Source organism: Anabaena sp. FACHB-1391 (assembly GCF_014696755.1).
Lineage (GTDB): Bacteria > Cyanobacteriota > Cyanobacteriia > Cyanobacteriales > Nostocaceae > Dolichospermum > Dolichospermum planctonicum.
The window spans coordinates 1-41,873 of the sequence record NZ_JACJQS010000042.1 but is presented as its reverse complement, the minus strand read 5'-3'; the positions used below and the strand labels follow the sequence as shown (position 1 = coordinate 41,873).

Annotated in this window: 44 protein-coding genes, 1 tRNA gene and 1 pseudogene; 21 read left to right on the top strand and 25 right to left on the bottom strand. The window is 38.9% G+C overall.

The window, feature by feature from the left end; genetic code table 11:
* The 7 genes and pseudogenes from H6F62_RS17335 to H6F62_RS17305 all read left to right on the top strand — a co-directional run.
* Positions 1-324: pseudogene (locus tag H6F62_RS17335) on the top strand (photosystem II D2 protein (photosystem q(a) protein)); the annotation flags it as partial.
* A 1,090-nt stretch (positions 325-1,414) separates the two neighbouring features.
* Positions 1,415-3,160 carry an iron uptake porin gene (locus H6F62_RS17330; RefSeq protein WP_190372568.1) on the top strand — a complete coding sequence of 582 codons (1,746 nt, stop codon included), beginning with the start codon at positions 1,415-1,417 and terminating at the stop codon, positions 3,158-3,160.
* A 106-nt stretch (positions 3,161-3,266) separates the two neighbouring features.
* A complete protein-coding gene (locus H6F62_RS21080; RefSeq protein ID WP_137908467.1) occupies positions 3,267-3,467 on the top strand; it encodes a hypothetical protein in 201 nt (66 codons plus the stop codon).
* Positions 3,451-3,888: an Rrf2 family transcriptional regulator gene (locus tag H6F62_RS17320; RefSeq protein WP_190372567.1), complete on the top strand. Its 438-nt coding sequence runs from the start codon at positions 3,451-3,453 to the stop codon at positions 3,886-3,888. Before H6F62_RS21080 ends, H6F62_RS17320 begins: the two co-directional genes overlap by 17 nt.
* Before the next feature lie 17 nt (positions 3,889-3,905).
* Complete coding sequence (cysK, locus tag H6F62_RS17315; RefSeq protein WP_137908465.1) at positions 3,906-4,853, top strand: cysteine synthase A; 948 nt, start codon at positions 3,906-3,908, stop codon at positions 4,851-4,853.
* 25 nt (positions 4,854-4,878) lie between these two features.
* Positions 4,879-5,568 carry a J domain-containing protein gene (locus H6F62_RS17310; protein ID WP_137908464.1) on the top strand — a complete coding sequence of 230 codons (690 nt, stop codon included), beginning with the start codon at positions 4,879-4,881 and terminating at the stop codon, positions 5,566-5,568.
* 158 nt (positions 5,569-5,726) lie between these two features.
* The gene (locus H6F62_RS17305) at positions 5,727-8,330 is read left to right on the top strand and encodes a COR domain-containing protein (protein WP_190372566.1); all 2,604 of its coding nucleotides are present in this window, start codon (positions 5,727-5,729) and stop codon (positions 8,328-8,330) included.
* 39 nt (positions 8,331-8,369) lie between these two features.
* On the opposite strand, the gene H6F62_RS21275 is transcribed toward H6F62_RS17305, so the two are convergent.
* Complete coding sequence (locus tag H6F62_RS21275) at positions 8,370-8,498, bottom strand: hypothetical protein (protein ID WP_255501570.1); 129 nt, start codon at positions 8,496-8,498, stop codon at positions 8,370-8,372.
* A 188-nt stretch (positions 8,499-8,686) separates the two neighbouring features.
* Here H6F62_RS21275 and H6F62_RS17295 point away from each other — a divergent pair, with 188 nt between their 5' ends.
* A complete protein-coding gene (locus H6F62_RS17295; protein WP_028082389.1) occupies positions 8,687-8,887 on the top strand; it encodes a hypothetical protein in 201 nt (66 codons plus the stop codon).
* Entirely contained in the window at positions 8,887-9,147 is a 261-nt protein-coding gene (locus H6F62_RS17290; protein ID WP_137908462.1) for a hypothetical protein, read from the top strand. Before H6F62_RS17295 ends, H6F62_RS17290 begins: the two co-directional genes overlap by 1 nt.
* Before the next feature lie 362 nt (positions 9,148-9,509).
* Here H6F62_RS17290 and H6F62_RS17280 read toward each other — a convergent pair whose 3' ends face one another.
* Positions 9,510-9,842: an XRE family transcriptional regulator gene (locus H6F62_RS17280; protein ID WP_190372565.1), complete on the bottom strand. Its 333-nt coding sequence runs from the start codon at positions 9,840-9,842 to the stop codon at positions 9,510-9,512.
* A gap of 446 nt (positions 9,843-10,288) precedes the next feature.
* Here H6F62_RS17280 and H6F62_RS17275 point away from each other — a divergent pair, with 446 nt between their 5' ends.
* Positions 10,289-10,660, top strand: coding sequence for a type II toxin-antitoxin system RelE/ParE family toxin (locus H6F62_RS17275; protein ID WP_190372564.1), 372 nt, complete (start codon positions 10,289-10,291; stop codon positions 10,658-10,660).
* A 5-nt stretch (positions 10,661-10,665) separates the two neighbouring features.
* Positions 10,666-10,992: a transcriptional regulator gene (locus H6F62_RS17270; protein ID WP_190372563.1), complete on the top strand. Its 327-nt coding sequence runs from the start codon at positions 10,666-10,668 to the stop codon at positions 10,990-10,992.
* Between the two features lie 641 nt (positions 10,993-11,633).
* Here the strand turns inward: H6F62_RS17270 and H6F62_RS17265 are convergent.
* Both H6F62_RS17265 and H6F62_RS17260 read right to left on the bottom strand, forming a co-directional pair.
* Positions 11,634-12,242, bottom strand: coding sequence for a hypothetical protein (locus H6F62_RS17265; RefSeq protein WP_190372562.1), 609 nt, complete (start codon positions 12,240-12,242; stop codon positions 11,634-11,636).
* Positions 12,243-12,711: 469 nt separating this feature from the next.
* Positions 12,712-15,162 (bottom strand): ATP-dependent Clp protease ATP-binding subunit, encoded by a 2,451-nt coding sequence (locus H6F62_RS17260; protein WP_190372570.1) that lies wholly within the window; start codon positions 15,160-15,162, stop codon positions 12,712-12,714.
* A 243-nt stretch (positions 15,163-15,405) separates the two neighbouring features.
* Between H6F62_RS17260 and H6F62_RS17255 the strand changes: the two genes are divergently transcribed.
* Complete coding sequence (locus H6F62_RS17255; protein WP_190372561.1) at positions 15,406-15,702, top strand: DUF3288 family protein; 297 nt, start codon at positions 15,406-15,408, stop codon at positions 15,700-15,702.
* A gap of 7 nt (positions 15,703-15,709) precedes the next feature.
* On the opposite strand, the gene H6F62_RS17250 is transcribed toward H6F62_RS17255, so the two are convergent.
* Together H6F62_RS17250 and H6F62_RS17245 are read right to left on the bottom strand one after the other, a co-directional pair.
* On the bottom strand, positions 15,710-17,128 hold the full coding sequence (locus tag H6F62_RS17250; protein WP_137908456.1) for an MlaD family protein: 1,419 nt from the start codon (positions 17,126-17,128) through the stop codon (positions 15,710-15,712).
* Positions 17,129-17,179: 51 nt separating this feature from the next.
* A complete protein-coding gene (locus H6F62_RS17245; protein WP_137908455.1) occupies positions 17,180-17,962 on the bottom strand; it encodes an ATP-binding cassette domain-containing protein in 783 nt (260 codons plus the stop codon).
* 360 nt (positions 17,963-18,322) lie between these two features.
* On the opposite strand from H6F62_RS17245, the gene H6F62_RS17240 reads away from it, so the two are divergent.
* Positions 18,323-18,712 (top strand): MAPEG family protein, encoded by a 390-nt coding sequence (locus H6F62_RS17240; protein WP_137908454.1) that lies wholly within the window; start codon positions 18,323-18,325, stop codon positions 18,710-18,712.
* A gap of 232 nt (positions 18,713-18,944) precedes the next feature.
* Here the strand turns inward: H6F62_RS17240 and ald are convergent, their stop codons facing one another.
* A complete protein-coding gene (gene ald, locus H6F62_RS17235) occupies positions 18,945-20,036 on the bottom strand; it encodes an alanine dehydrogenase (protein ID WP_137908453.1) in 1,092 nt (363 codons plus the stop codon).
* Between the two features lie 242 nt (positions 20,037-20,278).
* Between ald and H6F62_RS17230 the strand changes: the two genes are divergently transcribed.
* Complete coding sequence (locus tag H6F62_RS17230; RefSeq protein ID WP_137908452.1) at positions 20,279-20,446, top strand: chlorophyll a/b-binding protein; 168 nt, start codon at positions 20,279-20,281, stop codon at positions 20,444-20,446.
* A gap of 247 nt (positions 20,447-20,693) precedes the next feature.
* Here the strand turns inward: H6F62_RS17230 and H6F62_RS17225 are convergent, their stop codons facing one another.
* From H6F62_RS17225 to H6F62_RS17175, 11 genes are all read right to left on the bottom strand, one after another.
* Positions 20,694-21,455 (bottom strand): phycobilisome rod-core linker polypeptide, encoded by a 762-nt coding sequence (locus H6F62_RS17225; RefSeq protein ID WP_137908451.1) that lies wholly within the window; start codon positions 21,453-21,455, stop codon positions 20,694-20,696.
* 121 nt (positions 21,456-21,576) lie between these two features.
* Complete coding sequence (locus H6F62_RS17220; RefSeq protein ID WP_137908450.1) at positions 21,577-22,302, bottom strand: phycobilisome rod-core linker polypeptide; 726 nt, start codon at positions 22,300-22,302, stop codon at positions 21,577-21,579.
* Positions 22,303-22,442: 140 nt separating this feature from the next.
* Positions 22,443-23,186, bottom strand: coding sequence for a phycobilisome rod-core linker polypeptide (locus H6F62_RS17215; protein WP_137908449.1), 744 nt, complete (start codon positions 23,184-23,186; stop codon positions 22,443-22,445).
* Between the two features lie 87 nt (positions 23,187-23,273).
* Positions 23,274-24,113: a phycobilisome rod-core linker polypeptide gene (locus H6F62_RS17210; RefSeq protein ID WP_137908448.1), complete on the bottom strand. Its 840-nt coding sequence runs from the start codon at positions 24,111-24,113 to the stop codon at positions 23,274-23,276.
* A gap of 37 nt (positions 24,114-24,150) precedes the next feature.
* A complete protein-coding gene (locus tag H6F62_RS17205) occupies positions 24,151-24,747 on the bottom strand; it encodes a HEAT repeat domain-containing protein (RefSeq protein ID WP_190372560.1) in 597 nt (198 codons plus the stop codon).
* A gap of 67 nt (positions 24,748-24,814) precedes the next feature.
* A complete protein-coding gene (locus H6F62_RS17200; protein ID WP_137908446.1) occupies positions 24,815-25,645 on the bottom strand; it encodes a HEAT repeat domain-containing protein in 831 nt (276 codons plus the stop codon).
* Positions 25,646-25,661: 16 nt separating this feature from the next.
* The gene (locus tag H6F62_RS17195) at positions 25,662-25,901 is read right to left on the bottom strand and encodes a phycobilisome linker polypeptide (RefSeq protein ID WP_137908445.1); all 240 of its coding nucleotides are present in this window, start codon (positions 25,899-25,901) and stop codon (positions 25,662-25,664) included.
* Positions 25,902-25,943: 42 nt separating this feature from the next.
* A complete protein-coding gene (locus H6F62_RS17190; protein WP_028084586.1) occupies positions 25,944-26,804 on the bottom strand; it encodes a phycobilisome linker polypeptide in 861 nt (286 codons plus the stop codon).
* Positions 26,805-27,106: 302 nt separating this feature from the next.
* Positions 27,107-27,595 carry a phycocyanin subunit alpha gene (gene cpcA / locus H6F62_RS17185; RefSeq protein WP_028084587.1) on the bottom strand — a complete coding sequence of 163 codons (489 nt, stop codon included), beginning with the start codon at positions 27,593-27,595 and terminating at the stop codon, positions 27,107-27,109.
* Between the two features lie 99 nt (positions 27,596-27,694).
* Positions 27,695-28,216: a phycocyanin subunit beta gene (locus tag H6F62_RS17180; RefSeq protein ID WP_028084588.1), complete on the bottom strand. Its 522-nt coding sequence runs from the start codon at positions 28,214-28,216 to the stop codon at positions 27,695-27,697.
* A 616-nt stretch (positions 28,217-28,832) separates the two neighbouring features.
* Complete coding sequence (locus tag H6F62_RS17175; protein ID WP_137908444.1) at positions 28,833-29,765, bottom strand: RluA family pseudouridine synthase; 933 nt, start codon at positions 29,763-29,765, stop codon at positions 28,833-28,835.
* 232 nt (positions 29,766-29,997) lie between these two features.
* Between H6F62_RS17175 and H6F62_RS17170 the strand changes: the two genes are divergently transcribed.
* Complete coding sequence (locus H6F62_RS17170) at positions 29,998-31,038, top strand: response regulator (protein ID WP_190372569.1); 1,041 nt, start codon at positions 29,998-30,000, stop codon at positions 31,036-31,038.
* Positions 31,039-31,251: 213 nt separating this feature from the next.
* Here the strand turns inward: H6F62_RS17170 and H6F62_RS17165 are convergent, their stop codons facing one another.
* The 3 genes from H6F62_RS17165 to H6F62_RS17155 all read right to left on the bottom strand — a co-directional run bounded on the left by H6F62_RS17165 (position 31,252) and on the right by H6F62_RS17155 (position 32,175).
* On the bottom strand, positions 31,252-31,539 hold the full coding sequence (locus tag H6F62_RS17165; protein ID WP_190372559.1) for a type II toxin-antitoxin system RelE/ParE family toxin: 288 nt from the start codon (positions 31,537-31,539) through the stop codon (positions 31,252-31,254).
* A gap of 3 nt (positions 31,540-31,542) precedes the next feature.
* Complete coding sequence (locus tag H6F62_RS17160; protein ID WP_137908442.1) at positions 31,543-31,773, bottom strand: addiction module protein; 231 nt, start codon at positions 31,771-31,773, stop codon at positions 31,543-31,545.
* A gap of 123 nt (positions 31,774-31,896) precedes the next feature.
* On the bottom strand, positions 31,897-32,175 hold the full coding sequence (locus H6F62_RS17155; RefSeq protein WP_137908441.1) for a hypothetical protein: 279 nt from the start codon (positions 32,173-32,175) through the stop codon (positions 31,897-31,899).
* 76 nt (positions 32,176-32,251) lie between these two features.
* Between H6F62_RS17155 and H6F62_RS17150 the strand changes: the two genes are divergently transcribed.
* Positions 32,252-32,833 (top strand): Uma2 family endonuclease, encoded by a 582-nt coding sequence (locus H6F62_RS17150; RefSeq protein WP_137908440.1) that lies wholly within the window; start codon positions 32,252-32,254, stop codon positions 32,831-32,833.
* A 287-nt stretch (positions 32,834-33,120) separates the two neighbouring features.
* Positions 33,121-33,921: an Rpn family recombination-promoting nuclease/putative transposase gene (locus H6F62_RS17145; RefSeq protein WP_190372558.1), complete on the top strand. Its 801-nt coding sequence runs from the start codon at positions 33,121-33,123 to the stop codon at positions 33,919-33,921.
* 39 nt (positions 33,922-33,960) lie between these two features.
* Here H6F62_RS17145 and cobA read toward each other — a convergent pair whose 3' ends face one another.
* From cobA to H6F62_RS17130, 3 genes are read right to left on the bottom strand one after another with little or no spacing between them, the layout of a single operon-like run.
* Positions 33,961-34,713 carry a uroporphyrinogen-III C-methyltransferase gene (gene cobA / locus H6F62_RS17140; RefSeq protein ID WP_190372557.1) on the bottom strand — a complete coding sequence of 251 codons (753 nt, stop codon included), beginning with the start codon at positions 34,711-34,713 and terminating at the stop codon, positions 33,961-33,963.
* Positions 34,706-35,440, bottom strand: a complete 735-nt coding sequence (locus H6F62_RS17135) for a sirohydrochlorin chelatase (protein ID WP_190372556.1) — start codon at positions 35,438-35,440, stop codon at positions 34,706-34,708. The genes cobA and H6F62_RS17135 overlap by 8 nt, the downstream gene beginning before the upstream one ends.
* Before the next feature lie 36 nt (positions 35,441-35,476).
* Positions 35,477-35,857 carry a DUF4359 domain-containing protein gene (locus H6F62_RS17130; RefSeq protein ID WP_190372555.1) on the bottom strand — a complete coding sequence of 127 codons (381 nt, stop codon included), beginning with the start codon at positions 35,855-35,857 and terminating at the stop codon, positions 35,477-35,479.
* A gap of 124 nt (positions 35,858-35,981) precedes the next feature.
* Here H6F62_RS17130 and H6F62_RS17125 point away from each other — a divergent pair.
* The 3 genes from H6F62_RS17125 to H6F62_RS17115 all read left to right on the top strand — a co-directional run bounded on the left by H6F62_RS17125 (position 35,982) and on the right by H6F62_RS17115 (position 38,299).
* A tRNA-His gene (locus H6F62_RS17125) sits at positions 35,982-36,054 on the top strand.
* Positions 36,055-36,249: 195 nt separating this feature from the next.
* Positions 36,250-37,692, top strand: a complete 1,443-nt coding sequence (gltX, locus tag H6F62_RS17120; RefSeq protein WP_190372554.1) for a glutamate--tRNA ligase — start codon at positions 36,250-36,252, stop codon at positions 37,690-37,692.
* Positions 37,693-37,822: 130 nt separating this feature from the next.
* A complete protein-coding gene (locus tag H6F62_RS17115) occupies positions 37,823-38,299 on the top strand; it encodes a hypothetical protein (RefSeq protein WP_190372553.1) in 477 nt (158 codons plus the stop codon).
* 306 nt (positions 38,300-38,605) lie between these two features.
* On the opposite strand, the gene H6F62_RS17110 is transcribed toward H6F62_RS17115, so the two are convergent.
* Complete coding sequence (locus H6F62_RS17110) at positions 38,606-38,824, bottom strand: type II toxin-antitoxin system HicB family antitoxin (RefSeq protein ID WP_137908434.1); 219 nt, start codon at positions 38,822-38,824, stop codon at positions 38,606-38,608.
* A gap of 510 nt (positions 38,825-39,334) precedes the next feature.
* Between H6F62_RS17110 and ftsH2 the strand changes: the two genes are divergently transcribed.
* Positions 39,335-41,221 carry an ATP-dependent zinc metalloprotease FtsH2 gene (ftsH2, locus tag H6F62_RS17105; protein WP_190372552.1) on the top strand — a complete coding sequence of 629 codons (1,887 nt, stop codon included), beginning with the start codon at positions 39,335-39,337 and terminating at the stop codon, positions 41,219-41,221.
* The last annotated feature ends 652 nt before the right edge of the window (positions 41,222-41,873 follow it).

Sequence of the window (41,873 nt, the reverse complement as noted above, 5' to 3'; positions counted from 1 at the left end):
ATGGTGACAGCAAACCGCTTCTGGTCACAGATTTTCGGGATTGCTTTCTCCAACAAACGTTGGTTACACTTCTTCATGTTGTTTGTACCAGTTACAGGCTTGTGGATGAGTGCTGTTGGTATTGTGGGTTTAGCATTAAACTTGCGGGCTTATGACTTCGTTTCCCAAGAATTACGGGCAGCAGAAGACCCAGAGTTTGAAACTTTCTATACCAAAAATATTTTGTTGAACGAGGGTATCCGGGCTTGGATGGCTCCTCAAGATCAACCCCACGAACAATTTGTATTCCCTGAAGAAGTGCTACCTCGCGGTAACGCTTTATAAAATCCATCTTTAATTAATTGTTTTTCCTTAACCCTGCCTTGAGGTAGGGTTTTTTTATGACATTATTTTTACAATATAATTTTCAGTATTGCAAATTTTTGTAGTTGTGTTATAGTGATTTCAGGTAAAAAACCCAAAGCTTTTTGCTTTGCCTTTTGAGACTAAGACCGTTTAGGCAATAAGGAGGTGATGCCCATGATAGAAAGTAGTATAACCATGGGTCATCAAGTTGCAGTTAGCCGGCTGTGCGCCGGGGCTGTTCTCTAAAAGTTAGCCTTAGTTTTCTTGAGAACTAAGTAAGCTCAACTAGCTAGGCTAAAGGTCGGAGTCCCTTCCGGCAGTCTGGTTGCAACTTGAAGACCCGCTAGACCGCCCTGACTTAGATTTTCTAATCTAAATCAGGGCGGATAGTTTTTCTGGGTAGTTTTTCTTTGCATAAAAATAATTTAGTTCTTGCCGGAAGTAAACAAGAAATAACGTTTATTTTTTTTGTCAGGTTAGGCAATTTTTTCACTTAACTAAATAGTGATTTTTAAGCAACCAGTGATTAGATGTTAATTGGCCGATTCTAACATCGTCGCGGAACATTTGCAGACAATAAACCATCATCCACAGATATAGGCTTCGACAGATAAAACAAAACAATCATCACGAAAAATCAGGGATGATGTAGAAAACTTATGATTAAAAGTACGTTTAAAAACTCATCTACGGTTTTTAGTGCCAGAGCTTATTTAGTGAGGTTTGTTGATAAGAATGCTTTGATGTGAGTGTAAAAAGTGCGAGTTTGATTTTTCAAGGTAACTATACTAGTTTACTAGAAAAATTTACAGTCACTTCATCATAAATTCTTATTTTAATCATTAGGAATAGTTATAATATAACCATATCCTATGATTATAAGTTTTTGTATAAGTTAATTGCATGAAAATTTAACGATTTGTTAATCAATTATTAGTCTTTTGAAAACTAGAATTGTGGTACTGGCAGCCATGCCCAATACACAGGTTTCAACAAGATGTCCCATTTCTAAGCAATTAGCTACAGATAACTTCATTTATTCATGTAAGGTGTGAGGAGAAAAGGAAAGATGTCTAATATCTTGTGGAAATCCCTGGTGGTTAGCCCAGCAGCTTTGGGAGCAGCGTTGTTATTATCTTCAACAGCGATAGCTGCGACCACAACCACCACGGAAACATCATCAATAGAAACTTCCTCTGCAACAGAAGTTTCTCAAAAGCCAGAAGTATTGGTGGAAGAAACCAAAGCAGCCCAATTTTTAGCTCAAGCTAAAGTCAACCCCTTCAGTAACGAAAACAATAATTCCCAGTCTCAGGTAACATCAGTTTCGCAGTTTTCTGACGTACAACCTACAGATTGGGCGTTTCAAGCCTTACAGTCCTTGGTTGAGCGCTACGGTTGTATTGCTGGTTATCCCAGTGGGACATTTCGCGGTAATCGCTCTTTAAGTCGTTATGAATTTGCTGCTGGTTTAAATTCATGTTTGGATCGTGTAAATGAATTAATTGCCACAGCAACGGCTGATCTAGTTACCAAACAGGATTTGGCAACATTACAGCGTTTGCAAGAAGAGTTTTCTGCCGAACTAGCAACTTTACGCGGTCGAGTGGACGCTTTAGAAGGACGCACTGCTGAATTAGAAGCAAATCAATTCTCCACTACCACTAAATTAAAAGGTGAAGCTATTTTTGCTTCTACCGATACTTTTGGTAATGAGACGGGTAAAGCAAACCGCGCAGTTTTGCAAAACAGAGTGCGTTTAGGCTTGGAAACCAGCTTTACCGGTAGGGATATGTTAACAACCCGGTTGTCCGCTGGTAATGCTACAGCCTTTGATTTCCGAGATAATGCAAATGCTCCTGTTAATCCTGCTAATGCTGCTGGAATACGTAGTAACGCAGCAGGTAAGCAAATCTTTGAAGTTGGTAGCACCAATAATAACAGCGTAAAAATTGACAAGCTAACTTATGAAGCTCCTGTAGGTCCAGCAAGGGTTTATCTAGCGGCTAGTGGTGGACAACATAGCGATTATGCGGCTGTTAATAATCCCTACTTCTTTGATAAAACAGATGGTGGTAAGGGTGCTTTAACCACTTTTGCGTCTGAAAATCCGATTTATCGCATTGGTGGTGGTTCTGGTATTGCGTTGAGTGTACCCTTTGGGAAACCTGGTGATAGTTCCTTAAAACCAAGCTCATTAACATTAGGTTACTTAGCTTCAAATGCTAATAATCCTACTCCCAGTAATGGCTTGTTTGATGGTAACTATGCAGCCTTAGGTCAGTTAAACTTTAATGTTGGTAATCGTGTTGCTTTAGCTGCTACCTATGTCCATGGTTATCAAAAAGCAGGTAGCACCTTATTTGATTCAGCAATTGATGGTGGTAGTGCTTTAGTAGGTACTGCACAAGCTAATACTCCAACTGTAGCAGGTCCTAGTTCTAGCAACTCCTATGGTGTTTCTGCTGCTATCAAGCCTAGCCGGAAATTGTCTCTAAGTGGTTTCGTTTCCTACCATGATGTGATTCCCGAAGGTGCTGGTGTTAGTAGAGAAGCTTGGAGTTATGGAGCAGGTTTAGCTTTACCGGATTTTGGTAAAAAGGGTAACGTCTTGGGGATTTTTGGTGGCGCTCAACCTTACTCACTCAGCGCAGGTGTTAGTCAGACACCATACCAAGTTGAAGGCTTTTACAAGTATCAGGTTTCAGACAATATTTCTGTAACTCCTGGTGTGATTTGGGTAACATCTCCTGGACAGGCTACTAATAGTAATGATGCCTTTATCGGTACGCTGAGAACAACTTTCAGTTTCTAGACTGTTAAAAGTCTGCTGATAACTTGAAAAATTAGGCGTTGGTGAACAAAAATATGAATTTGTCTGACGCTAAGGTGCAAAGACGCGAAAACTAAGAGTTTGAGAAATGAAAGTTTTGATTTTCATAGCTCAATATGTCTACGCCCAAATTATTTTACCCTGCCATGAGGCGGGGGTTTTTTTTACGGGCAATAAAAACCCCAGTGGAGAACGGGAGTATACTGGAAAAGAGGGGAACTGTTGGATTTTGTTCATCTTCATGCTTCAACTTTCATCTTGGATTACTGCTTGTGGAACTATCATGTAAATCTGAATACGCAATTTTGGCGTTATTAGAAATGGCTACTCATTACGAAAACGGTGAACCGATGCAAATTCGGCAAATCGCTATGCAACAAAAGATACCTGATCGTTATTTAGAACAACTGTTAGCAAGTTTGCGGCGTGGGGGTATAGTGAAAAGTCAACGGGGTTCAAAGGGCGGTTATTTCTTAGCGCGAGAACCTCGGAAAATTAGTATCTTTGATATTTTAGAATGTTTGGAAGGTTTAGATGTGCAGACAAGTGATCAGGATTCTCACCGCACAACTTTAGATCATACTGTGGTGACGGAAATTTGGCAAGAAGCACGTCAAGCGGCAAATTCAGTGTTACAAAACTATTCACTTCAGGATCTTTGTGAAAAACGAGATTCCCGAAAGCAGTTGGATATCATGTACTACATTTAAGGACGTAAAAACTTATCATGGCTATTGTCAAAAATATTACGGAATTGGTGGGACGGACACCTTTAGTACAGTTAAACCGGATTCCCCAAGAGTTGGGTTGTGTGGCGAGAATTGTGGTGAAATTGGAAAGTATGAACCCCTCTGCATCAGTAAAAGACCGGATTGGGGTAAGTATGATTGATGCTGCGGAGAAAGAAGGATTAATCGCGCCAGGGAAGACGATTTTAGTAGAGCCAACATCGGGAAATACGGGTATTGCTTTGGCGATGGCGGCGGCAGCCATGGGGTATAAATTAATTTTAACCATGCCGGAAACTATGAGCGCGGAACGGCGAGCAATGTTAAGGGCTTATGGGGCCGAATTGGAACTCACGCCGGGAATTGCGGGGATGAGTGGGGCGATTCGTCGGGCCCAGGAGATAGTGGATAGAACACCCTATTCTTATATGTTACAGCAATTTCGTAACCCGGCTAATGCCCAAATTCACCGGGAAACTACTGCGGAGGAAATCTGGTCAGATACCGATGGTCAGGTAGATATAATTGTGGCGGGAGTGGGGACTGGTGGTACTATTACTGGGGTGTCGGAAGTCATTAAAAAACGGAAGCCGAGTTTTACCAGTGTAGCGGTAGAACCAGCTAATAGCCCTATATTATCTGGTGGTAAACCTGGTCCTCACAAAATTCAAGGGATTGGGGCGGGTTTTATTCCTCAGGTATTAAAAGTAGAATTAATTGATGAGGTGATTACGGTTACTGATGAGGAGGCGATCGCCTATAGTCGTAAATTAGCAAGGGAAGAAGGATTATTATCGGGAATTTCCACTGGTGCGGCCCTTTGTGCAGCCATTCGTGTAGGCCAACGTCCAGAAAATCGAGAGCGGTTAATTGTGATGATTCAGCCTAGTTTCGGTGAGAGATACTTAAGTACACCTTTATTCCAAGATCTAGAAAACAGTAACTAATGTCAATTAACAACCTATTGGATTCATGTCCGATTTTAACCATTACGATACCTTAAAAGTCAGTAATAATGCCAGCCAAGCGGAGATCAAACAAGCCTATCGCCGCTTGGTCAAAATTTTCCATCCTGATATTAATCAAGAAATAACAGATAATGAAGGAATTATTCGTGTTAATGCTGCTTATGAAGTTTTAAGTGACAGCAAAAGTCGTCTTAATTATGATCAAGAACTGCGCTATAGTCAGAAAAATTCCCATTATACTCGCCAAAAACGCTCAGAATCTGCCCAAGAGCATTATAAAGCGACTAGAAAAGTTAGAAAAGATGTTGATGAGAACATTGAAGAATGGTTAAAACTAGTTTATAAACCGGTAAATCGGATACTTGGAACAATTCTCAATTCTTTAAAAGAACAAATTGAGGAATTAGCGGCAGATCCTTTTGATGATGTTCTTTTAGACGAATTTCAAGATTATTTAGAATCCTGTAGAGAAGACTTAAAAGACGCTCAAATCAGGTTTCGTTCTTTACCAAATCCTGTTAATTTTGCAGCAGCAGCAGCACACATTTACTACTGTATGAGTCAAATAGGGGAGGGAATTGAAGAGTTAGCTTATTTCCCATTAAGCTATGACGAACGTTATTTACACACAGGCCAGGAATTATTTCGGATCGCTAAAAGATTGTATCGGGAAGCGCAAGAGTCGGTTAGTTGATGAGATGATCGTAAGAGTCATTTAATTACTATATATTAAACCGAAAATAATTAAACGCAGATGGACGCGGATAAACACAGATAATTTTGTAGTTCATTAGACTAGGAAATGCTATATGATTCATACTAGTCTTTTTTCTTCTGAGTTGGTGACTAGCCATGACTGATCAAGAACTGCTGCAAATCATCGAAAAAGCTGCTAGGGACAAAGAAACTACATTAAACCTCAGTGACAATCAACTGACAAGATTGCCAGAAGCCATTGCCCAACTCTCCAATCTGACGGGGCTTTACCTCAGTAACAATCAACTGACAACATTGCCAGAAGCCATTGCCCAACTCTCCCATCTGAGGGTGCTTGACCTCAGTAACAATCAACTGACAAGATTGCCAGAAGCCATTGCCCAACTCTCCAATCTGAGGGTGCTTGACCTCAGTAACAATCAACTGACAAGATTGCCAGAAGCCATTGCCCAACTCTCCAATCTGAGGGTGCTTGACCTCAGTAACAATCAACTGACAACATTGCCAGAAGCCATTGCCCAACTCTCCCATCTGAGGGAGCTTTACCTCGGTAACAATCAACTGACAACATTGCCAGAAGCCATTGCCCAACTCTCCCATCTGAGGGAGCTTTACCTCGGTAACAATCAACTGACAACATTGCCAGAAGCCATTGCCCAACTCTCCAATCTGAGCAAGCTTTACCTCGGTAACAATCAACTGACAAGATTGCCAGAAGCCATTGCCCAACTCTCCAATCTGAGGGTGCTTGACCTCAGTAACAATCAACTGACAAGATTGCCAGAAGCCATTAAACAATTATCTCAACTTGAAAAACTCGATTTACGTGGGAATCAGCTAAATATTCCCGCAGAAATTTTAGGGAGCAGTTGGAATAGCTTAGGTAAACCGTCAGAGATTCTCACCTACTATTTCTCTCTGCAAACCGAGGGGCAACAACCTCTCAATGAAGCTAAGGTATTGCTAGTTGGTCAAGGAACTGTGGGTAAAACTTCCCTAGTTAAACGACTGATTAACAACACATTCGATGCCAACGAAAGCAAAACCAACGGCATCAATATTGAAAATTGGCGTTTAGAAGTTAATCAGCAAACCATTCGACTAAATATATGGGATTTTGGTGGACAGGAAATCATGCACGCTACCCACCAATTTTTTCTCACTAAACGTAGCCTTTACCTGCTGGTAATTAATACCCGTGAGGATGAACAACAAAATAGATTAGAATATTGGCTAAAAATTATTCAGAGTTTTGGCGGTGATTCCCCGATTATTTTAGTTGGAAATAAAATTGATGAGCATCCTTTGCATATTGATCAAACTGGCTTACGCAAAAAATACAAAAATATTAAAGATATAGTTCCTATTTCTTGTAAAACTGGAGCAGGTATAGAAAATTTATTATCAATTATTAAACGCGAACTTGCTAATTTAAAAGGCATTAACGACCCTTTACCTAAAAGCTGGTTTCAGGTAAAAACCCATTTAGAAAAGATGGAAAAGGACTATATTCTCTACCACGAATATGAGGGTATTTGCCAGAATGAAAAAATTAATGAAAAACTTAAACAATCTACTTTAATGGAATTGCTGCATCAATTGGGTATTGTTCTCAATTTTAGAGATGATTTCGGCTTAAAAGGTGTTCCGGTGCTTAATCCAGAATGGGTAACAAACGGTGTTTATAAAATTCTCAATGACAATTTATTAACGACTGAATTTCGTGGTATGTTGACACTTCAAGAACTAAGAAGAATTTTAGATGATTCTAAATATCCCGACGATAAGCCAGAATTTATTATCAAAATGATGGAGAGGTTTGAACTCTGTTTTCCTTTGGATAATAAAGATAAATATCTTATTCCTGACTTGTTACCAAAAGAAGAACCTGCAACTGGGGAATGGGAGAATGTTCTGGCTTTTGAATATCATTATAATATTTTACCTAGCAGCATTATTTCCCGTTTGATTGTGAGAATGCACCATCTAGCAGATAAAAAAACTTGGTGGCGAAGTGGTATTGTATTAAGATACAATAAAAATCGAGCATTAGTAAAAAGTGATCAAGAAGACCGCAAAATCTTTATTTTTATTAGTGGTAGTGATTTCACCCGCAGAGATTTACTCGCAATGATTCGTTCTCAGTTCGATAGTATTCATCAAACTATTCAAGGTTTAGAAGCGAAAGAAAAAGTACCAATTCCCGGACATCCTGGTATATTTGCAGGTTATAAAAATTTACTGGATTATGCAGATAAAAATTCACCTTTCATTCCCGAAGGACTAACAGAAACATTTAATGCGCTAGAACTGCTAAATGGTATTGAATCAGAAGCAGAAAGACGAAAACGCCAAAATCGTGAGAGAATAGAATCATCACAAACACCCGACGCTGGTATGACACCACCACCACCACAACCACCTATTTCTTCTGCTGAACGGGGTATTGCTTTGGCTATGGCTTTAGCAGTATTAATAACTTTTATCGTCCTGATTCTCAACCCTAGAAGTATGAATGGTAATGCTTTAGCTATTGTGAGATTTTTAGCATCTGCATTTGCTGGTATTGCCGGTTATTTAGTTTCTGGTGATCTTGGTTTACAATCTTCAATACCTTTTATGAAGACAAAAACCCAGGTTAAAGCCACAGGAGCATTTGCAGCATTTGTTTTAGTATTTCTACTTTTTTATATGGGTGTTCCTACTTCCGAAATACCACAACCAACCCCCACACCTTGATGAAAAGTTCAGCAGTAAATTCTTTGATGAAGGATTACCCTACTCATTAGTCTCCATTGCCCAATCTTCAAAATTAGTAATTGTTACTTCCACATCAGGGAATTTTGCCGTTATTTTCAATTCTCCTCCCATAGCTTCAATAACTTCTCGCAGATGACTAACATACATACAGCACTTCCCGGTGTTATGAGGTACATATTTAGCGGGCAAGATGCCGCCGTAAACTCCGCTATATAGAAAACACCCTGGATAAAGCGATTCTTAAGTCGCGCTGTATGCTATCACTGAATCAATTCAGAACTCTAGGACAAAATAAAGCTATAATTTTCTCAAGAATAAAGAGGTAAAAACTATTTATGTCACAGCTAGAACAAATTGAAACTGCAATTCTCTCACTTCCATCTCATGATTTTGAGAAACTGAGACAATGGTTTTTAAACCTAGATTATGAACTTTGGGATGAGCAGATAGAACGTGATATTGCAGATGGTAAGTTGGAAGCATTAGCAGCAGAAGCGATCGCTGAGTTTCAAGCAGGGCATAGCCGCGAAATCTGATGCACTATACAACAGAACGATTCTGGAAATATTATAATGCCCTCCCTGAAAGTGTACAGCAAACGGCTGATCAATGCTATGAGTTACTCAAGGCTGATAAATCTCATCCATCGTTACATTTTAAAAAGCTAGGTAACAAATATTGGTCAGTTCGAGCAGGTTTAAATTATCGTGCTTTGGGTGTTGAAGTCGAAAACGGTATTTCTTGGTTTTGGATTGGAACACACACAGAGTATGACAAACTGATCGGTAAGCTATGATTTATTCACTTAAATACTCCTGTCTGCGTTCCTGGATGAGTTCATCTACCAAGTTTCTATCAGGTGATTTATCTTTTAATAAACCTCTTAATTTTTTAACTTGTTGTTTGAGGCTGACTAATTGGAGTTTGCCATTATCTTCAAGTGTTAAAATTAATCTATCTCCTGATTCTAAATGAAGTATTTATTGGATTTCTTGAGGTAAAGTTAAACGTCCTTCTGGTTCAATATCAAGTGTATATTGTTGAGGAATTGATAAATTAGCAAGTGTCATAGCTGAATATTTCCTGGTTTTATAGCCATTTACATTTTAGCAAAACTCTAAAAATTAAAAATCTTAATTTTTTCTCTATCTTCAACTCCTACTCATCAATATCCATTGCCAAATTTTCAAAATTAGTAATTGTTACTTCAACATCAGGGAATTTTGCCGTTATTTTCAATTCTCCTCCCATAGCTTCAATAACTTCTCGCAGATGACTAACATACATATCAGTACGATTTTCTAATCTAGAAATAGCAAGTTGTTTAATTTGCAACTTTTCAGCTAATTGAGCTTGAAATATTTTTAAAGCTTGGCGTAATTCAGCTAATGCCATTTCCTCTTTTAATTTAGCTGTTTGAGTGGCAATTTTGGCTTTTCTTTCTGCGGAGAAATCTTTAGTAAGATTGCTAAACTTTTTATGTCCTGTCATATTAAATCCTCCCGACTAATTTCTTGGAGATATTTTTCATAAAGACGATCTGCTTGGTGAGGAGTTTATTTCTAATCATCAGGTTTTGCGCGAACTCCTTGGGATAATGTTGACAGAAAACGATTGGGAAATTATTGCTTCAGTTGCGGCAGATTCTTTGAAACAGCAAATTATGAATCAAGTTCTAACTTACAAAATTTCGGCATAGTGATAAATAAAATTTAGGTTTTCTATTCAAGTTAATTCTTAACTAAAAATCAGAAGTTTAGCTTCATCAAATACTAAACCACGAGGGGCAAAATATTTATGAATATTGATTTGCATAAATCCGTAGCCTGTTTATGTAACTCTTTAATCTGACTCATTTTTTTATAATTTACACTACTACAAGTTTATTTAAAATCATAGTGCTTGACATAAGGTAACACATAAGTTACTATAGCAGTATGTCTATTATAAGAGTTCAAGAATATCTTAAAGAAGATGGTTCAAGTCCTTACCAAGAATGGTTTGATGGCTTGGATGCCCAAGCAGCTGCGAAGGTAACAGTTGCTAAGTCTCGTTTGGAATTAGGCAATACATCAAATGTTAAATGGTTTGATGGAATTGGTGAATATAAGATTGATTGGGGTCCTGGATACCGGATTTATCTAGCTCAAGATGGTAAACAGCTTATAGTTTTATTTGGTGGGGGAACAAAGAAAAATCAGCAATCTGATATTAATCGTGCTAAAGAATTGTACCAAGAGTACAAAAGACGAAAAAAAGAAATTAGCAAAGAGCAAGCAACAGACAACGATAATAGAGAGAAGAGGTAGTTATTATGGCACTAACTAGAGACTTTAAAGAAACCATTAATGCAAGAGTGCAAGGAGATTCTGAGTTTGCGATCGCTTTACTTGATGAAGCTATTTCTCTTTTCCTGAATGGTGAACCAGAAACAGCAAGATTAATTTTAAGAGATATTGTTAATGCAACTGTAGGTTTTGAACAGTTAGCAATTGAAACTTCTAAACCTAGTAAAAGTTTACATCGAATGTTATCAGCAAAGGGTAATCCAACGATGGATAATTTGACTGCTATTTTCAATGTTTTGCGGAAACAACTGAATGTTGATATTAAGGTGAAAACGACGATTATTTACCATTAAAAAATTACGGATGTCAGAAATTTCTAACCGCGCTGCATTTTGGAATGGTATTTCATTTCAATAGAGTGAAGATAGTAAATTGGAAGCATTAGCCGAGGAAGCGATAGCACCCATTAATCAAGGCATTTTCTACAATTTCTGCTCCGGTTTCATCTCTAAGATAAGCTAAAAAGGCGGAAGCATCTAACACAGATTTATTCACTTAAATACTCCTGTCTGCGTTCCTGGATGAGTTCATCTACCAAGTTTCTATCAGGTGATTTATCTTTTAATAAACCTCTTAATTTTTTAACTTGTTGTTTGAGGCTGACTAATTGGAGTTTGTCATTATCTTCAAGTGTTAAAATTAATCTATCTCCTGATTCTAAATGAAGTATTTATTGGATTTCTTAAGGTAAAGTTAAACGTCCTTCTGGTTCAATATCAAGTGTATATTGTTGAGGAATTGATAAATTAGCAAGTGTCATAGCTGAATATTTCCTGGTTTTATAGCCATTTACATTTTAGCAAAACTCTAAAAATTAAAAATCTCAGTAAGAGGCGATCGCTTCTAACTCACCAGTGACCTTTGACACAGAACCAGTGGTAAATACTTGATTAAAAACTTCGACGGTTTTACGGTTCATTAGAGAATCCTCATATTAACCAATAGGATAACATCCTGGATTAACTGCATGAATAAATTCACTCCCCGCTAGTGGTCTTCCCCGTTTATAAGCTGCTTCTTGGGGTTGTCCCCAACCTAATTGTAAGATAATTTCTAAAAAGTTCGGGTTTTCCCATTTTAATAAAGTAGCCCATTCTGTTCTTTGGGTAATTCTTTCTACGTCTATTTTGGCAATTTTTTGATGTTGTTTACCATTACTAAAACCTAAATATAAATCCATTTCTGCTGTTGTGATATACCAAAATTCTAAAATTGCATTTTTGGCAAGTTTCAATATTTGTAAATCACTTTCTAAAGCAATTAATTCGGGATCAATTTCTGGATAATGGAGATTTTTGTTCTTAATAGTGATATCTTTCCAGATAATTCCAGAAACTTGATTTTCTCGTTGATATTGATGAATAGAGGTTTTAAAATCTTGGTAAGCTGCAAATCTTTGTAGTCCTTCGGTTCTGACAAATTGGTCTATTAATGGATTACCAGAAACGGTTAATTCTAACTTTAAACGTTCACCTTTTAAGCAAGCTTGGCGCTCGGCTGCTAAAATGTGAATTAATTCTTGAGTATTGTAAATATTTGACATCAGCACAAAACCTAATTAGTCATTAATTATCAGGGATAACTTATAAATTAGAACTTAAATAGTAGGGTGTGTTAGCGACTAGTAACGCATCTTATTTATCCGTCTGGGCTAATTCTTCATCCAAACTCCCCAATTATTGTATAGCAGTAACATACTTTACTTAATACTTACTTTATAAATAGCCTCCAAAATAAGACTAATTGTTAATTTTGTGTCAGATGGTAATTAAAATCAATTAACTATTTAATTATTATCTATGAATGAAAATAAAAATGCTGTATCAAAACCAACTAAAAATTATAATAGCCTAGTATGATACTGATTGAATTAGTTATGACAAATATATTTGGATTACAAATCATACATTATCTGGCGAGAATTTAAGTTACAGTTTCAAACCCATTAAAAAAGGTGGGTTAACAATAAAGTCACCCACCAAATCAATTACCAATATTGTAGAAATCCCGAATTAACCAACATTAGTTAATAACAACTCACGGGTTTCTGACTTTCTGACCTTTACCTGACCATCATCATCTACATCAACTATAGCCTTATCTCCCTGAGCTATTTCCCCAGATAAAATCGCTTCTACAAGAGAATCCTCTAGCAAACGCATAATAGCGCGGCGTAATGGTCTAGCACCATAACTAGGATCATAGCCTTCTTGTACAACCTTATCTTGGAAAGCTGCTGTCACTTCTAAAGCGATATCCTTATCTTTTAAGCGACTAGCAACATCACCCAGCATAATTTCAGCAATTTGCTTGACTTCATCTTTGTTAAGTTGAGTGAAGACGATAATATCATCAACACGGTTGAGAAATTCTGGACGGAAATAAGCTTTGAGTTCTTCGTTGACTAAGTTACGAATCCGATGATAACTAGCTTCTGCGTGGTTATCAAACTCAAATCCCAAGCTACTACCACCTTTTTCGATTACCTTAGAACCAATATTAGAAGTCAAGATAATTAATGTATTCTTGAAATCCACTTTCCGGCCTTTCGCATCCGTAAGATGACCGTCATCTAAGATTTGCAGCAGCATATTAAATACATCGGGATGCGCTTTTTCGATTTCGTCGAATAGCAACACTGTATAGGGTTTGCGCCGCACAGCTTCCGTTAGTTGTCCGCCTTCATTGTATCCTACATAACCTGGAGGTGAACCAATCAACTTAGAAACGTTGTGGCTTTCCATGTATTCGGACATATCTAAACGCACCATTGATTCTTCTGAACCGAAGAAGTAATCCGCTAATGCTTTAGCTAATTCAGTTTTACCTACACCGGTTGGACCAGAAAAGATAAAGCTGGCAATAGGACGATTAGGACTTTTTAAGCCGACACGAGCGCGACGAATAGCGCGAGAAACGGAGCTAACTGCTTGTTCTTGTCCAATTAGCCGTTTGTGTAAAGTGTCTTCCAGATGTAATAATAATTCAGATTCCGATTCAGTCAGTTTGTTAACGGGAACACCTGTCCAAGCAGCGACAATTTGAGCAATATCTTCTTCATTGACAATGGGGGTGTTAACGCTTTCCTGGTTTTCCTCTAAATCAAGTCTGGCTTGAATTGATAATTCTTGTTGACGTAATTTACCAGCTTTAGTAAAATCCTGGACTCTGATAGCTTCAGATTTGGCTTTAGTGGCGGTGGTTAATTCCCGTTTGAGTTCTTTGTTATTGGTAATGCGGGAATGACGTAACCGCACCCGAGAACCCGCTTCATCAATCAAGTCAATGGCTTTGTCCGGTAGAAAGCGATCGCTGATATAACGATCTGCTAATTCAGCGGCTGCTACTATCGCTTCATCAGCAATATGGACTTTGTGATGCTGTTCATAAGCACCGCGTAAACCGTAGAGAATATCAATAGTTTCTGTTACGGATGGTTCACCTACCAAAATGGGCTGAAAACGTCTTTCTAATGCTGCATCACGTTCAATATGTTGACGATATTCATCCAAAGTAGTAGCACCAATACACTGAAGTTCACCCCGTGCTAAAGCTGGTTTAAGTATATTAGCAGCATCTAAACCGCCTTCCGTACCACCCGCACCCACCAAGGTATGAATTTCATCAATAACTAAGATGATGTTACCTGCGGTACGAACTTCGTCCATGATTTTTTTCAAGCGTTCCTCAAAATCACCCCGGAAACGAGTTCCTGCGACTACAGAACCCATATCCAGGCTAATTACCTGCTTATTGAGCAAAATTTCGGGAACATCTTGATTAATAATCCGTTGAGCCAAACCTTCAGCAATTGCTGTTTTTCCCACCCCAGGTTCCCCAATCAAAACCGGGTTATTTTTGGTTCTGCGACCGAGAATTTGCACCGTTCTTTCAATTTCTCGTTGACGACCGACTACCGGGTCTAATCTGCCCTCCTGAGCCAATTTAGTGAGATTTCTACCGAACTCCTCTATGGATAGATTTTGATTGCGCTGGGAATTACTTCTCCCACCCGTGACAACCGCTGTATCTTCACCCAGACGCTTCATTACAGCCGCACGGATAACAGGTAAATCTACTCCTAGATTTTGCAATACTTTGGCCGCGACTCCTTCACCAGCCTCCGTTAAACCTAATAATAAGTGTTCAGTGTTTATGTAATTATGTCCAAGACCGTGAGCTTCTCGGAAAGATTGCTCAAACAGGCTTTTAACTTTGGGGGTAAAAGGAATTTCCGGTGGGACAAACCCAGAACCCCGGCCAATTATTTTTTCTACTTCCCGACGTGCTTCTTTCAGAGTGACACCCAACTCAGCCAGCACTTTCGCAGCAACACCTGTTCCTTCTCCCATTAAACCCAGGAGAATTTGTTCTGTTCCTACAAAGTTGTGTCCCAGTCGTCGTGCTTCTTCCTGAGCTAACATGATTACCCGAATTGCTTCGGAAGTGAAGTGTTCAAACATAGCGGGTTCTTTCCCTCGTGCTGCTTGGATTTTGGGTGAGATTAAGTTCACCCTTATCTAAAGTTTTTTGTATTTTCTTAAAGATAATGTATCTTTATTTAAAGCTCAATGCCAATAGTGAGATCCGTAAGTGACAAGGGGTAGTTGCCGTCATTATTTAGATAATAATAGATAACTAGCAATGATCGAGATTTTTCGCTCTTGAGTTGTTGATTGGTTGTCAACTTTGTACTAGTATTGATTATGACACAAAAGCCCGATAGTAATGATCAACAACATCCACTTTACAACCGCGATCGCCCCCTTATTGATATTCTACTTGCTCAAGACGCAAACGACTACAATTTATCAGAATTAGCGAGACTAAAAATCCGCTATCAAGGTTTTCCAGGTGCGCGAGACATCCAAAATGACTTAGATCAGGTTTTACAACGTTGGGGGTTGACGGAGGATGAATTATTTATAAAAACCCGTCAAATTCATCATACAGGCGGAATTTACAAAAGTCGTGGCAAAAAAGAGGAGGAGGACTGGAATTAGTGGGTGGTCAATTGTCAGTTGTTATTTTTCCCTGCTCTCGATCATCTCGAAGTTGCTCAAGCAGTTCTTCTGAAGATGAATTGGGTGTTTGTGGGACTGGTTGGGGAATTGTCTCTACTTTCTGTGGTGTTTCTAGTTCGGGACTGATTACCGATACTTGTTTTTCGGGAATAGGTGCGGTAATTACTACCTTTGGGGGGTTAGTAGCGGTTTTAAGAGAGTCTAAAGTTACAGCTACTTTTGTCTGTTCTTGTACATCTTTACTAGAAGAAACTAATTTACTTAAACCATTCACTAATTGTAGTAAATTTTGGCGGAACTTAGGATCACCCGTTAATTCGTCTAAATCAGATGTAATTTTTTGAGTATTTTCAAATGTTACCCTAGCTGCATCTAAAGTTTGTTGTAATAAGACAATGTTTTTTGGATCATTCAGGGTTTTAGAAGCATCTTTTAAATTCGCGGAAGCTTCCGCTGCATTTGCTGAGAGTGTTTCTAAGTTTTTCAGTAATTCTCCTTGGGTTAAGCGATTAATCGTTGGTGATAAACTCATCACTGTCTGACGAAGTTGGTTACTGGTTTCTGTCATACTATTCAAAGTTCCAACTAGAGAAGAACGATTGGTAGTGACAAGACTATCTAAGTTATTAAGTAAACGATTTGCCTGTTTAGATGTTTCACTAAAATCCTTTGCTGTGGTTCTTAATTGATCCGCTGTTGTGATTGTAGTTGCAGTTAGTTGGTTTGTGGAGGTTTTCAATGTTGTTGCAGTATCAGAGAATACAGTTAATTGCCCGCGAACGCTTTTGCTCAAACTTTGCAAATCCTTAGTCAAAGCTGCGATATTGGCCGCAGCATTGGCGGAAGTTTCCAAAGTGCGGTTAACATTATTATAGAATTTGTCGCTACTATACTGAGCCGCAAAGTCAGAAGAGTTCCGTATCATTTCATCAACACTGATACCAATTACACCTTTTAAGCGAGAACCATTACAAACAATCAAACTGGGATTACAGTCTTTATCTAGGGGTTTAGCGGTAATATTTCTAGGTAAATCGCCCTTTGGTGTAATATCAATAATATTTTCGCTAATTAATCCACTTTGATTGGCTTCAATTAGGGAATTACTGGGAATCTTTAAATCAGGTGAATTAATTTGAATTTCGACATCAACAGCATTTGCTCCAGCTTTAACACTGGTAATAGTCCCTACTTTTACACCACGAAAACGCACAGGTGAACCTTTTTGCATTCCGCCGGCGTTAGCAAATTCGACAATTGCTTGATAAGATGTTTGTCCGGGGGTGAGCCTATTCAACCATAGTAAAATTACCCCAAATGCACCTAACCCTAGTAAGAGTAACAATCCTACAGAACCTTCCCTGATCATGCGTGTAGACGTAAAACCGCTCATTAGACCTCGCATTTATTCCTCCACCAAAAAAAGTAAGCTTGGTAATTTTCTTTGACTTGGTACTTAACCCGTGACTTGAATCGGTCCATGTACGCTCCCACTCATAAATTGTCTAATCAAAGGATTTTCTGTATGATCTAAGGCAGCTACTGTACCTTGCCATTGTACTTTCCCCTGATAAAGAAATACTATTTGGTCAGAGGTACGGCGAATGGTACTATCTTGGTGAGTAACAATGGAGTATGTACTACAAACTCCCTGGGTATGCTGTAAACTGCGGATGAGATCCTCAATTACAGTTGAGGCTATGGGGTCGAGTCCAGCGGTAGGTTCATCGTATAATAAAACCTCTGGATTATCTGTAGGACGTTGAGGATTAGACATAATTGCTCTCGCAAAGCTTACCCTTTTTCGCATTCCTCCAGAAAGTTCTGAGGGGTAGAGATGACTAATATCTGCTAAACCCACCAGTTCTAATTTTTCTCGGACTAGTTCACGAATTTGCGATCGCTTTAACTTAGAATTTTGATAAAGTAAAAAGCCGATATTTTCTTCGACTGTCAAGGAGTCAAATAAGGCGGCTTGTTGAAATACCATCCCAATCCCCACAGGATCAGCAGCATCTTCTATTAAACCATTCCTTCGTACTCCTTGAATATAAATTTCTCCCGCATCGGGTTTTAATAAACCTGCTATTACCCGTAAAATTGTTGACTTACCAGTTCCCGATGGTCCAATAATCCCTAATGCTTGGCCTCGGTATATTTTCAGATCAACATCATCTAAAACTTTGTTCTTACCGAAGGATTTAGAAATACCCCTTAATTCAATTAGTGGTTCTGTCATTGGTCATGGTTAATTAAATAAATAAGTTCCTCGCTGATAATATCATTTTCGCTTGATTACTTATAAAATCCACAACTCCAACCCTGACACAGACCGAGGTAGGGATGCTAGAAAATTGTACAGGACGCAACTGGCATCACAGATCAAATCGAAGTTAAGACTTTAGTTCTATCTTCTATAAACTATGGTAACATTCATCAGGGCTAAAGCTCTGACTACAAACAAATGAGATGATCATATAATTTATTGTGACACTTGCGTAAGTCCTATTGGTCTTATTGTAGTTTAATTAATTAACTGAACTTGATATAATCTATAATACTTTGTAGATAAAGCCAATTTCTGATTTTACTAAAGTTTATGTCTCCTTATCCTAGTTTAGTGACTGTTTCCGCACTTATACTATACTTTGTCGTCACAATCAACGTTGGTAGAGCCAGATTTAAGTATCAAGTCCCTGTACCACAGACTACAGGAAACCCCGATTTTGAAAGAGTATTACGGGTACAGCAAAACACCTTAGAACAACTGGCTCTATTTATCCCGGCTTTATGGTTATTTTCTGTTTACGTTAGTCCTATTTGGGGTTCTGGGCTAGGTGCAGCTTGGGTAGTGGGACGTATTGCTTATGCTTGGGGATATTACCAAGCAGCGGAAAAACGTGGTCCAGGTTTTGCAATTAGTTCTTTAAGTAGTATTGCGTTAATTTTAGGTTCACTAGTAGGTATTATTTTATCAATGGTGAAATAAGGTCAAATAGTTTTTGACGCTGTTTCATCTATTAGTTTCCACCCCTATTAATATACTTGTTTGCAGGAATATATAGAGGAATCCGATTTGATGTGATCAAATACCTGGTGATTATAAATCACGGCTACACAGACAAAACCCCCCTGGGCCCGTTGTTTGATCAATATATGGCTAAATCTTGTGGTGCGGGCAGGATGCCCGCTATAATTATACAAATTAAGTGCAGTACAGCTTACCCAACTAAATCAGGGAACACCTCTTTGAGAGCGGGGTGTACAAGATGATGATTTTTAACGTTTAAACCTTTTGCTAAAGCTGGGTTAACCTCTAAAGCTTTAATTCCCAAATTTGCTAACTGGACAGTATAGGGTAAGGTACTGTTGTTAAGAGCTTGTGTTGATGTCCAAGGTACTGCTCCTGGCATATTCGGAACTCCATAATGTACTACCCCCTCATCAATATATACAGGATTTGTATGAGATGTCGGTTGTAGCGTTTCAACACATCCACCTTGATCCACAGCCACATCAACAATCACTGAACCAGGACGCATTTGTTTAACTAATTCACGAGATACTAAAATGGGTGCTTTTTTACCAGGAATTAACACCGCACCAATCAGTAAATCAGCTTCTTTAACTGCTGCTTCAATATGGGCAGAATTGCTGTAAAGTAGTTCTACTCTCGAACCAAACAGGGTTTCTAGGTAGGATAACCGTTCCACATTAACATCTAATATTTGCACCATTGCACCCATACCCACGGCAATTTTTGCGGCTTCTGTACCCACCACACCACCACCTAAAATCACCACTTTACCAGCTTTAACCCCCGGTATACCTCCTAACAGTACCCCTCTTCCCCCTTGTTGACGTTCTAAGAATCTAGCACCAAATTGGACCGCTAACCGACCGGCAACAATACTCATAGGAGTGAGTAAGGGAAGTCTATTTGCTCCCGGTTGTTCTACGGTTTCATAAGCGATCGCACAAATGCCACAATCAATTAAATATTCTGTTAATTGGCGATTTGCTGCTAAATGTAAATAAGTAAATAACAACTGTTCTTTTTGCAAAAACTTATACTCACTTGTCAAAGGCTCTTTCACTTTGACAACTAACTCTCTATCCCAAGCAGCATCGGCTTTATCAACAATTTCAGCCCCAGCATTGCCGTAATCCTCATCAGTAAATCCCGCACCATTCCCAGCTTGACTTTCTACAAATATATTATGGCCATTTTCCCGTAACACCCTGACACTAGAAGGACTTAACCCTACCCGAAATTCTTGATCTTTAGTTTCTTTAGGAACACCAATTTCCATTAATAACCTCTGATATTCTGTTGTTTTACTTTAGCGTGCCAGTACCTATTTAACTATTTCCGTATTCAGCAATTCAAAATCCGAAATTTTTAGTCTTTTTCACCTTGACTAATCGGCCAGTCTTATTACAATAGATAAAGAATAATTAAAAATTGTAAAGCACGGATCACCATACTCTGAAATTTAGTTGAAAAATCCCTGTAAATTTTTGTTTGACAATTACAAGAGAGAAACCACTGATTATGACACAACAACCAACTGTTACCCCTAAATTAGAAGAACCCAAGTTTGGCTTCAATGAATATGCCGAACGATTAAATGGTAGAGCGGCCATGATTGGCTTCATTTTAATGGTAGTGATTGAATACACTACAAATCAAGGTGTACTTTCATGGCTAGGTCTTAAGTAAATTTATCATAGGATTTACGCAAAATACCTCTCAAACCCTTATTCTCCCTATTCCGTGACTCGTGCGTAAGTCCTATAATCTTTGAAAACTAGAAAATTATATCTACATACTTGAATAAACAAATGGTGTTGCCGAATAAAAGTATGAAGCCTCATGCAGAAACGCAAAAACGCAAACAATAAGAGGAGAAATGTAATTTCTGACTTTCATACCCTAATTCAGCAACACCGCCCCAGGCTTAACTTACCTAGCGTCTACCACGATAAGGAACAGCATTGAGGTAGTCAATATCAAAGGAAGATAACTTTTGTGCGTAGTTACCTTTACCAGATACAGAAGCTGCCATAGCTGCGAATTTGCGAGGATCTCCTTCGGCCATGCGCTTTTCTTTCGCTTTGGCGGTGTAGAAATTCTCCAAAGTAAAGCGCCAGTCAGTTTTGACAGTACCTGCTGTTTCTTGGAAGTCAGCACCGTAACGGGGTGTTACCAAATTAAAGGGACGGTCTACAAAACGCTTCCGTTGGTAAGGTACAGTATTTTCGCCAAAATTTTCGGTGTATTCGGCGCTGTCTAATAAAACATCAACAAAACCGCCAAAACCTTTGTTACAAATGACAATTGACCAAGCAATTTCTTCTTTTTTATTGTAAGCACAACGACCCAATAAACGTTTGAGGGTGATATCTACTAAACGGTAGTTGTTATTAACAGAAACGACTAAACGATAGAAAGCTTCAGATTTTGCTAAACCCCGAATAAAGTCACGCACTGACAAAGAACCGTTTTTAAGTTGAGATTCTAAAGTAACTTGACGGTTAAATTTGAGGATTTCATGTTCACTGAAAACTTGACGATAAGCAGCCCAAAGGATGCTTGTTATGTCAGTGTAAGAACTAACATCTTCTAAACGATAGATATAAGGTGTATCTTCATTTTGGTCAGCAGGTCCAAAACTGCTTACCCGGTGATTTTGGGTGCTTGGTTTGTATTCAAGTAATGGCAATGCCATATTGTTTTTTTCCTTTTATGATTAAGTTAAACAAAGATAATGAATTAGGGAATAGGGAATAGGGTGTAAATTCCCCGTATTATTCCCTATTTCTTCTTAATCTTATTTTCCCCTGAAACGGTTAGTAAATAGAACTCATTCCTAACCAATTGAGAATAAATAAGAAGACGATACCTGCGGTTATGACTAGTAATACAGCAGATAGCGCCCCCCAATCAACATTTGGCCCAGAGTTTGGGTAGACAAACCCACGCCATTGATTATACCGACCTCTTTGGACAATACCTGCCCGGTCTCGATAATCAGCACCATAGCGGGGCATAAAGCTGATTGGTCGGTCTGTGGTCATGCGTTTGCGTTGATAGGGTACGGTAGAATCACCAAAAGCTTGTTCATACTCGCTACTATCAATTAAAACATCAACAAATTTTCCCCAACCTAGAGTAGCAATTTGAATTGACCAGGCAATTTTTTCTTGCTCATTGTAAGGAGAACGACCTAAGATCCTTTTCAGGAACATTTCTACCAAGCGATAGTTGTTATTTGGTGTCACAACTAGCTGATAAAATCGCTCTGATTTCACCAAACCGCGAATGAAGTCTTTAACCGTAATTGACCTATTTTTGAGTTGTGTTTCTAAGTTAATTTGGCGGTTAAATTTGAGAATTTCCTGTTCGTTGAAAATTTGGCGATAAGCCGCCCAAATTAGTTGTTGAATTTCGCCGGGAGAGTTAGCATTTTCAATGCGGTAGATGTAAGGACTGTCTTCATTTGTATCTGCTGCGCCGAAACTACTAACTCTTTGGTTTTGAGTTGTAGGTTTGTATTCAAGTAAAGGAATTGCCATTTTAAAAAACCTGCCTTTTGGTAAAGTTGGCATCTCAAAATGTTGTTATACTTAGCAAAGTAACTAAAATTAAAATCCTTAAAAAAATGCAAACTTTTGAACTTTTTTCACCCAGATTACCCAGCTAGATAAAAAACTATTTAGCGCACGGGAAACCCAGCACTAGGACTAACGGAAACAGGAATACCAGTTGATGTTGTTTGTCTTGTGGTGTTAGGGATTTGGATATTAGCAGTGCTAACTGGTGTGTAAGTCACTGTTTTAATCTTAATGGAATTTGCCATATCCAAAAAGTTTTTGATGTCACCCCATTTATAACGAGCATCTTCGAGTTGGTCGCGCCAATAATCGCTGTATCGTGGTGTTACCAAATTAAAGGGTCTATCTTTATAACGCCGTCTTTGATAGGGAACAATATTTTCACCAAAGTTACTTTGATATTCTTCAGAATCTAGCAAAGTATCAACAAAGCCACCCCAGCCTTTAGTAGCAATGACAATTGACCAAGCAATTTCTTCTTCTTTGTTGTATGGTGCGCGACCTAATAACCGTTTTAGTCCAATTTCTACTAATCTGTAATTAGAATTAGTCTGAATTACCAAACTTTGGAAAGCTTCAGATTTAGCTAAACCCCGGATAAAATCACGGACGGTAATTGCCTTGTTTTTTACTTGGGATTCTAAATTAACTTGACGGTAAAATTTGAGGATAACGTGTTCACTGAAAAGTTGCCGATAAGCTGCCCAAATTAATTCTTCTACTTCTTCACCAAAGGAACAGTCTTCGATGCGGTAAATTGTGGGTGTATCTTCGTTAGCAACTTCATAACCAGAAACACGCTGGTTTTGAGAACTGGGTTTGTATTCTAGTAAAGGTATTGTCATGTTTGTCAGTTGTTAGGTAATAGGTAATAGGTAATAGGAAGATATTTATTTTTCTCTTGCCTCTTGCCTCTTGCTTCTTGCGAATTACTAATTTTTGGCGTTAGCGGGGATATACCGGTAAGGTAAGGAAACTGCTACGGGTTTAATAGTGGGTTGTGGTGTACCGATTTCGCGGGAAGTATCGGGTATTTCCAGGCTACTGACGAAAGATTGGGCTGTGGCTAAACTACGTTGGTAGTTGCGTTCGTTGGTAATAATTGACCCTGCCATAGCGAAGAAATTAGCCGGAATTGCCCGTCTGATATCCGCTGTAGTCAGTTGTCCTGATGTCCGGGCTGTGTAGAAGGAACGACCAGTTATACCGCGAATGTTTTGGGTATCACGCCAATAAGCATTGTAACGGGGATTAACTAAATTAAAGGGGCGATCGCCAAAACGACGACGTTGAAAAGGTACAATGTCATCACCAAAGTTGTCTAAATACTCACTGGAATCCAATAAAGCATCTATAAACCCATGTAATCCTTTGGTAGCAATGACAATTGACCAAGCGATTTCTTCGTCTTTATTGTAAGCAGCCCGGCCTAAGAACCGTTTTAAAGTAATGTCAACTAAACGATAATTAGAGTTTGTATCTGCTACTTGAGTGCGGTAAACGTCTGATTTGCCTAAACCCCGGATAAAATCCCGCAGGGTAATAGCCCGATTTCGCAGTTGTGATTCTAAGAAGTTTTGCCGATAACTGTCTAAAATCAGGTGTTCGCTGAAAATTTGCCGATATGCCGCCCAGATGATGCTATCAATATCTTGGTCAGAAGTGGCATAATTTAAGCGATACATCGTTGGTGTATCTTCGTTGGGGACTTCGTAGCCTTCTACTCGCTGATTTTGCGATTTAGGGGGGTATGCTAGTAGTGGTATTGACATTTTTACTTTTACCTTGTTATATGGTATGTAAATTACTTTACTGGCTATAGGCCAACTGAATGCGAGCGCGAACTGCTTTTTCAGTATCTTTAGTCAGCATTGATGCAAATTTAGCAAAAATAGGTGATCTAACTGTAGCTACTTTCGCTAAAGCTTGTAACCCAACAACAGCAGCATAACGAATTGACCAGTCTGTATCTTCACAGATGCACATTAGTGTCTCTAGGGCGCGATTTGTAGCTATTTCACTGGCAACAATGTCTAGCTTATGCCATTGTAAGTTTCCTAGTCCCTTAGCAGCCGCACGGCGGACACTAGGGGCAAAGTCAGTCAATGTAGTATCAATAAGAACATCTAAAGCGCGAGGATCAGCGATCGCTGCCAGAGTGCGAATTGAATAAGCCCGTGCGCCATAGTTATAATCATCAAGGTTTAGCAATTGTGGGACTGCTACCTCTCCCAACTCTGTTAATGCTGCCGCTGCCACTATCGCTGCTTCTGGATTGTTATAACCAAATACAGCGATTAAAGTGGGAATTGCTGATGTATCTTTAATTGCTGCCAAATTCTTCACTGCTGTCACCAGTTGGTAAGGTGTTTCAGCTGTGGCAATAGCCCGAATTAGTTCATCCATTTTTTCTCAGTGGTCAGTGGTCAGTAGTCAGTAGTTTTGCAACTGATAATTGACAACTGACTACTGACTATAAGAGTGAGTCCATCAAATTCATAACTCGGGTAGCTGGTTCAGATATACCAAAAGTATCAGACTGTTCTGGCAGTTGATACTCTAATAATCCTTTCAAAGCAATCAGTTTAAAGCTATTTTCCACTTGTGCTTGAGCAATAGCCTCTGCTGCTGCTAAATACCCAATTGCCCCCAGGTCTCCCAAAACAACGCGACGCATTTTTAAATCACCCGTCACCAAAGTTTTCACTAATAACTCACCATAGATGGGGTCTTGTGTCAGTTGGTACATGGCTCTGGCTGCGGAGCATTGTAATCGGGGAACTGGATGCTGAAGAAAAGGCTGGACAAGAGAAATAGCCTCAGTTGCACCCATAGCTCCCAAGGCTTCTAATATTGCCGTATAGGGCTGGGTAAGATGAGGTAAACCAGGTACTTGTACTGCTTGGTCAACACCCCCATCTAGTAGTTTTATCAATGCTGGTAATGCTGTTTTATCCTTGAGCATGGCCAAAGATTGGGCTGCGGCTTCGCGGACATAAAAATCAGCACATTCCAAGCACTTAATTAAACCTGGTACAGCTTTCAAGTTGCCCAATTTACCAAGTGATCTAGCGGCATTGCGCCGTAAGGGATAACCTCCTAGTTCTGTTCTGTCGGCTTCATCCTCTAACGCGCTGATAAGTGCGTCTATGGCTTGTGGCTGACTGATTCGGAACTTACCCAACCACCAAGCAGCATAATAGCGGAGACTTAGATCTGATGATTGCAGGTTAGCAATAGCTATCTCTGGTGTGAGATTTGGTGCATTTTCCGCAGGATATGCTTCTCCACTGGGTTCTATCATTGCCAGGGCTTGATGCTTATTCCGCCGCTGTCAAAGTTTCAATTTTGACGATTTTGCCACCTAGACGGCTAATCCGCTGCATTTCTTCATTCATGCGGCTGTAGGGTACGGTAATAAATACGCTACCACTGCGGCGAATGTCGAATTTGTTCTTGTCGCTTTCTTGGTTTTGCTTTAAGCCCACAACTTCGTAACGAAATACGCGGCTGGCAGATGAAGAAACGCTACTAGCACCAAGTGTAGTTTGACCGAACATTACTTCTATATCTCCTATGTGAGTTTTGTCCGTGAGCAGCGCTTAGGTTGATGTTATGCTGGCAATTTTGCCGCCAACTCTATGAATTTGCTGCATTTTCTCTAAAAGGCGCTCGTAAGGCACAATAAACACTGTACTGCTACGGCGGACTTTGGGGTATCCTGGATTGCGAATACCTGTAACTTCAATCCGGTAAGTGCGATTGGATTCCCCAACGGCATTACCTAGATTTTGCTTAGGAGCGTCATCTACAGATACGCGGAAACCCCAGTTATTGTTACTACCAGATGGTCCAACAACTGAGGAGGTTTTATTACTAGCTAATTCCCGCGCCAAACGGGATTTAGAACCTTCAACCTGAGCGGTATCGCTGTTAGCATAACCTCTGTATAAACGGAACATCCGCGTAAAACCGGCTGCATTTTGTCCCGTTTGAAAATCGAACCCGCGATAATAAGGAACAACATTTTCCCCAAAGCTATTCTGATACTCTTGGGAATCAATGTAGGAGTCAATTTCCGCGTCGTAACCTTGGTTAATATATAAGTCTAAGTGGTAAGTCACTTCTGACTCATTGTATGGTGCGCGACCCAACAAATGTTTATAGTTGAGTTCAATTAACCGAGTTTGGAAACTGTTGTAGAAGAATTTAGATTTGTAGAGTTCTGATTTAGCGACGCTGCGGACAAACTCTTTCACGCTTAAATTGCCGTCACGTAGCAGTGATTCTGCACTAATTAAGCGATCTGATGCCAGTATATAGTCATTTCCTAAGACTTGACGATAAACGGCACGAATTACAGCTTCTACTTCTTCCCGGCTGGCGCTGGGGCGCAGTTCAACTCTGGGTGCGTCGCTGAAAGGCTCTGTTCCTAGTCTGGAGGCTGCTGTTGTAATTGCCATGTTTTTTCCCTTTATTGTGCCGAATTTTGGCGGAATAAAGCTTGGTATTTAATCCAAGTTGGTCGTTGGTAATTAGGACTTACCTATTCCCTCTTGACTCTTGCCTTATTTGTAGATAAAACTATGCCCGGAGCTAGATCCAATTGCTAGGTGAACCAGGATGATCTTGGAGGTCTTAACGCCACTTAATTTACAGTTGGATATTTTCCAACTAACGCAGTGACTCCATGAGCAATAACTGGCGAACCCCTTGAGGGGTAACTTCATCTAATAATTGTATCCCTCTCCGGGCATGACGCTATCTAGCTAAGAGCGTTGATGGCGTAGTCAATGTAGGTATTAGCTTCGTTAGCAGCTTGACCACTCAAACCATGATTAGCTTTGATGGATTTTAAAGCTTCTACGTACCAGCTGGGAGACAAATCAAACGCGCCGTTGATTTCAGACAAACCAGCAATCAAGAACTCATCCAAAGGACCTGTACCACCAGCAACTAGGCTATAGGTGATGATGCGTAGGTAGTGACCAACGTCACGAGCGCATTTAGCTTTACCACGAGCATCAGATGCGAATTGAGCGCCTGGGGTAGAGGTGGTATAAGGGAATTTGCTGTAAACAGCGCTGGTAGCACCATCAATCAATTTTTGAGCATTAGCGGTTAAACCACGAGCAGCTTCCATGCTGGCAGCAGCGCGAACGAAACGACCGTTAACAGCTTGTAATTCGGTGTTGCTTAAAAAGCGTCCTTGGGTATCAGCAGATGCAATTGCTTCGGTAATTGGTGTTTTCATTGGTGAAAATCTCCTAGATTGTTTCTTGCTTGTTTTGTATGGCTACGCCATGCAGGTTATGAAAAAAGCTCAATTTAGACGGGAGCTAATTTGTAATTTTTAGGCAACAGCAGCCGCAGCACGATCAAAGTAGCTTGCAACTTCAGAAACCAAAGAACTACAATCACCCTTGGTGATCCCGTTAGGATCGTTGATTTTAGCGATCGCTGCTTCTTTCATTTTGCCAACACCAACTGCTACTGAAGCACCAGGGGTACCCAAAGCTTGGTAGGTTTCCCGTAAGCCATTTAAGCAACGGTCATCTAGAACACTAGCATCACCCGCTAATGCTGCATAGGTTACATAGCGCAAGATAATTTCCATGTCGCGCAAACAAGCAGCCATCCGACGGTTGGTGTAAGCGTTTCCACCAGGAGCGATCAAATTGGGCTGTTCTTCAAACAAAGCACGAGCAGCATCGGTAACGATGTCTTTAGCGTTGCTGGTGATGCGGTTAACAGTGTCTAAACGCTTGCTACCAGCGGCTACTACTGCGGTCAAAGCATCTAGCTGTTCGGTGCTGAGGAATTCACCACGAGCGTCAGCTTGGGAAACAACCTTGGAAAATACATCTAATGTCATGGACTCTAATCTCCTAAATTACTTAGTTGAGAGATCTCTAAATTAAAACTAATTCGGATTGGTTGGCAACGAAGTCAAATCAAAGCCGTTCTCAAGTCTTCTCTCCTCTCTAGTTTACAGTTTACAAACCAGAAATTATGAGAGTCAAGGGTAAATTTATGAGAAACTGGCAAATTCAATGAATCACCTGCTTTATTTAACTTTCTTCTGTTGTTTAACCCCTACAGCTTATGTTTATACAATGCTATAGAACCTTTATTTATTACAAATTATGAATAAATAAGATGTTCGCCTAAGAAAAGCCTCAAATCCTTTACATACAAGGTATTCAACTAAGAATTTCTAGATATTTTTGTTACATAACTTTACATTTTTTGCAAAAAATCGCAATATTAACCAATTTAAGCTTGCTTAAATATTCCTGAAAACCCTTGTAATTAAAAGAATATAAGGGTTTTATCCCATTTATAGCTTTCCTGAATTTTGTTAAGGAGTGTTAAATTTACATTTCTAAATATTTTGAAAACTTTCTATTTTTTTCCCCCATGGGGGGATGTGAATGAAAAAAAAGTTATATTCACAAATTGAGAGTAAATCGTTATTTACTCATAAATTCTTAACAAACCCCACTACGGCGACGCAATACTTCTAGTAAAGTGGTAAAACTGCGGGGAAGGGGTGCTGTTACTTCAAGCAACTTTCCAGAAACAGGATGTTGTAACTGGAGTTTCCAAGCGTGTAGGGCTTGTCCTGGCAAATTTACGCCGATAGAATGAGCAGAACTATAAAGAGGGTCACCAACGATAGGATGACCAATTTTGGCACTGTGGACGCGAATTTGATGGGTACGTCCTGTTTCTAGTTGAAAGTGGATTAATGTGTAGTTAGCAAGACGCTCTTGTACTTGCCAGTGAGTTATTGCAGCGCGTCCACCATCTTCTAGAGAAACAATTCCCATTTTTTTGCGGTCTTGGGGATTGCGACCAATGGGTAAGTCTATGCTTCCAGTTTCCGTTTTGGGAACACCGTAAACTAAACCTAAATATTCTCGTCTGGCGGTTTTTGCTTGTAATTGTGCTTGTAAATGCTGATAAGCTAAATCCGTTTTAGCAATAACAATCGCTCCGGTAGTATCTTTATCCAAGCGGTGAACTATTCCAGGACGTTGAATACCGCCAATACCGGGTAAATTAGGACAATGGGCCAATATAGCATTAACTAAAGTTCCGTCAGGATGACCGGGTGCGGGGTGAACAACCAAACCAGCGGGTTTATTGAGAATAATTAACTCCTCATCTTCATAGAGGATATCTAGAGGAATATCCGCTGCTATGAGTTGTAAAGGTTCGATGGCGGGAATTTCTAGAGAAATGCGATCGCCTATTTTGAGATTAACCTTCTTAGATGTGCAAATTTGATCATTAACTTGGACATGACCCTGTTCTATGAGTTGCTGGATGCGAGAACGGGACAAATCTGATAACTTCTGGGATAAATAGCGGTCTAAGCGATCGCTATTTTCTATAACTTGGATATTAATTGTAGACACGATTGGGTATTGGGTAATTTAAGCAACATTGAGATCAAAAATTAGAGTCGTGTCGGTAGAAAATCACCACTTCATTTTTTTATCTTCATCTTATGTTTAACATACTTTTTTATTTCTCTAAAAAATCTAGAGTAACCTAAAGGGAAGAATTCAAGAATCAGGATTCGGAATATTGATAAAATACAGTGAGTAACTGATAATGAAAAACAACTTTAATGAACCATCCCAGAAAATGAACGCTACTCCTATTACTAGATATAGATTTTTCCAAAAACTACAACCAATCAACATATTAAAGAAGATTACTAATAGTTCGTACACTGGTTGTTTGCAAGTATTTAGCGAATCTGGTGCTTGGTCAATATATATGGATCAGGGTAAACTAATTTACGCTGGTTATTCTGAAGAAATGTTTAAACCTCTTTACCGGAACTTACAGAGATTAAGTCAGCAAATCTCAACTCTCCCCAGAGGAATTAATGAACAAGTGCGGATGATTTTTGAAAAAGATATTGAGAATCATTCAATACCAAGTCCAGATTATTTAGCTATTTGTTGGTTAGTTAATCAAAAATATATTAGTCATTTTCAAGCGGCTTTACTAATTGAGGAGTTAGCACTAGAAGTTTTACAATCCTTGCTGAATTTAAAATATGGCAGTTATGAATTTGTTCCTAATACTTTTTTAGACAATCTGCCTAAATTTTGCCATTTAAATTTAAAAGCCTTAGTAGAACCATGTCAATCAGCAGCAAAAGTTGATGTTCAAGAAAATTTGAATTTTGAACCTTATTATCAGTTAGAAGTACCCAAAACATCCCAGGAAAAATTACCCAAAAGCAATTCTGATCAAGTTAATAATCAGGGAAATATAAATCAGTCAAGTAACTCCTTTATCAGAGAGAAGCAGAAATGCAGTATTTTTTCCATAGATGATAATCAGAAAATTTTAAATGCTGTGTCAGAATTTTTGGATGAACAAATATTCAATGTGATCAAATTTACAGATTCTTCCCAAGCTTTAATGGAAATTCTGCGAGTACAACCAGATATCATTTTACTAAACATAGAAATGCCTAATTTAAATGGCTATGAAATCTGTTCTTTATTACGAAAACACACACATTATCAAGATACTCCTATAATTTTGATGACAGAAAGAATGGGATTAAGGGATAGAGTAAAAGCCAAATTTGTCAAAGCTAATGGTTATTTAGAAAAGCCTTTTTCTCAAGAGGATTTACTGAAAATAATTTTTGAACACATTGTGTAAAAATTCACAAATCAGGTTAATAAACCTCATCATGGCTGCCAATATCTATCAATAAAATAACCATTTCTAATAACTTCTCATCCTCAGAAAAGTTAAAGATAATTCTACAATCATAAGCAACAGAACAAGACCACAAACCCGCTAACTCTCCTTGAATCAACTACTCCAGACAACTTTCATCATCATCTCCTAGTAAAACATCCTCTCAAATCATCAAGGATTCCTCTCTTTGCTGTACCATTCTTTTTGGTGTTTCTGGCGCTGGTTCACTTCTTGCCAATATTTTGGTTTACGACTACAGTGCATAACCGCTACAATTAAAATGTATTCATCTTCTATGGTATAGAGTATTCCATAGGAAAACTTACGCACTAAACACCGACGAATATCTTCATCGCTAACTGGATAGCGTTTAAGTGATTCAATAATTCGGAAAATGGCATCTTCAACAGCATTGATAAAATTTTGTGCTATTTCAATTTCATTTTCTGCATTTTTCATTTTTCATTTTTCTAAAATTTGTCTAATTTGAGCTAAAGCGATTTCTCCAGAAATTGGTTTAACAGTATGATTACGTATTTCATCCCGGCGTTTTTTAGCTTCTGTGTTCCAAATCTTTTGGATATTTTCATCAATATCAGATTCTAGACTTTCAATTAGTTTTTCTACTAAAAATACTCTGCTAGAACTGGGTAAAGACAAGGCTTCTTGAATTAACTCTTCAACTGATAGCATAATTATTTATCTTCTTGTGTAAATTGAATTGAGAATAGGCACAAACAAAGACTTGATTCACAAACTATTTTATCATTGTTTTTGTGGAAATATCTATAATGATGTTGGTATCAAGCAAGATTTTCACAGATTATGTTTCTCCTTTAAATGTTCCCATTTAGCTTGATCTGGATCAAAATCAGGAGGTGCGGGTTGGGTTTTTTCAAACCAGTTTTGCAAAGCCTTGATTTTAGTTCGTCTTTTTGGTGTTTCTGGTGCTGGTTCACTGGTTGTGGTATGATCATGGGTATCTGTAGCTGGCCAGACTATTACTTCCACATTTCCGGGGGGTAAATTCACAAGTTCGGTAATCAGCAAGTTACCAGATTGATCAATTTTTCCTTTGAGTTTGTATGCTTGCATGATATTTTTTATGATAATCTGTTTTTATATGATATCACCTTGAGCAAAATTCAATCTCTAAATTTGGGTTTAAATTATGATAACTACACTCATTGAACGAGAAGCAGAACCAATTTTAATTAGTGACTTAACCTGGAGAGAATTTAAAGCTGTTGAACAGCTAATTGATCGCCCAGGGTTAAGGTTATCTTTTTTAGATGGAGTCTTGGAGATTCGGAAAATGCCAGGGAAAAAACACGAAACTATCAAAAAACGTATTGGTGCTTTACTAGAAATTTATTTAGAATTTTTGGAATTAGATTTTACTCCTACTGGTTCTGTTACCCTAGAAAATGAATTTGAAAAGGTCAAAAAAGAAGCTGATGAATCTTATGAATTGGGAGCAAATAGAAAACGCCCTGATTTAGTGATTGAGGTGGTTGTTAGTAGTGGAGGAATTAATAAACTGGAAGCATACAAACGGTTACAAATTCCTGAAGTTTGGTTTTGGATGAATGATGAATTATTGTTTTATACTTTAGGAAATGATGGCTATGAAGCTGTTAGTAAATCGCAACTCTTACCGAGTTTAGATGTAGATTTATTGATGGGTTGTATTAATATAGAAAATCATGCTCAAGCTCTGCGGGAATTTCGAGGAGGGATAAAAATTACATAACCTTTAAATATTCACATCTAGCTTGATCTGTATCAAAAAGATTTGTATTCTTGTATTTGAGCGATAACTTATCCTACCTAGCTTTTTTGATCAGCATATCAAGTTGTTTTTTAGCTTCTTCAATTGTTTACATAATTTTTTGAGACAGATGAATTATTTTCAAAAAGATTTAATTGATGAAATAGTGGATTTTTAGAGATTTCTTTATAAAAATCCGGGTTTAATACGCTAGAATTTGGGGTAACACTTGATGAAAGCCTGGATATCGCTAAAAACAACTTTTTAAAATGAAAACAGACAGCATATTTTACCGATTGTTTCAAGAAATACCTAGCATATTTTTTGAACTGATTGGTAACTCCCCCCAACTAGCCGAACTTTATCAATTTTCATCAGTTGAAGTCAAACAAACAGCCTTGAGAATAGATGGAGTTTTCTTACCTAACCAAAATACAGATAACCCCATCTACTTTTTAGAAGTACAATTTCAATCAGACAAGGATCTCTACCATAGACTTTTTAGCGAAATATTTCTTTACATTCGCCAAAACAACCCCAAAAATCACTGGAGTGCGGTAGTTATCTATCCAACCAGCAGCATAGATACAAGAGATATTCAGCATTATCAAGAATTTTTCACCAGTCAACGAGTTAGAGTTATTTATCTCGATGAATTAGCAGAAACAACATCTTTACCCATTGGGATTGCTACAATAAAACTAATCATCGCTAACCCAGATAATTCCATTACCCAAGCTAGAGAATTAATCACCAGAACTAAAGAAGAGATCAATTCTCAACTTCAACAGCAACAACTATTACAAATCATCGAGACAATTTTAATTTACAAGTTTCCAAGAATGAATAGGGAGGAAATAGAAGCTATGTTTGGATTAAGTGAGTTAAAACAAACCCGATTTTATCAAGAAGCAAAAGAAGAAGGTGAACGCAAAGCCAAGTTAGACGCAGTTCCTGGTTTGATCGCATTGGGTTTAACTAGAGAACAAATCGCACAGGTTTTAAATTTAAGTTTGGCAGAAATTAGCGAGATTATTCAACAACAGAATATCAACACAAAGGACAAATAAAAAGGATTTAATCAGTGTAACCCTAACCAAACTTTTCCTCTATTTTTTCTCCTGTACAGAATCAGATAATATACTGTGCATTTTAACGACTGCACCAATTACGGCTATTGCAGGTGCGAGAAATCCCCTTTCTTCTACTTGTGTCACAATTGTACCTAATTCACCAATTAATTCTTCCTGTTCTGGCCGAGTTCCCCAACGAATTAAGGCCATGGGTGTATCTAAACTCAATCCAGCTACAGTTAACTGCTCTACAATGTAGGGTAAATTGTGTATACCCATATAAATTACGATAGTTTCTGAACCATGGGCTATGGCTGACCAATTCACATGGGGTTTATATTTACCAGCAGATTCATGTCCAGTCACAAAAGTTACAGAAGAACTATAAAGGCGATGGGTTAAAGGAATACCAGCATAGGCCGCAGCAGCTATTCCTGATGTAATCCCTGGTACAACTTCTACGGGAATCCCTGCGGCTACCAATTCTGCCATTTCTTCCCCACCACGACCGAAAATAAAGGGATCACCACCTTTGAGTCTGACGACAACAGCATGATTTGCCGCCTTTTCTATCAGTAATTCTGTGGTAGCTTCTTGTAATAAAGAATGCCTACCCATCCGTTTACCAGCGTTAATTTGTTCTGCTGCGGGATTAATCATATTTAATACTTCTGGACTTACCAAAGCATCATAAATAACTACATCTGCACAAGCTAATAAATCTTTTCCCTTGATAGTCATGAGTCCAGGATCTCCTGGACCTGCACCAACTAAATAAACTTTACCCAAAAACTTTTTCCCCTTCTTTGATCAAATCCCCGATTAAATCAGCAAATTCTCGACTTGTTCCTAAAGGTGGTGCGAGTTGAAAAGTTACTGATGGAAACTCCAATTTTAGCGTTTCTACTGCCAAAGCGATCGCATCAGTTATGCCACCTGTAAATAAAAAGTAGGGAAAAATCGCAATTTGTTCATAACCAGCGGTAATCAATTCCTTGACTCTTAGTTCTAAACTGGGAGGTACAGACCAATAAGCTGTAAATGCACCCACACTAGCTGCTATATTTTCTACGGGTCTATGAGAACCAGGACGACGACTGCCATGAGCTAGGATAATTGATACATCAGCTTTTACTGTCATCATCATCCTAGAAACAAATTTTTCTAACCCAGGATAACTACCGACATGAGGACATAATTCTATTCTTATTCTTTCATTTATTGCCTGTTGTGCCAGTGCTATTTCTGCGGGAATATCAGTCATGAGATGAAAACCCGGTAACAAAAATAGGGGTATAATTTGCACTATTTTACAGCCAAAAGCCTGAACTTGATCAGCGAAATCTTGAATTTGTTGATGTAAAGGTTGGATATTGGCCTCTAGGGTAGCAATACCTATCAAGTCTTCCCCTTGGGGTAACATCTCACTTAACAGCCTAGCTAATTGCTGCATGGCCAAATCTGGACGAGGATCACGACTTCCGTGAGATACTAAAAGATAAGCTGTATTAGTCATTAGTTGTCATTGGTAAAATTCCCACCTATTCCCTATTTATTTTTCTTCGGCATTGTAAGTATAAAATTGATTCAATGCTCCCACAGTTTCAAACTTGTAACCTGGTATCCACGAATCAAGTTTAATTTCACTTCTATAAATACTAAAGATTATATAGTCTTGTCGGTTGGTTGTACTGGTAATAAGTTCTTTAATTTCTGGTTTAAGCGTTTGAAGCATTTGATGACAATCAACTTTAATTAATCTTTCCAGGAAATTCGGAGTCTTTTGACATACATCAGTTTCTAAGTATGTTGTCAGCTTGTGAACTGCATACTTTTCATACTCAATCTGATTGGGGTTGGTTTTGGCCATAATCACCCCCAATATAGTAACACTTACTGCTCCTATACTGATGAGAGTAGTTAAAAGTTTCATATTTCAACTTGAAGTCGGTAGTTGTTGGTCTTTCAAAGACTACCAAGAAAATTATCTAAATTTCTGATCAAAAAGGCTTGATCATTTTTTTAGTTAGTGTTATTATTGAAAAATAAGTTGAATGGCGAGCGTAGCCAAGTGGTTAAGGCAGTGGTTTGTGGTACCACCATTCGTGGGTTCGAGTCCCATCGTTCGCCCTGGACAATATACCATGTAGGAATAGGAAAAGAAACTTAAATTGGGTTATAATCAAGCCTGTTACCCGTGATTAAGTTTCGGGTTTCCTTATTCCTGTTCAAAAGTGCTGAATGTAAAATGCTGAGATATTCATATATACTCATAGGTTTTATATCAGTAAGTTTAATTGTGCTGTATAAAAGAGAGAATCAACTGTGACCGTCAGAGTCCGTATAGCTCCAAGTCCTACCGGAAATTTACATATTGGTACAGCGAGAACGGCTGTATTTAATTACTTGTTCGCTCGTCACCATCATGGCAAGTTTATTTTAAGAATAGAAGATACAGATTTAGAGCGATCGCGTCCAGAATATACAGATAATATTCTCAATGGACTACGCTGGTTAGGATTGAATTGGGATGAAGGTCCATTTTTCCAATCTCAACGCTTAGAACTTTACAAGGAAGCAGTTGAAAAACTACTAGATCAAGGACTAGCTTACCGCTGTTATACCACATCTGAAGAATTAGACGCTTTACGAGAAGCGCAAAAGGCTAAAGGTGAAGCACCTCGTTATGATAACCGTCATCGGTACTTAACTCCAGAACAAAGGGCTGAGTTTGAGGCTCAAGGACGTTCTTCTGTAATTCGTTTCCAAATTGCCGATGATCGGGAAATTGTTTGGAATGACTTAGTACGGGGTAAAATGAGTTGGCGTGGTAGTGATTTGGGTGGTGATATGGTCATTGCTCGCGCTTCTAGTGATGGTAGTGGTCAACCATTGTATAATTTTGTGGTGGTTGTGGATGATATTGATATGGAAATTACTCATGTGATTCGGGGTGAAGACCATATCGCTAATACAGCTAAACAGATTTTACTATATGAAGCTTTGGGGGCGAAAATTCCCGAATTTGCCCATACACCCTTGATTTTAAACCAAGAAGGGCGAAAACTCTCGAAACGAGATGGAGTAACTTCTATTTGTGACTTTCAGGATCTGGGTTTTACGGCGGAAGCTCTAGTAAATTATATGACTTTATTAGGATGGTCGCCAGGGGATTCCACGCAAGAAATCTTTGATTTGGAATCAGCGGCTCAGGATTTTGGCTTTGAGCGAGTGAATAAGGCTGGTGCTAAATTTGACTGGGATAAATTGGACTGGTTGAATAGCCAATATCTCCATCATAAGCCAGTGGGGGAACTTACAGATTTACTTATGCCCTTCTGGGAAAAAGCTGGTTATCAATTTAACGGTGGTAGAGAACGTCCTTGGTTAGAATCATTAACGGGGTTAATTGCTGCTAGTTTGACTCGGTTGGTAGATGCTGTGGAAATGACCAAGGGATTTTTTACTGATGGTGTAGAATTAACTGAAGAAGGTAGTCAACAACTACAGCAGGAAGGTGTTAAAGCTGTACTACAAGCAATTACTACAGCTTTAGAGAGTCAACCAAATTTATCAGCAGATATAGCCCAAGGTATAATTAAGCAAGTTGTAAAAACAGAAAATGTGAAAAAGGGCTTAGTGATGCGATCGCTCAGAGCAGGTTTAACCGGGGATGTACACGGACCAGATTTAATTCAATCTTGGTTACTGTTAAATCAGATTGGTTTAGATAGATCCCGCTTGAATCAAGCAATTAGCAATAATTAATTACTGAGTATTGGGTAAGAATTTTCTGGAATTTTAAATTCTCACAGCGGTACTCAAGTCTTTTCTCTAAAGGAACTTGAGACCGTAAATTTATGTCTTTAAAGGTATTTAGCAAATTTCTATAATTACAATGTCCAAAAAAGTATTGACTACAGGAATGATTATACTCTGGACTACAGGTGGATTTACTCAAGTGGCTAATGCTCAACGAGTTTCCCAGATTTTTGAAAATGTTACTATTCAATATCCATTTTCCCCAGATCCATTGACAGTCAGGGGAATGAGTGGTGGTTCAATACCCGGAAGCCAAATAGCCGAAACAGAAACAACATCAACTGGACCTTGTAAGGGATTTATGGATGAAGCACCCGATCATACGCTGAAACTATTGAGTAAATTTGAATACCTAAAATTAGTAGTTAACAGTCCTGCGGACACGACCATGATTATCAAAGGACCTGGTGGAACTTGGTGTAATGATGACTTTGATGGTAAAAATCCCGGTGTTGTTGGTGAATGGCTACCAGGAACTTACCAAATTTGGATTGGTTCTTACAAGGAAAATGATTCCCTACCTTATACTTTAAAAATTATGGGAGCTAAGTAAATGATTAGACATCTTGTGAGAATTAAATGTGCGTGACTTGAAACCCTTGTAGAGAAGGTTGAACAGAGTGAAGAGGTTTTGGGCGATTTTACTTTTCTTTACACAGATTGGTTTTATTGTGTTCACCTACTTATTCGGCATTTAAGTTTTTAAGAATTTTCTGGGCTAAAAATTCCTTAATTTCTGTATGTCTTGGTACAGCCTCAATGACACCTGTTTGAGGATTAATCCATAAAGAATGAGAACCACCTTCTTGTTTTAAGTAACAACCTGCTTGTTTTCACTTTTTTTCTAATTCTTTACGTTTCATGGAATTAAAATGGTCTCTTCTATCGCATCTTCTGTGATTCCCCTGCGGATATCTGCCATACGATCTTCAATAATCAATTGAATAGCAAGTTCCAAGTTTTCTTTCGCTTCCTCAATGGTTTCACCTTGACCATTAGCACCAGAAATTTCTGGACAAATTGCCCAATATCCTCCTTCCGTTGCTCTCTCAATGATGGCTGTTAACTCTGCTTTCATAAAAATTTCCACAAGAAGTCTACTATATTTTAACCGATGATTAGTTACAAGATCAGCGATGACACTATCACCCATCACGAAAAATCTCTCTAAAACTCTTACCTTCGCTTCTTCGTTTCTTCGTGGTTCATTCTCTGTACCATTTACGTTGTATTTAGCTTTAAAGCATACAAAAGATAAACTATATCAATAAACGCAGATAAACACAGATAAAGAAAAATAAATGAATTTGGTAATCCTGTGCAGTCCAGCATAAAATTAGTAATAGAGATAGCAAAATATAAATTAGCCCCAAATCCTTACTGGGTATGATTTTGGGAATATTTAACGTTTAATTTTTAATTTTTAATTGGTATTACTATGAGAATTAGGTTAAATTTAATTAAGATTCTAGACAAACTTCATGAATCTGCCATAAGCAAACCGAGGTTTTATGGCTCAAATTACAAAATGGATTTATAAACATCCGTTACAAAAGCAGTCATATTAGTATCTAGAGGCAAATTAAAGATGAAATTTTCTTGGAGAGTCGTAGCACTTTGGTCAGTGCTGGCCTTAGTAATTGGCTTTTTCTTCTGGCAAGGCACTTTTACAGGCACTTCTGCGGATACGGGTAAAAATGCTGCCAATACCCGCATGACCTACGGTCGCTTTCTGGAATATTTGGACGCAGATCGTGTTATTAATGTGGATCTTTACGATGGTGGGAGAACGGCAATTATTGAGGCCAATGACCAAGACATCGAAAATCGCACTCAACGCTGGCGGGTAGATTTGCCCGTGAATGCCCCGGAATTGATTCAAAAGCTGAAACAGAAGGAAGTGAGCTTTGATGCCCACCCCATGCGAAATGACGGAGCAATCTGGGGACTTTTGGGGAATTTGATTTTCCCGGTTTTATTGATTACGGGACTTTTCTTTTTGTTCCGTCGTTCTAATAATCTTCCCGGTGGTCCTGGACAAGCGATGAATTTTGGCAAATCCCGCGCTCGTTTCCAAATGGAAGCGAAAACTGGGGTAAAATTCGATGATGTGGCGGGAATTGAAGAAGCAAAGGAAGAATTACAAGAGGTTGTCACTTTTCTGAAACAACCTGAAAAATTTACCGCTGTTGGCGCTCGGATTCCCAAGGGTGTACTATTAGTTGGACCTCCAGGAACTGGTAAAACTTTACTCGCTAAAGCGATCGCTGGTGAAGCTGGTGTTCCTTTTTTCAGTATTTCCGGTTCGGAATTTGTAGAAATGTTCGTGGGTGTGGGTGCTTCCCGTGTCCGTGATTTGTTTAAGAAAGCGAAAGATAACGCTCCCTGTATTATCTTTATTGATGAAATTGACGCTGTGGGTCGTCAACGGGGCGCTGGTATTGGTGGTGGTAATGATGAACGGGAACAAACCCTTAATCAATTATTAACGGAAATGGACGGTTTTGAAGGCAATACTGGCATTATTATTATTGCTGCTACCAACCGTCCCGATGTCTTAGATGCGGCTTTGTTGCGTCCTGGTCGTTTCGATAGACAAGTAACGGTAGATGCTCCAGACATTAAAGGCCGTTTGGAAGTATTACAGGTTCATGCTAGAAATAAGAAGTTGGATGATAGCGTGTCCTTGGAAGCGATCGCCCGTCGAACTCCAGGATTTACCGGTGCAGATTTAGCTAATCTGCTCAATGAAGCGGCTATTCTCACTGCTAGAAGACGCAAAGAGGGTATCACTTTAGCGGAAATTGATGATGCTGTAGACCGCGTAGTTGCGGGGATGGAAGGTACTCCCCTGGTAGACAGCAAGAGTAAGCGGTTGATTGCTTACCATGAAATTGGACACGCTTTGGTGGGGACTTTACTTAAAGACCATGACCCCGTCCAAAAGGTGACTTTGATTCCCAGGGGACAAGCCCAGGGTTTAACTTGGTTTATGCCTAATGAAGAACAGGGTCTAATTAGCCGTTCTCAGCTAAAGGCCAGAATTACCGGGGCTTTAGGTGGTCGGGCTGCTGAGGAAGTAATTTTTGGAGCAGCAGAAGTGACAACTGGCGCTGGTGGAGACTTACAGCAGTTATCAGGCATGGCTCGACAAATGGTAACACGGTTCGGAATGTCTGATCTAGGTCCTTTATCTCTGGAAAGCCAACAGGGTGAGGTGTTCCTGGGTCGTGACTGGACAACCCGTTCCGAATATTCCGAGTCTATCGCTTGTCGCATTGATGCTCAAGTCAGAATGATTGTGGAAGAATGCTATACTAACGCTAAGAAGATCATGCGTGATCATCGTAGTCTTGCAGATCGTTTAGTTGATTTGTTGATTGAAAAAGAAACCATTAATGGTGACGAACTTAGACAAATCGTGGCTGAGTATGCGGAAGTACCTGATAAGTCTCAGTTTGTACCCATGCTGTAAGGCTTGATTTTGAATCATATCCCCGACTTCTTTGAGAGGTTGGGGATTTTGTTGTTTTATTAATTAAATAATTTAAGATAGTTCTTCCTTATCAAGATAAGGATAACATATTTAAAATCCTTTGTCAATACCTAAAAAGCAAATTTTTCGCGGTTTTTTTTGCATTTTGTTGGCTGTTCCCTGTCAACTGATGAAAGGATGTACAGGATGAGGAGGGGGATTTTTTGATGATGTCAATGATTTAAAATGGTGCGTTACGAATAGCTAACACACCCTACTCAAAAAGCTGTTCCCTGTCACCTATCCCCGTGGCGTAGCACCTGTCACCTAATTTATGTCAGAATCAGGATATCCAGGATGAAAGGATGTACAGGATGAGGAGGGGGATTTTTTGATGATGTCAATGATTTTAAATGGTGCGTTACTATATAATATAGCGAACTGCTTGCAGCAGCGCTTCGCTATCGCTATCCTACCTCCAAAGCCTTTACCTCAAGTACAGATATTAATAATAAAATAAAACTCTTGTGGTGCGGGCATCTTGCCCGCACAAAATGTACCTCACTCAACCTAAACTTACCCTATTATATAGCGAACTGCTTGCAGCAGCGCTTCGCTATCGCTGTGCTACACCCAAAGTCTTCACCTCAAG

Excerpts from the sequence above, each read along its gene's own strand:
- H6F62_RS17115 (WP_190372553.1), top strand. The coding sequence starts at position 37,823 with ATGTCCAAAAAAGTATTGACTACAGGAATGATTATACTCTGGACTACA.
- H6F62_RS17250 (WP_137908456.1), bottom strand. The coding sequence starts at position 17,128 with ATGCGAGGTCTAATGAGCGGTTTTACGTCTACACGCATGATCAGGGAA.
- H6F62_RS17310 (WP_137908464.1), top strand. The coding sequence starts at position 4,879 with ATGTCCGATTTTAACCATTACGATACCTTAAAAGTCAGTAATAATGCC.
- H6F62_RS17210 (WP_137908448.1), bottom strand. The coding sequence starts at position 24,113 with ATGTCAATACCACTACTAGCATACCCCCCTAAATCGCAAAATCAGCGA.
- H6F62_RS17260 (WP_190372570.1), bottom strand. The coding sequence starts at position 15,162 with ATGTTTGAACACTTCACTTCCGAAGCAATTCGGGTAATCATGTTAGCT.
- H6F62_RS17205 (WP_190372560.1), bottom strand. The coding sequence starts at position 24,747 with ATGGATGAACTAATTCGGGCTATTGCCACAGCTGAAACACCTTACCAA.
- cysK (WP_137908465.1), top strand. The coding sequence starts at position 3,906 with ATGGCTATTGTCAAAAATATTACGGAATTGGTGGGACGGACACCTTTA.
- H6F62_RS17225 (WP_137908451.1), bottom strand. The coding sequence starts at position 21,455 with ATGGCATTGCCATTACTTGAATACAAACCAAGCACCCAAAATCACCGG.
- H6F62_RS17295 (WP_028082389.1), top strand. The coding sequence starts at position 8,687 with ATGTCACAGCTAGAACAAATTGAAACTGCAATTCTCTCACTTCCATCT.
- H6F62_RS17220 (WP_137908450.1), bottom strand. The coding sequence starts at position 22,302 with ATGGCAATTCCTTTACTTGAATACAAACCTACAACTCAAAACCAAAGA.
- H6F62_RS21275 (WP_255501570.1), bottom strand. The coding sequence starts at position 8,498 with ATGTATGTTAGTCATCTGCGAGAAGTTATTGAAGCTATGGGAGGAGAA.
- H6F62_RS17240 (WP_137908454.1), top strand. The coding sequence starts at position 18,323 with ATGTCTCCTTATCCTAGTTTAGTGACTGTTTCCGCACTTATACTATAC.
- H6F62_RS17195 (WP_137908445.1), bottom strand. The coding sequence starts at position 25,901 with ATGTTCGGTCAAACTACACTTGGTGCTAGTAGCGTTTCTTCATCTGCC.
- H6F62_RS17165 (WP_190372559.1), bottom strand. The coding sequence starts at position 31,539 with ATGAAAAATGCAGAAAATGAAATTGAAATAGCACAAAATTTTATCAAT.
- H6F62_RS17150 (WP_137908440.1), top strand. The coding sequence starts at position 32,252 with ATGATAACTACACTCATTGAACGAGAAGCAGAACCAATTTTAATTAGT.
- H6F62_RS17145 (WP_190372558.1), top strand. The coding sequence starts at position 33,121 with ATGAAAACAGACAGCATATTTTACCGATTGTTTCAAGAAATACCTAGC.
- H6F62_RS17215 (WP_137908449.1), bottom strand. The coding sequence starts at position 23,186 with ATGACAATACCTTTACTAGAATACAAACCCAGTTCTCAAAACCAGCGT.
- H6F62_RS17275 (WP_190372564.1), top strand. The coding sequence starts at position 10,289 with ATGTCTATTATAAGAGTTCAAGAATATCTTAAAGAAGATGGTTCAAGT.
- H6F62_RS17135 (WP_190372556.1), bottom strand. The coding sequence starts at position 35,440 with ATGACTAATACAGCTTATCTTTTAGTATCTCACGGAAGTCGTGATCCT.
- H6F62_RS17265 (WP_190372562.1), bottom strand. The coding sequence starts at position 12,242 with ATGTCAAATATTTACAATACTCAAGAATTAATTCACATTTTAGCAGCC.
- H6F62_RS17255 (WP_190372561.1), top strand. The coding sequence starts at position 15,406 with ATGACACAAAAGCCCGATAGTAATGATCAACAACATCCACTTTACAAC.
- H6F62_RS17190 (WP_028084586.1), bottom strand. The coding sequence starts at position 26,804 with ATGGCAATTACAACAGCAGCCTCCAGACTAGGAACAGAGCCTTTCAGC.
- H6F62_RS17130 (WP_190372555.1), bottom strand. The coding sequence starts at position 35,857 with ATGAAACTTTTAACTACTCTCATCAGTATAGGAGCAGTAAGTGTTACT.
- H6F62_RS17155 (WP_137908441.1), bottom strand. The coding sequence starts at position 32,175 with ATGCAAGCATACAAACTCAAAGGAAAAATTGATCAATCTGGTAACTTG.
- H6F62_RS17200 (WP_137908446.1), bottom strand. The coding sequence starts at position 25,645 with ATGATAGAACCCAGTGGAGAAGCATATCCTGCGGAAAATGCACCAAAT.
- H6F62_RS17110 (WP_137908434.1), bottom strand. The coding sequence starts at position 38,824 with ATGAAAGCAGAGTTAACAGCCATCATTGAGAGAGCAACGGAAGGAGGA.
- ftsH2 (WP_190372552.1), top strand. The coding sequence starts at position 39,335 with ATGAAATTTTCTTGGAGAGTCGTAGCACTTTGGTCAGTGCTGGCCTTA.
- H6F62_RS17230 (WP_137908452.1), top strand. The coding sequence starts at position 20,279 with ATGACACAACAACCAACTGTTACCCCTAAATTAGAAGAACCCAAGTTT.
- ald (WP_137908453.1), bottom strand. The coding sequence starts at position 20,036 with ATGGAAATTGGTGTTCCTAAAGAAACTAAAGATCAAGAATTTCGGGTA.
- H6F62_RS17270 (WP_190372563.1), top strand. The coding sequence starts at position 10,666 with ATGGCACTAACTAGAGACTTTAAAGAAACCATTAATGCAAGAGTGCAA.
- H6F62_RS17280 (WP_190372565.1), bottom strand. The coding sequence starts at position 9,842 with ATGACAGGACATAAAAAGTTTAGCAATCTTACTAAAGATTTCTCCGCA.
- H6F62_RS17290 (WP_137908462.1), top strand. The coding sequence starts at position 8,887 with ATGCACTATACAACAGAACGATTCTGGAAATATTATAATGCCCTCCCT.
- cpcA (WP_028084587.1), bottom strand. The coding sequence starts at position 27,595 with ATGAAAACACCAATTACCGAAGCAATTGCATCTGCTGATACCCAAGGA.
- H6F62_RS17245 (WP_137908455.1), bottom strand. The coding sequence starts at position 17,962 with ATGACAGAACCACTAATTGAATTAAGGGGTATTTCTAAATCCTTCGGT.
- H6F62_RS17305 (WP_190372566.1), top strand. The coding sequence starts at position 5,727 with ATGACTGATCAAGAACTGCTGCAAATCATCGAAAAAGCTGCTAGGGAC.
- H6F62_RS17180 (WP_028084588.1), bottom strand. The coding sequence starts at position 28,216 with ATGACATTAGATGTATTTTCCAAGGTTGTTTCCCAAGCTGACGCTCGT.
- H6F62_RS17160 (WP_137908442.1), bottom strand. The coding sequence starts at position 31,773 with ATGCTATCAGTTGAAGAGTTAATTCAAGAAGCCTTGTCTTTACCCAGT.
- H6F62_RS21080 (WP_137908467.1), top strand. The coding sequence starts at position 3,267 with ATGAAAGTTTTGATTTTCATAGCTCAATATGTCTACGCCCAAATTATT.
- H6F62_RS17330 (WP_190372568.1), top strand. The coding sequence starts at position 1,415 with ATGTCTAATATCTTGTGGAAATCCCTGGTGGTTAGCCCAGCAGCTTTG.
- H6F62_RS17170 (WP_190372569.1), top strand. The coding sequence starts at position 29,998 with ATGAACGCTACTCCTATTACTAGATATAGATTTTTCCAAAAACTACAA.